The organism is Amycolatopsis albidoflavus, assembly GCF_039525725.1.
Lineage (GTDB): Bacteria > Actinomycetota > Actinomycetes > Mycobacteriales > Pseudonocardiaceae > Amycolatopsis > Amycolatopsis albidoflava.
In genome coordinates, this window is sequence record NZ_BAAAHV010000025.1 from 1 (window position 1) to 57,403 (window position 57,403).

Genomic DNA, 57,403 nt, shown 5'->3' on the forward strand with positions numbered 1-57,403 from the left:
CCGAAGAAATCATCGACTCGCTTGCACGATATTGCCGACGAATTTCAGGCGCAGGACACTAGGCGTACATCGCCAACCGGATCGCGACGACGTGGCTTTGCATTGCTCGATCAGCTTGGCACGGAAGTCAGCGGTGGACCGTCGGCACCGGTGGACTCGCCAGGACCTCGCGACGTTAATCGCAGTGCTTGCCTCTCTCGTCAGAGAGCGACAGCGTGGAACGCGATGCGTTCGATCATCGCGTCCAGCCCGGCTTCCAGCGCCGCAGTGCTGCGCTGCGCCTGCGCGAGGAGCAAGCCGCCCTGCAGTGCGGCCATCGTCGCCAACGACAGGCGGTGCGGGTCGGCGTCGTCGCGCAGCACACCCCGGTCGAGCATGTCCTGCAGGCCGTCGCGGATCGCATCGGTCCACAGCGTGAAGCCCTCCGCCAATGCGGTGCGCGCGGCAGGGTCGTGTTCAGCGAGTTCGCTGGTCAAGCTCCCGAGCGGGCAGCCGCCGCGGCAGTCGAGGTCGTGTTCGATCTGCACGATCGCGTCTCGCCAGTCGCGCAGCGCCGCGAAGCTGTCCAGGCGGGAGAGGAGCACTCGCTGTCCGGTCAGGATGCGGGCCGTCTGGAACTCGATCACCGCGCGGGTGAGAGCGCTCTTGTCCGCGAAGTAGTGGTAGATCTGCGACGAGCTGACCCCAGCCGCGTCCCGGACGTCGGGAGTGCTGGTGCCGGCGACGCCGCGTTCGAACATCAGCTGTGCGGCGGCGGCGACGATCCGCTCACGCGTAACGAGCCCGCGGGTCGTCCGTTTCGTCGCGCCGGCGCCCTCGGCAGCCGGGGTCACGGTCTCGCTCACCCCTGCAGGATACGGAAGTGAGCCAAAACTGGATTTGACTATCCAGTTTACCGTCGGTACTACTGGATAGAGTAATCCAGTTTGAGGTTTGGCCCCTGCCCGTGAAGCACCTCCCGTGTCCGAAAGGCTTGACGTGACCACCACCAACAGCACCATTGCCGAGCAGGTATCCGCCATGCAGCAGGGTATGGCGGGTCAACTGCCGGCCGAGGCCCTGGCGGCTTTTGGCGGCGAGCAGGCGGAACTGGACGCCGCCGGCTTGCCCGAGGGCGTGCTCGCCGCAGGTGCGGCGATGCCCGACGGAGAGCTGCTCGACGCTCACGGCAACCAGGCGACGCTCGAATCCGCCCGGCACGGCAGGCCCGCTGTGGTCGTGACCTACCGAGGCGCGTGGTGCCCGTACTGCAACGTGGCGCTGCGCTCCTACCAGGAGCAGCTCGTGCCCGTGCTCGCCGAACGGGGCGTCGAACTGATCGCGATCAGCCCGCAGAAGCCAGACGGTTCGCTGTCCATGGCGGAGAAGAATGAGCTGACCTTCACCGTGCTCTCCGATCCCGGCAACCAGATCGCCGCCGCGCTCGGCGTGCTCACCGCCCCCACCGAAAGCGCCCGCGCCGCGCAGGCAGCTCTCGGCCTCGACCTCACCGCGGCCAATGCCGACGGCAGCCATGGCGTACCGATGCCGACGGTCGTCCTGGTCGACGCCGAGGGCACGATCCGGTGGATCGATGTGCACCCCAACTACGCCACTCGCACTGAGGTCCAGGAGATCGTGACAGCGCTCGATCTGCTCTGAGCGCCACGACCTCTTTCCGGGGAAGCGGGCCCCGTCGCCGCTTCGGAAACGACTCAGGCCGCCTCCGCGAAGCGTGACGGCTCGGAGGCGGCCTGAGAGGTCAGATTCAGCTAGGAGTACATCGCCAACCAGATCGCGATGTAATGCGACACCGCCGCCAACACCGTGCAAGCGTGGAAAAACTCGTGGTACCCAAACGTCTCCGGCCAGTGATTAGGCCACTTCACCGCGTAAAAAACCGCCCCCACGGTATAAAACAGGCCGCCCACGCAAAGCAGCACCAAAGCCGCGACCCCGGCATGGCTCAGCAGTTCCGGCAGGACGAACACCGCGACCCACCCGAGGGCGATGTAGATCGGCACCCCGAGCCAGCGCGGCGCGTGCGGCCACAGCATCTTCATCGCCACGCCGAGGACCGCGCCGCCCCAGACGATGGCCAGGACGATGTATCCGGTCGGCTTCGACATGGCCAGCAGGGTGAACGGGGTGTACGTGCCGGCGATGAAGAGGAAGATCATCGAATGGTCGGCGCGCTTCATCCACTTGTACGCGCGCGGGCTCCACAGCCTGCGGTGATACAGCGCGCTCACGCCGAAAACGCCCAGCACGGTGAGGCCGTACACGGACGTCGCCAGCGCGGCCACCCCGGAAACCGTCGAGGCGGCGAGGCTGATCAGCGTGGCGGCGCCGGCGACCGCGCCGAAGAACGACCAGAAATGGATATGGCCGCGCAGCCGGGGGCGAGTGTCCTCGGGGACGGGTGGGGGCTCGATCGTCACGCTCACCGAGCCAAGGCTACGGGACCGTAGGTTTTTCGCCAGCCCCCGTGGCGCGTCACACCCTTACTCCAAGGGTGCGTACGCTCGGGCGACGTGAGCCTCCGGTCCTTCATGTCCGACGTCGTATACAGCGTCTACAGCCGCCGACTGATCCAGCAGTCGGCAGGCCGTCATCCTCGGCATATCGCGATCATGCTCGACGGCAATCGCCGCTGGGCCCGCGAGGCCGGGTTCGCCGATGTGGCCGACGGGCATCGCGCCGGGGCAAAGAAGATCGCCGACTTCCTCAGCTGGTGCCAAGAGGCCGAGGTCGAGGTCGTGACGATGTGGCTGCTGTCCACCGACAACCTCAACCGCGATCCGGACGAGCTCACGCCGCTGCTGAAAATCATCACCGACGTCACCGACGAACTCGCCGGGGCCGAGGCGCCGTGGCGGCTGCGCATCGTCGGCGCACTCGACCTGCTGCCGCTCGAGGTGGCGCAGAAGCTCACCGCCGCCGCGGCGCGGACCGAGAACCACTCGGGCATGGAGGTGAACATCGCGGTCGGCTACGGCGGACGGCAGGAGATCGCCGACGCCGTCCGAAAACTTCTCCTGCAGCACGCCGACGAGGGCACTTCGATTCGAGAACTCGCGAAAATCCTCGACGTCGACCACATCTCGGAACATCTGTACACCTCCGGCCAGCCGGATCCGGAGCTGATTATCCGAACGTCCGGTGAACAGCGGCTTTCCGGATTTCTGCTCTGGCAGTCCGCGCATTCGGAATTCTGGTTCACCGAGGCTTACTGGCCGGCATTCCGGCGCGTCGATTTTCTCCGCGCGATGCGCGACTACGCCTGGCGGCATCGCCGGTTCGGAGTCTGAGCGGCGAACCGGCCCGGCGGACCCACCCAGCCGGGCCGGTCAACCCGGGCCGCGAACGCCGCGAAGGCCCCGGAGCCGGGCTCCGGGGCCTTCGCGTCAAGACGGCTCAGCCGTGGTGGTGCTCCATCGAGTGGGCCACCAGCGCCGGGGTCAGCGCGACGCCGGTGTAGGCGCCGGCGACCAGCGAAGCGGCACCGTAGCCGAGCGCGCCGCCGCCCTCGATGAAGGTGGCGTAGGCGTCGCCGAACGTCGGGTCCGGAGCGCCCTGGGTCGCGGCCGGGGAGGCGAACGCCGTCCCGCCGATCATCATCAGACCCGCGGCGGCACCGGCGACAATTCCAGCCTTCTTCAGCACTTCGCACACTCCTAGGTAGAGATACTGGGATTCGGGGCACCGGAGTGTTCCGGTGGTGTGTCCCGCAGTAAGGAAATTACCCCCGAATGGCCTCTAGCGAATGGTGCGTACGCCCATTGTGTGAGCGCTTGAAGGCCCAGTTCACTCGGACCGGTTCAGTGTCCAGGACGCGAAATGCATTCCGGTCTTGCGCGTGGTACAAGGCCCTTTACCTGGGAATTGCCTGCACTCGGTGATTAATTTTCCATGATCATCCATTTGCGCGACCCCCCGATCGCTGGACCCAGTGACGCTGAGTGAGCACTGTGGACACTCTGTTGCGGGCGACCGACGGTGGGATGACGAATCGGCGAATCACCTGTGTGGCTGCCTGCACGACGGGGCGGACGTAGGTACCTTCCGGGATAGAGGGCTCGCGTTCCGTGCGGGTTCTCGCGGGAGGCCCTGGTCGTGGCGTTGATCGAGGGGGCGGCTCAGCCGCCCACGAGATGCACGAGGGGGCCGGCACCCGGCCCTCGTGGCCGTGCCGCCTGACGCAGCCAGCGTCAGGGAGTGCGGACCCAGCCAGGGAGGTGCCCGGCCCAGCGAGTGCGGGCGTGGGGTGCACACGCCCTCGAGGGAGATGCCGTCGTGACTGCGCAGCGTTCACCCCGCAAGGCCTCAGGCCGTTCTTCGACCGGTGCCCCGGCGCCGGAGAAAGCCTCGATCTCGCCCGAATCCCCACGCATCACTTATGTGCTCGACACGTCGGTGCTGCTCTCTGACCCGTGGGCGGTCACCCGGTTCGCCGAACACGCGGTGGTGCTCCCGCTGGTCGTCATCAGCGAACTGGAGGCCAAGCGCCACCACTCCGAACTGGGCTGGTTCGCCAGGGAATCCCTCCGGCTGCTGGACGATCTCCGGCTCAAGCACGGCAGGCTCGACGCCCCGATCCCGATCGGCGACCAGGGCGGCACCCTGCAGGTGGAGCTGAACCACACCGATCCGTCCGTCCTCCCGGTGGGCTTCCGCACCGACTCGAACGACCACCGCATCCTCGCGTGCGCGCTCAACCTCGCGACGGAGCAACCGCAGGTCGTCCTGGTGACGAAGGACATCCCGCTGCGGGTCAAGGCGGGCGCCGTCGGGCTCACCGCGGACGAGTACCGGGCGCAGGAGGTCACGCCGTCGGGCTGGACGGGTATGGCGGACGTGGACGCTCCCCAGGAGCTGATCGACGCGCTCTTCTCGGGCGGTTCGGCGGATCCGGCGGAGTTCGGGCTCGGCGAGGTGGGCGAACTGCCCTGTCACACCGGGCTGCGGCTGCTCGCGGGCAGCTCCAGCGCGCTCGGCCGGGTCACGGCGGACAAGCGGGTGCGGCTGGTGCGCGGCGATCGCGAGGCGTTCGGCCTGCACGGCCGCTCGGCCGAGCAGCGCGTGGCGCTCGACCTGCTGCTGGACTCCGACGTCGGCATCGTCTCGCTCGGCGGGCGCGCGGGCACCGGCAAATCGGCGCTGGCGCTGTGCGCGGGCCTGGAGGCGGTGATGGAACGCCAGCAGCACCGCAAGGTCGTGGTGTTCCGTCCGGTCTACGCGGTCGGCGGCCAGGATCTCGGCTACCTGCCCGGGTCCGAGAGCGAGAAGATGCAGCCCTGGGCGCAGGCGGTGTTCGACACGCTCGGCGCGTTGGTCAGCCAGGACGTGCTGGACGAGGTATTCGACCGCGGCATGCTCGAAGTGCTGCCGCTGACGCACATCCGGGGCCGCTCGCTGCACGACACCTTCGTGATCGTGGACGAGGCGCAATCGCTGGAACGCAACGTGCTGCTGACCGTGCTTTCCCGGCTCGGCTCGGCCTCGCGGGTGGTGCTCACGCACGACGTGGCCCAGCGCGACAACCTGCGGGTCGGACGGCACGACGGCGTCTCGGCGGTGATCGAGAAGCTGAAGGGGCACCCGCTGTTCGCGCACGTGACCCTGACCCGGTCGGAGCGCTCGCCGATCGCGGCGCTGGTGACCGAGATGCTGGAGGACCACGGCTGATCTAGTTCCGTGAAGGACTCCTTGAGGGAATCTGATTCCCTCAAGGAGTCCTTCACGGACTTGCTGCGGGGTTACCAGCCGGAAGGCAGCGGGCGTCCCTCGGCGAAACCGGCCGCGGACTGCACGCCCAGCAGCGCACGCTCGTGGAACTCCTCAAGCGTGCGCGCGCCCGCGTAGGTGCAGGACGAGCGGACGCCGGAGCAGATCGAGTCGATCAGGTCCTCGACGCCGGGGCGGGTCGGGTCCAGCGCCATCCGCGACGTGGAGATGCCCTCCTCGAACAGCGCCTTGCGAGCGCGGTCGAAGACGTTGTCCGTGCGCGTGCGGGCCCCGACGGCGCGCTTCGACGCCATCCCGAACGACTCCTTGTACGGGCGGCCCTGCTCGTCGTACCGCAGGTCGCCGGGCGATTCGTGGGTGCCGGCGAACCAGGAGCCGACCATCGCCGCCGACGCGCCCGCGGCCAGTGCCAGCGCGACGTCGCGCGGGTGCCGCACGCCGCCGTCCGCCCAGACGTGTTTGCCCAGTTCACGGGCGGCGGCCGAGCATTCCGCGACGGCGGAGAACTGCGGGCGGCCGACGCCGGTCATCATTCGCGTGGTGCACATCGCGCCGGGGCCGACGCCGACCTTGATGACGTCCGCGCCCGCGTGGATGAGGTCGCGGGTGCCCTCGGCGGTCACGACGTTCCCCGCCACGATCGGCACCTTCGGCGACACCGAACGGACCGCCTTGAGCGCGGCGATCATCTTTTCCTGGTGTCCGTGCGCGGTGTCGACGACCAGCGTGTCGACGCCCGCGGCCAGCACCGCTTCGGCCTTGGCCGCGACGTCGCCGTTCACGCCGACCGCGGCGGCGACGCGCAGCTTGCCCTGAGCGTCGGCAGCCGGCGTGTAGATCTCCGAGCGCAGCGCGCCCACCGCGGTGAGGACGCCGGCGAGGCGACCGTCGGCGTCGAGGCCGAGGGCGAGCCGTCCGCCGTGGCTGTGCAGAAGCTCGAAAACCTCGCGCGGCGGCGTGTCCAGCGGCACCGAGACGACGGCGGGTTCGGCGACGTCGGCCAGCCGCGCGAAACGGTCGACACCGGCGCAGGCAGCCTCGTCGACGACGCCGACCGGCTTGCCGTCACCGTCGACAACGACGACCGCGCCGTGTGCTCGTTTGTGCACGAGGTTGAGGGCGTCGGCCACCGCGTCGCCGCCGGTGAGGACCAGCGGCGTGTCCCAGACGGCGTGGCGGGACTTCACCCAGGAGACGATTTCGGCCACTGCCTCGGTGTCGACGTCCTGCGGAAGCACGACGAGCCCGCCGCGGCGAGCGACCGTCTCGGCCATCCGCCGCCCGGCGACGGCCGTCATGTTGGCCACCACCAAGGGGATTGTCGCACCGGTGCCGTCCACAGTGGACAAATCGACGCCGAAGCGGGATTCCACGTCCGAACGGTTCGGCAGCAGGAACACGTCGTCGTAGGTCAGGTCGTGAGCGGGCACGTGCCCATCCAGAAAGCGCACGAGTCACCAGGCTACGTGGCTTGCGCGCGAGACGCTAACCCGGCGTGGCGCGTGGAACAATGGCCGGGTGGACAGCCGTGATCGCGACGACCAGGGACGGGCGCGCAACGCCCGCCCGCGTGATGGTCTAGGCCGCCCGCTGCCGTATGGATCCGACGGTGTGCCGCGCCAGCCCGAAGGCGTGCAGCGGACCCCGGCGGAGACCCTGGCGGAGGCCCAGCACCTGCTGGACGCCGGTCGCCCGTTCCACGCGCACGAGGTGTTCGAGGACGCCTGGAAGGCGACGGACGGGCCGGAGCGCGAGCTGTGGCGCGGCCTGGCGCAGCTGGCGGTGGGGCTGACGCACGCGTTGCGCGGGAATGGGAACGGCGCGGTGGCGCTGCTGGAGCGAGGTGCGGAGAACATCGCGCCGTTCCGGGAGGAGCCGCCGTACGGGGTGGATGTGGCCGGGTTGCAGCGGTGGGCGCAAGCGCTTGCGGGCGAGGCTCGGGAGCGGGTTCGCGTTGTTCCGGAGGTTCCTCGGCTGGCTCGGTAGGCGGCTTCGTCGCGTCGCTCGGGCGCGCGGCGGTTCGGGATGGCTGCAGAGAGGGTGGTTCGCTGGTCGGGCGAACTCTTGGCGGCGGGCGGTCGGCGTCGCGATCGAAGTAGCGGAAAGCGTGCTGTTGCTCGGCGGCGAGCCAGTCGCGACCCCCACGCGAAGCAGCCAGATCCGGCGGTGCGGCTTGGGGCGAGGCCTGGCGGGCCTCGGGTGCGGCTCGCGGGCGATCTGATGTTGCGGCTCAGGCTCCAGCCGCTCGTGAATCGCGGTCGATGTGTGGCGGCGCGGCCTGTCGTGATGATGCGAGCAGGTCTGGCGACGCGTGTCGATGCGGCAGGCGGGTGTCGAATTGGCTGGTCTAACTGGCCGCAAGCGTTTGCGGACCGGCGGCCGATTCAGAACTCGCCGGGCGGCTCGGCAACGCGTGCTGACCCGCCCGGCGAGACTCGGAGCGGATCAGGCGGCGGGCCAGTCGGCCGACGCGGCCTTTTCCTTCCCGACGGTCGTCGCTTCGCCGTGGCCGGTGCGGACGATCGTCGCGTCGGGGAGAGGGAAGAGGCGGTCGCGGATGGATTTCACGATGGTCGGGTAGTCGGAGTACGACCGGCCGGTGGCGCCGGGGCCGCCGTGGAACAGGGTGTCTCCGGTGAAGAGGACTTCCAGGTCAGGGCTGTGCAGGCAGACCGCGCCGGGGGCGTGGCCGGGGGTGTGCAGCACGGTCAGGTCGGTGCCGGCGACGGTGATGACCTGTCCGTCGGCCAGGTCGCCGTCGGGGGCGCGGTCCGGGTGGGTCAGGTCCCACACGACGCGGTCGGCCGGGTGCAGCAGGATCGGCGCGCCGGTGCGCTCGGCCAGTGCGGGGGCGGCGTTGACGTGGTCGTTGTGTGCGTGGGTGCAGACGATCGCGCGGACCGTGCGGTCTCCGACGACGTCCGCGATGGCGTCCGCGTCGTGGGCGGCGTCGATCACGATCACCTCGGACCCGTCGCCGACGATCCAGACATTGTTGTCCACGTTCCAGCTGCCGCCGTCGAGCTCGAACACGCCCGACGTGACCAGGTTCTGCACTATGGCCGTCATGCCGCAGACCCTAGTGGCCCGCGAGGCATACCGCCGGTACCTACTTTCGAGTATTCTTACTCGCGGTAAGTTATCCGCGACGACGGGACTGCTCATGACCGACCCCCGGGCTCTGCTCGCCGAACCGCTCAAACTCGCCTGCGGGGCCGTGCTGCCGCATCGGATCGCGAAGTCGGCGCTGAGCGAGCAGCTCGGCGACCGCCGCAACGCACCGTCCGGCGAACTCGCGAGGCTGTACCGGACCTGGGCGCACGGGGGCGCTGGCCTGCTGGTGACCGGCAACGTGATGGTCGATCCCACCGCGCTCGGCGAACCGCGCAACGTCGCGGTGCCGGCCGTGCCGGATCCGGCGGCGTATCGGTCGTGGGCGCAGTCCGTGGACGGCACCGACGCGCAGTTGTGGGTGCAGCTCAACCATCCCGGTCGGCAGAGTCCTCGGTACCTGTCCCGGCAGCCGGTCGCTCCGTCGGCGGTGCCGTTTGGCGACCGAGGGGTGCGGACTGCGTTCGCCGCGCCGCGGGCGTTGACTGGCGACGAGATCGAAGCGGTGGTGGAGAGGTTCGCGTTGTCGGCGCGGGCGTTTGTCGAGGGCGGGTTCGCCGGGATCCAGATTCATGGCGCGCACGGCTACCTGATTTCGCAGTTCCTGTCGCCGCTGGTGAATCGTCGCGACGACGAGTGGGGGCGCGACCGCAGCCGGTTCCTGCTTGAGGTGGTGCGCGCGGTGCGGGGCGCGGTGGGCGACCGCGTGCCGGTTTCGGTGAAGCTCAACAGCGCTGACTTCCAGCGCGGCGGCTTCGACGAGGACGAGTCGCTGCAGGTGGTCCGCGCGCTGGGCGAGGCCGGGATCGACCTGCTGGAGATTTCCGGCGGCACGTACGAGCGGGCCGTGATGATGGGGGCCGGCCGGGCGAGCACGCAGCGGCGGGAAGCGTATTTCCTGGACTACGCGGCGAAAGCCCGGCAGATCAGCGACGTCGCGCTGATGGTCACCGGCGGGTTCGCCACGGCGGCCGGGATGGCGGAGGCGCTGGAATCCGGTGCGCTGGACATGATCGGGATCGGCCGTCCGTTCATTGTCGACCCCGGCCTGCCGGGACGGCTGCTCGCGGGCGAGGACGTGCGAGCCGAACGACGGTGCCCGCGCACGGGAATCCGCCTCGCGGACAGCCTGGTCGAAATTCAGTGGCACACCCAGCAGATGCACCGCGTCGCCGCGGGCAAACCGGTGGACCTCAAGCGCGGTGCCTGGCGGGCGTTGGCCCAGGCCGGGCTCAGCGATCCGCTGAACGCGTTTCGGCGGGTACGCGCGTGAGCCGCCGGTCGACGAGCCTGGCTCCGCTGGCGAGCACGATGAAGAAGACGCCGATGAGCACGCAGTTCAGCGCGACCTGCCCGTAGCCGAGGTCGTCGGCGTTGACGAACGGGTACGGGTAGTAGCCGTCGATCGCCCCGCGGACGAGGGTGAAAACCAGCCACGCCAGGGGATAGACGAGCGACCACCAGACGGTGCGCCATTCGAGCACGCGCGGGGCGAAGATCAGCCAGCCAAGCACGCACAGCACCGGCGTGACGCGGTGCAGCAGGATGTCCGCGGCGAGGCTGAGCCCGTGCAGTTCGTACAGTCCGGCGAGCGCGACCTGGTAGACCACGCCGGTGACCACGATCCCGACCAGCGCGTCGAGCCAGAGCACGCGCATCAGCGGCGAGGTGCCGCGTCCGCGAGCGAAAGCCGAGCTGGTCACGAGGACGAGAAGGTTCGAGATGATCGTGAAGTAGGTGAACAGGTTCGCCACCCGCCCGCCGAAGCTGGCGTACCGCCCTTGCGCCGGCACCAGCGCGACGATCTGGATCACGAGCGCGGCCAGCACGACGACCGCGGTCACCCCGAACCACAGCCGGGCCAACGCTTTCGAGGACATGCCGCTGACACTACGGTCCCGGCCTGCTCCGCCCGGCCCGACACGACCAGGGTCGGTCGCGTCGGGCCGGGTGAACTTGCCCCGGACGCCCGCTTGCGGCGGAGGCTGGGGACTACCGCATCACCGCACCGCCTTCACCAGGGCAGGCACGAAGACCGACGCGTCGATCGTGCCCCAGCCGCTCGCGATGTCGTAGCCCGGACCGGCCTTGAAGCCTTCGACGTCCCACTGGCTGTTGTCGCCCTTGGTGACGTCGACGATCCCGGCCGCGGTGCCCTTCGGACCCAGCTTCGAGTACAGGGCCGGGTTGATCTGGCCCAGCCGCCCGTGGTTGGCCTGCACCGCCAACGCCAGCACGCCCGCGAACAGCGGCGCCGACTGCGACGTGCCCTGGACGCCTTCCATGCTGATGTCCGGGTACGACCGCATCGTGCTGCCGGTGATCTGCTTGACGTGGTTCTGCCAGGACGGCCGCGCGTACGCCTTCGACAGGCCCGCCCCCTCGCTGAACCCGTTGTCCGCCGCGTTGACCAGGTCGTCGGGCTGGGTGCGGACGCCGTTCGCGTCCAGGTGCAGCTGGGTGCCGCCGAGCGTGGTGACGTTCGGGTCGCTGGCGGGCCAGCTCGCCACGCGGTACGGGTACCGGCCGGGGCCTTGCAGGTACGCCCCGGTCGGGCCGTCGTCGCCGGACGACGCCACCAGCGTGACGCCGGCCTTGCTCGCCCGCTCCAGCGCCGGGTCGAGGGTCTTGATCGACTCGAACGACGGGAAGTTCTCCTCGGTGGTGCCGAAGCTCATCGAGACCACGTCGGCGATGCGGTGCTCGGTCATGTAGTCGACCGCGTGCATCATTTCCGGCAGCCCGGCGAAGCCCTGCGTCTCGGCGACCGGAGTGGCCGCGACGACGATCTTCGCGGCCGGGGCCATCGCGTGCATCATCGTGACGTCGAGGTCGGTTTCCCCGCCCCACGACTGGCAGGCGGCGGTGTCCACCCCGGGATCGGTGCACGCGGGCACCGCGCCGGACGGCTGCAGCACCTCGACGTTCGCCGGCGGCAGACCGTGCTGCCGCGAATACTCGTCCAGGACTTGCTTGACCTTGTCGTCGCCGAACGACACCAGCGTGGCCACGGTGGACCCGGCGCCGGTGATGCCCTGGTTCCACAGCTTCGTGGCGTTGTACGCGCCGCTTTCCTTCGGCAGCTTGGCCATCGCCGCGTTGAGCCGCGCGACTCGCTCGGACACGGTCGTCGCGCCGACGAACGACTGCGCGGCGGCCGAGAAGTGATGCCGGGACGGCTGCGGCGGCACCGGCGCGGCACTGGCCGGTGCCGCCACCACGGCGGCGGCGAGCGCCACGCCCGCCAGCAGGGTCATCGGCCGCCCGAATCCCCGGACGGCTGATTTCACCCGGAACGTCATGCTTTTCTCCCATCGACACAGGCCAGTGCTCCCACTCTCGGGCACGCGGCCACGGGTGCGACATCAACTTTCGTCGGGCGTTTTCCCGAGTACGGCGGGGAAAACTGCCCGATGTCCGTAATGTGCCCGCTCATCCGGAGGGCGTGCGGGGCGATCATCCGGAGGACTCCTCGGAACCGGGCCGATCTTCCCGGCCGGGTTGCTCGGCGGAATCAGGTTGCGTCTGGGAGCCGGGTTGCCCGCCGGAGCCGGGTTGTTTCTGGGAGCCGGGGCGCTCGTCGGAGCCGGGGTGCCCTGAGGAACCGGGTCGCTCCTCGGAACTGGGTTGCCCGCCGGAATCCGGCTGCTCCTCCGAACCGGGCTGCCCCGAGGATCCAGTCCCTCCCGCAACCCCGGCTCGCTCGGCCTGTCCGGATTCCTCCGCCGGACGGCTGCCGCGCAGCAACCCCCGGACGGTGTCTATGGTGTCCGCCTCGCCGGGTTCCTTGTCCGGCCGATACCGCACCACCCGCGCGAACCGGAGCGCCAGCCCGCCCGGATACCGGGTGCTGACCTGCGCCCCGTCCAGTTCGATCTCGACCACCGTCTCCGGTCGCACGTGGACGGTCCACTGGTCGCGGTGCGTCTCGATCTCCTGGAACCGCTCGGTCTGCCAGGCCAGCAGCTCGTCGGTGAGGCCCTTGAACGTCTTGCCCACCATGATCGGCGGCCCGCCGTCCGGATCGCGCGCGCCGAGGTGCAGGTTCGACAGTTTCCCGGTGCGCCGCCCGTGTCCCCATTCCACCGCCAGCACCACCAGATCGATGGTGTGCACTGGTTTCACCTTCAGCCACGCACGCCCGCGCCGCCCGGCGGCGTAGAGCGAATCGAGGTCCTTCACCATCACGCCCTCGTGCCCGGCGTCCATCGCCGCCTCGAGCACCGCGGCCGGTGCTTCCGGCCGGACCGAGCCGGGGATCACGTGCTCGCCCGCCACCCGGCGCAGCGCCTCGTTGCGTTCGGACAGCGGCGCGTCGAGCAGATCGACCCCGTCCAGGTGCAGGCAGTCGAAGAAGTACGGCCGCAGCAGCAACGCCCGCACCTGTTCGTCCCGCGTGCTGCCGAACCGGCTCATCGTTTCCTGGAACGGCCGCGGCCGCCCGTCGTCGGTGAGCGCGAGGGTTTCGCCGTCCAGCACCACCGATTCGCACGGCAGCGCCCGCACCAGCTCGACCAATTCGCCTACGCTGCCGGTGATTTCCCGCAGCGTGCGCGTGTACACGTGCACTTCCGCACCCTGGCGGTGCACCTGGATCCGCGCACCGTCCATTTTGTACTCGACGATCGCGTTCCCGTGCTCCGCCACGGCTTCTTCCAGCGATTCCGCCGGCGACGCGAGCATCGGCCGGACTGGCCGGCCCAGCTCCAGCCCGAATTCCGCGAGCGCCGCCGCGCCCCCGGTCAGTGCCGCCTGCCCGGTGACCGGCAGCCGTCCGGACAACATGAACGCGCGCCGCACCTGGTCGACTCCCACCTCGGCCGCCGCCGCGACCGCGTCGACCATCACGCCTTCCAGCGCGCCCTGCCGCAGCTCCCCGGTGACGAGCCGGAACACGAACTCCTGCTCGGCCCGCGTCAGCCGGGAGAACAACGCGGTGAGCACCTCCGCCCGTCGCTTCACCGAACCCGCGCCCGCCGCGGCCGCGACCTCGGTGAGCGCGACGTCGACCTCCGCCACGGAGACGGCGGGCGCGGCCGCCGGTTCGACGGCGAGTTCGGCGAGCGTGCGCCAGCCGGCTCCGAGCCGGTCCTGCGCCGTCTGCCCGGTGAGATACGCGATCACCGCGGGCAGTTCGCCGGGTTCGGCCGTGCGCAGCACACTGGCCAGCACGGCGATCTTCGTTTTCCGTGACCGCGTGGCCGCCAGTTCGGCGGAGGCGGTGACGAGGTCGGTGAACAACACCCGGCCATCATCGCCCCCGCCACCGACAAAAACTCCCGCCCCGGCCTCGACCGGGTGAAAAAGAGCTGGTCAGGCATCCGGTCGAGTGCAGTACTGGTCCAGCAGCCCCTGTTTTGTCACGCACGGCGTGTACCCTGCGTCCTGCAGTTCCGCCCGCGCCGTGCTGCTGCGCAGATAGTCGATGAACTGCTTCAGCAGCGAATCGTTCTCCGGCACGCCTTTGGTGTAGAGGTACTCCACCGTCCAGAAGCGATAACCGGCGTCGATGCTGGTCACGTCGGGGTAGCGGTCGTCGAGTTTCGCCATGGCGACCCGCCCTCCGGCCGCGGCGATCTTGGCCGCCGGGACGTCCGCGTAACCGATCGCGCCGGGAGTGTCGCCGACGGCGCGCAGCAGGTCGTCGGTCGTGCCGCGTTCGCAGCGCACCACCGCGGCGTGCGGGTCGCGGGTCGGCGTCCGGCAGTCGTCCGACGACAGTCCCGGCTCGGCCGTGCCCAGCACTTTCTCCTCGAAAGTCTTGCGCGTGCCCGATTCCTGCCCGCGGCCGACGACCCGGATCGGAATCGACGGGCCCTCGCGCAGTTGCGACCAGTTGGTGTACTTCCCGCTTAAGACGCCGCGGACCTGCTCGCCGCTCAGGTGGTCAAGGCCGACGGATTTGTTCAGTACCAAGCTGTACACGAGCACCGCGACCGGCTGCGTGACCAGATCCGGTCCGGCATCGGCGGCCTTGCCGTCGGACAGCACGGCCAAGCTGTCCTTTTGTTCCGCGGGCAATGGTCCCAGCTCGCGCATTGCGGACACGCTCCCGACCGCCTGGGTCGCGATCGTCGAGCCGGGACACTGTCCCTGGTACTCCGTCGCGATGCCCTTCATGATCGGTGCGAACGCACTGGATCCGTGCACCGCAAGGGATCCGCTGCCGCAGCCCGCCGCGGGCCCGCGCGACGCGGCGACGAGGAGCATGCTCAGCAACGCGCCCGTCAGCAGCACTCCGATCGCCACGGTCACCACCGGCCACGACAGCCAGCGCTGTTTGCGTTCGTCCTTGATCCGGCCGCCGCTGAGCCGTCCGGTGACGGTCAGGTCTTTGGTCAGCGGCCCGCCCAGCCAGTCGTCCGGCTCGCGCAACACCACGACGAGCTTGAACTTTTCCCGTCGCTTCAACGAAAGACGTGCGAGCCGGACGCCGTGCCATTGCGTTGTCTGCGCGGCCGGGGCAGGGGACTCGGGCACCCGGAAGAAGCCGGACAGCCGCTGCGACAGCAATGCCCGCACACCGGACAGCGGCACGGTTTCGGGTCCGGGCGCGGGCCGGTCGTGGGTAAAGAACTCAAGCCCGTCTCGGACCACATCGCGCAGGCCGTCCTTGGCGCCGGACACGCGCGCGTCCCAGACCACCCGCCTGCCGAAGGTGAACTGCAGCGGGTGTTCCCAGTCGTCCCGGCCGATGTCGAAGCTGCCGGTGTTGCGGATGCGGATCACGACCACGCTGAGCGGTTTCAGCAGTTGCACCGTGCGCTCGAGTTCCGGATCCGCTTGCACCGCACCGTTGTCGTGGTCGCTGAGCGGGACCGGGTCGAGGCCGATCTTGGAGTTGTACAGTTCCCGGTAGATGACGCGCCTGCGGCGGATCACGTAGCGGTCGACGATCGGGGCGAGGATCGTCGCACCGGCGACGACCGCGATCGGCACGATGCCGCGATCGGACGTGAGCACTTCGGCGAGCGCTCGCAGGACATCTCCGAAGCTCACGGTCACCCCCCTTGCCCGCTCCCGAGACTGTCCACACTAAGCGTCGGCCGCGGGACCCCTCCCCGGTGCACCAGGTGTTCACCGGCGGTTCAACCGGCCGACGCGATCCGCTCCACGGCGGCGCGCAGCCGGTCCGGCGGGAGCGCGGCGTACCCGAGCACGAGACCCGGATATCCCGCCGCGGTATGGGAATAAGTCGACAAGGCGGGGGCGTGCACGCCTGCCGCGGCGAGGTTTTCCTGAAGCTGTACGTCATCGGTGCCGTCCGGGAGCCGGACGACCAGGTGCAGTCCGGCGGCGATCCCGACCGGCTGCCACTGCGGAAGGCGCTGCGTTATGGCTTCGATAAGCGCGTCACGACGAGCGCGGTACAGGCGTCGGGTACGGCGCAGATGCCGGTCGTAACCGCCGGTGGCGATCAGATGCGCGAGCGCGGCTTGCGGGAGCGGCGGGCAGCCGAGGTCGTGCATTTCCTTGACCCTGGCCACGGCGTCGCGCAGGCGTCGCGGCGGGATGAGCCAGCCGATCCGCAACGCCGGCGCGAGAACTTTGCTGACGCTGCCGATGTAGGCGACATGATCCGGAGCGAGCGCGTGCATCGCGCCCAGTGCGGGGCGGTCGTAGCGGTGCTCGGCGTCGTAGTCGTCTTCCAGGATGAGCCCGCCGGTTTCCGCCGCCCAGGACAGCAGTTGCCGACGGCGTTCCGGATGCAGCGCGACGCCGAGCGGGAACTGGTGCGCGGCGGTCACGAGCACGACTGAACAGTCTGAAGTGGACAGTGCCTCGACGTCGATGCCCTTGTCGTCGACTGGAATCCCGACGGGCCGAAGTCCATGGTCGCGCAGCAGGATCGCTTGGCCGTGGTGGCTCGGGTCTTCGACGGCGATGCGCTGGTCCGGCAACGCGTCGGCCAGCAGCGACAACGCTTCCGCGGCTCCGCTGGTGATCACGATGTCGTCCGGGTTCGTCGGTAACGCCCGGACTCGCCCGAGGTAGGCGGCCAGTTCCGCGCGCAACGCCGGATGCCCGGTCGGATCGGGGTAGCCGAGTCCGAGATCGGGCGTCGCGTTCAGGGCTTCTCGTTCGGCGGCAAGCCATTCGGCCCGCGGGAAGGCCGACAGCGCGGGCAGTCCGGGACGCAGGTCGAACTCCCAGGTCGGCGATTTCGTAGTACTCACACGAGGTGTTGGCGCGGGATCGTCGATCGGCGCGACCCGAGTGCCCGAGCCGTGTTTGCTCAGCAGATAGCCCTCGGCGGTGAGTTGCTCGTACAACGCGGTCACCGTGCCGCGCGCGACCCCGAGTTGGCGCGCGAGATCGCGGCTCGACGGCAGCCGGGTGCCGGCAGCCAGCCGTCCAGTGCGGATCGCGTCGCGCAACGCGGCCTCGACGGCGCGACCCCGGCGTCCTCCGGTGGCGGCGGGCAGCAGCAACTCGCGGATGGTTTCCACAGCCCGACAGTACGGCCAAGTGGTCCAGTTAGTCGAGCATCGAATGGTCCTTCTGAATAGACCACTCGCGGCTGAAGACTGAGCTGCGTGAAACGGTCGATGGTGCTTTCAGGGGTGGCCGGCGCGGTGCTGGTCGGCGGATCCGTGCCGGTCACCGGCATGCTGGACGGATATCCGGTGATCACCGGGCAGGCGTTGCGGTACGCGCTCGGCGGCCTTCTGCTGCTCGGCTGGGCGAAGGTCACGCGCAGCCCGTTGCCGCGGCCGAAACTCGGCGATCTGCCGACCCTGCTCGGCCTCGCCGCGACCGGGATGATCGGCTTCCAGGCCTGTCTGCTGCTGGCCCAGCGCTACGCGGAACCCAGTGCGGTAGCGGCGTTTCTCGGAGCCAGCCCGCTCGTGCTCGCGTTGCTCGCGCCGATGCTCGACGGTCGCCGTCCGTCCGCCGCTCCGGTCGTCGGGTCGGTACTGGCCGGGCTCGGCATCGTGGTGCTGTCCGGTGGCGGATCCGCTTCCGCGCCAGGGTTGTTGCTGGCCGCGCTGGCGATGCTGTGCGAAGCGTCGTTCACCCTGCTCGCGGTGGGATTGCTGCGCCGGCTCGGGCCGTTGGCCACCTCGACGTGGGGTTGTTTCACTGCTGCGGCAAGCGGTTCCGTGGTCGGGACGGTGGTCGATCCGGCGGGAGCCTGGCAGTGGCCGAACGCGCGTGAGCTGGTCGCGTTGCTGTTGCTGGCCGTCGTGGTGACCGCGGTGGCTTTCGTGCTCTGGTACAGCTGCGTCGTAGAGCTGGGCGCGGACCGGGCGGGCGTGCTGATCGGGCTGATGCCGGTGTCCGGGTTGACTGTCGCGGTGTTGATCGGCGCGCAGCAGTTCGAGCTGAAAGACTTGGCCGGCGTCACTCTGGTTGCTGCTGGAGTCGCATGTGGACTGTGGAAACGCGAAGCGGCTCGCCCGGAATTGTCCGAACGAGCCGCTACAGTCGGCTGAGCGCTACTTGCCGCCGCGCGCCATCCGCAGCACGTCGAGCGCCTCGTCGAGCTGCGCTTCGGTGAGCTTGCCGTCGCGGACGTACCCGCGCTCCAGCACGACCTCGCGGATCGTCTTGAGCTCCTTGAGCGCCTGTTTCGCGACCGCGGCCGCCTCCTCGTAGCCGATGTACTTGTTGAGCGGCGTGACGATCGACGGCGATCCCTCGGCGTACTGCCGCGCGCGCTCGGTGTTCGCGGTGACCCCGGCGAACACCTTGTCCGCCAGCAGCCGCGAGACGGCCGCGAGCAGCCGCGCCGATTCGAGCACGTTGCGCGCGATGACCGGCAGGTTCACGTTGAGCTGGAAGTTGCCCGCCGCACCGGCGAACGCGACCGCCGCGTCGTTGCCGACGACCTGCGCGACGACCTGCAGCGTCGCCTCCGGGATGACCGGGTTGACCTTGCCCGGCATGATCGACGAACCCGGCTGGAGATCCGGCAGCGCCAGCTCGGCCAGCCCGGTGCGCGGGCCGGAACCCAGCCAACGCAGGTCGTTCGCGATCTTGTTCAGCGACACCGCGACCGTGCGCAGGTGCCCGGAGGTCTCGACCACGCTGTCCTGCGTCGCCTGTGCCTCGAAGTGGTTGCGTGCCTCGGTGAGCGGCAACCCGGTGATCTGCGCCAGTTCGGCCGACACTGCCGCGCCGAAGCCGTCCGGCGCGTTCAGGCCGGAGCCGACCGCGGTGCCGCCGATCGGCAGTTCGCCCAGCCGCGGCAGACTGGACTGCAGCCGCTCGATGCCGAAGCGGACCTGCGCGGCCCACGCGCCCGCTTCCTGGCCGAGCGTGATCGGCACGGCGTCCATCAGGTGCGTGCGGCCGGACTTGACGACGTCGTTCCACTCCTCGGCGCGCGCCTCGATCGCGCCGGCGAGGTGCTCCAGCGCCGGGACGACGTCGGTGAGGACGGCCTCGGTGGCGGCGACGTGGATCGTCGTCGGGAACGTGTCGTTTGAGGACTGCGACGCGTTGACGTGGTCGTTCGGGTGCACGTCGCGGCCGAGCGCGCGGGTGGCCAGCGTCGCGATGACCTCGTTCGCGTTCATGTTGGACGACGTGCCCGAACCGGTCTGGAAGACGTCGATCGGGAAATGCTCGTCGTGGCGGCCCTCGGCGACCTCGTCGGCGGCCTTGGCGATCGCGTCGGCGACGTCGGCGTCCAGGACGCCAAGACGCGCGTTCACGCGGGCGGCGGCGGCCTTCAACAGGCCCAGCGCGCGGATCTGGGCGCGCTCGAGACCGCGGCCGGAGATGGGGAAGTTCTCGACGGCACGCTGCGTCTGCGCGCGGTAGAGCGCGTCGACCGGGACGCGGACCTCACCCATCGTGTCGTGTTCGATCCGGTATTCCTGTTCAGCCATACCTTCGATTCTGGCCCCGATTCCGGTTTACGGCCGGGTGTTGTCGCCCACCCCGGTAGGCTCGGTTGTGTTCTCGATCACCGCCACCCACCACTGGCATGGAGCGAGCCTCATGGATTACGACCTCGTCGTCATCGGAGCCGGTCCCACCGGCCTCTTCGCCGCCTACTACGCGGGATTCCGCGGCCTCTCGATGGCCGTCGTCGATTCGCTGCCCGAACCGGGCGGCCAGGTCACCGCGATGTATCCGGAGAAGATGATCTACGACGTCGGCGGGTTCGCCGCGGTCCGCGGCCGGGATCTCGTGCAGGGCCTGGTGGACCAGGTCGCGCCGTGGAAGCCGGACTACCTGCTCGGGCGCAAGGCGGAGAAGCTGGAGAGCGTCGAAGGCGGCCTGGAACTGACCCTCGACGGCGGCGACGTGCTGCGCGCGGGAGCGGTCCTGATCACCGCGGGCATCGGCGAGTTCACGCCGCGTCCGCTACCCGCCGGAGACGGCTGGCTGGGCCGCGGGATGGTCCATTTCGTCCCGTCGCTCGCGGCCCACGAGGGCCAGCACGTGGTCGTGGTCGGCGGCGGGGATTCGGCGTTCGACTGGTGCCTGGCCCTGCATCCGGTCGCGGCGAGCGTGACGCTCGTGCACCGCCGCGCGAAGTTCCGGGCCGCGGAGTCGATCGTGCGGCAGGTGCGAGAGTTGGGCGTGCGGTTGGTGACCGACGCGGAGGTGTCCCGGTTCGTCGAAGCCCCGGACGGGTCTCTGACGGCGGTTGACGTGACAGTGAAGGGCGAGGCGGACGAGCAACTGCGCGCGGACGCTGTGGTCGCGGCATTGGGATTCACCGCGGATTTGGGGCCGATTGAGAGCTGGGGGCTGGAAATCGACCACCGGGCGATTTCAGTGGACTCGACTATGGCGACGGCGCGGCCACGCGTTTACGCGGCGGGAGACGTGGCGGCGTATCCGGGGAAGGTGAAGCTGATCGCGACCGGGTTCGGGGAGGCGGCTACGGCGGTGAACAACATCGCGGTGGCGTTGAATCCGGAGGCGCATTTGTTCCCGGGGCATTCGAGCAACGTCGAGTGACGCCGTAGCCGGAAGCGGAGCCGCGCGGCCGGCAAGGTCGAATGGAGACATTTGGCCGACCTGGCGGTGGATTTCCGTTGGGACGTAAGGCGGACTGCGAGCTGCGACGTCGGGTGAATCAGCCGGTTTTCTCCGCGATCCAAGGCTGATACGCCACCGCCGACGTAGCGATCGACGGAGCCGATCCGCACGTCGACGAGCGGTTCCCCGGGCGGCTGACCATCCCGGCCAGCACCCACCGGTCGCCGTCGCGGGTCAGTTCCGGTCCGCCGGAATCGCCGTAGCACGAGCCGGATCCGCCCGGGCTTTCCGTGCACAGTTCGGAGGTTCCGTCGAACGTCGCTGTGCATTTCGCGCCCGGCACCAATTGCGTGTCGAGCTGGCGCAGCGACTTCGAGACCGGCCCGCAATTCGGCGTCGCGCAGGTCTGGCCCCAGCCGATTACCCGGACCGCCGTGCCCGGTGCGGCCGAACCGCCGATCGCGATCGGGGCGGCCTGCACCGGGGCGGTCAGCCGGATCAGGCCGACGTCGCCGGTTTGCGTTTCGGCGTTGAAATGCGGGTGCAGTACGAATTCCGCCGCTTTCGGCGTTTCCCCGCCCGCGTCCGCGTCGTTGCTGCCGACGCGCAAGCCGATCGTCGCCGGGTCCTTCGCGGACAGGCAGTGCGCCGCGGTAACCACCCAGGTCGGCGTGATCAGGGAACCGCCGCAGAACAGCGCGCCGCCCGAGGTGTGCAGGGACACCGCGAACGGGTACGGCTGGTCCGCGTCGGTTCCGCCGACGATCGACGGCACAGCAGGCCCGGCCGAAGCGCCGCCCGCGCTGAGCACGACTCCGGCGAGGACGGTCAGCGCCAGCGCGAACAGCCGTTTCGACACCGGGAACTCCTTGGCAGATCAGGGAAGCGGAGGCACCGCGCGCTCGTCCTCGTCGAGGTCGAGGTTGCCGTCGAAGTTGACGGACGAGTACGCCCGCAGCTTCTCGAGCCGGTGGTAGCCGTCGATCATTCTGACCGTCCCGGACTTGGAGCGCATGACGATCGACTGCGTCGTCGCGCCGCCCGCCCGATAGTGGACGCCGCGCAGCAGGTCGCCGTCGGTGACGCCGGTCGCGCAGAAGAACACGTTGTCGCCGGTGACCAGATCGTCGTTGAGCAGGATCCGGTCAAGGTCGTGGCCCGCGGCGAGCGCCTTCTCGCGCTCGGCGTCGTCCTTCGGCCACAGCCTGCCCTGCAGCTCGCCGCCGAGACACTTCATCGCGCACGCGGCGATGATGCCCTCGGGCGTGCCGCCGATGCCGAGCAGCATGTCGACGCCGGTGGTCGGCCGGGCCGCGGCGATCGCGCCCGCGACGTCGCCGTCGGAGATGAACCGGATCCGGGCTCCCGCCTCGCGGACCTCCTTGACCAGCTGTTCGTGCCGCGGCCGGTCGAGGATGCAGACCGTCACGTCGCTGACGCTGGAGTTCTTCGCCTTCGCCACGCGCCGGATGTTCTCCGCGACCGGGGCGGAGATGTCCACCTTGCCCGCCGCGTCCGGGCCGACGGCCAGCTTCTCCATGTAGAACACCGCGGACGGGTCGAACATCGCCCCGCGCTCGGCGACCGCGAGCACGGCCAGCGCGTTCGGCATGCCCTTCGCCATGAGCGTGGTGCCGTCGACCGGGTCGACCGCGACGTCGCAGTCCGGGCCGTCGCCGTTGCCGACTTCTTCGCCGTTGAACAGCATCGGCGCTTCGTCCTTCTCGCCCTCGCCGATGACGACGACGCCGCGCATCGAGACGGTGGAGACGAGCTGGCGCATCGCGTCGACGGCGGCGCCGTCGCCGCCGATCTTGTCGCCTCGGCCGACCCAGCGGCCGGCGGCCATCGCGGCTGCCTCGGTCACCCGCACCAGTTCCATGGCGAGGTTGCGATCAGGCGCTTCGCGTCGGCTGCGGTCACTGGCGGTGGTCATGGTGGCCTCCCGGAACACGGTTCGTCAGCGGGTGCCCAGTCTGTCAGATCCCTAGACCACCTGACCGATTCAGCAACGCATGGTGCACGTCACTCTGTGTCGTCGTCGGTCTCCACCGAGGCCAGTGCGGCCTCGATCCGCTCGCGGGCGCCTTCCAGATGCCGCTCGCACACCTTGGCGAGCTGCTCGCCCTTCTCCCAGAGCTCAAGCGATTGCTCCAGGGAAAGCCCGCCGGCTTCCAGTTCCTTCACGACCTCGACGAGCTGATCGCGGGCCTGCTCGTAACCGAGTCCGGCGGTGTCTGCTTCGCTCACGTTCTCCGACCTTGTGGTGCACGGGGCTGTTCGCGCAGACTACCGTGTCCGGCAGACATTCCAGGGGAACCAGGCCTGCCCCGCCGCGGGCAAGCGACCACCGCACTGGCCATCGCGTGGTCGTAACCGACGAACGCCAGCGCGAACTCCTGCCCGTCACCGTCCGCGATGGCGTCCTCGAGATTCTCCTGCGCGCTCGCCACCCGGCGCCGGTGGCCGGTTCCCTCGGCGAACCACCACCGCACGCCGACGTGCTCGGACGTCGCCTCGGACAGTCGCCTGAGCTGCGGAGCCAGCCCGCGCCGGGCCGCGGTGCCGCAGCCGGCGAGCAGGGCGGTCCAGCATTCGTCGGCGGCTCGGTCGGTGACCAGGGCCTGCCTCAGCAGGAGACCGGCGTTGAGCCGGGCGGCGGCGTCCACCGTGAGCGGGAGGAACGCCGGGGCCCGGTGCATCACGGCCGGTCTCCTTCCGGTACGGGTGTCGTCGGCTCGACGGATTCGGCCACCGCCTGGACCGCCCCGTCGGCGACCCGTACGCGCAGCTGCGCTCCGTCCTCGATCTGGGAGACGGAGCGGAGCACGTGGAGGTTGCCTGCGGAATCCGTGAACTGGACGACGGCGTAGCCGCGCGCCATCGTGGCCGCCGGGCCGAGCGCGGCCAGCTTGCCCCGCGCGTTCGCGACCTCGGCCTGGTCCTTGGCGAGCAGGCCGAGCATCGCGCGACGGCCGCGTTCGCGGTGCATCTCGACGTCGCTGAGGCGGCGCTCGATCGGACCCAGCGGATCCGCCAGCGACGGACGGCTGCGCAGCTGGGTCAGCAGCCGCGTCTCCCGGTCGACCCAGCCGTGCAGCGCGCGACGGCCGCGGTCGCGCATCTGCCGCACCCGTGCGGTCTCCTCGCGGACGTCCGGCACGATGCGCTTGCTCGCGTCAGTCGGGGTGGAACAGCGCAGGTCGGCGACGTGGTCGAGCAGGGGAGTGTCCGGCTCGTGGCCGATGGCGCTGACGATCGGCGTGCCCGCGGCCGCGACCGCCCGGCACAGCGCTTCGTCGGAGAACGGCAGCAGATCCTCGACGCTGCCGCCGCCGCGGGCGATGACGATCACGTCGACGTCCGGGTCTTTGTCCAAAATGGACAGTGCACGGAGGATTTGCGGAACCGCTTGCGTACCCTGCACAGCGGTGTTCAGCACCTTGAACAACACGTGCGGCCAGCGCGCCTGCGCGTTCGCCAGCACGTCCCGCTCGGCCGCCGACGCGCGTCCGGTGATCAGCCCGATTCCCTTGGGCAGAAAGGGAATCGGCCGTTTCCGTTCGCGGGCGAACATGCCTTCGGCGGCCAGCAGCTTGCGCAGCCGTTCGATCCGCGCGAGCAGTTCGCCGATGCCGACTGCGCGGATCTGGTCCGCGCGCAGGCTCAGCGTGCCCCGGCCGAAGAAGAACGACGGCTTCGCGTGGATGACCACTCGGTCGCCTTCGCGCAGCGGCGTCGGCAGTTCGCGCACCAGCCACATCGGACAGGTGACGGACATCGAGACGTCCGCGGACGGGTCGCGCAGGGTCAGGAACGCGGTCTGCGTGCCGGGCCGCGCGTTCATCTGCGTGACCTGGCCTTCGACCCAGACGTCGCCGAGCCGGTGGACCCAGTCGCCGATCTTGCGCGCGACGGTGCGGACCGGCCAGGGGTTCTCCGCGCTGGTCGCGGGGTCGTTGCTCACTGGCCTTCCGCGGGGTCGCCCGGCTGTTCCTCGGCCTTGCGGGCGTTGCCGATCCGCCGTGCGAGCATGCCGACGAACGACGCGCGGTCGGCGTTGGCCTTCTCGTACTCCAGCAGTTCTTCCAGCTGGGGCACGGTCAGCCGGCGCAGCCGAGCGCGCAGCTGCGGCAGCGTCAGCTCGTCGTAATTGCCCAGGCCGGCCGGGCCGGAGCTGTCGTTCTCGCCGTCGGAATGCTCCTCGGCGAGCGCGCGGGTCTCCTCGACCCACGGGTCGTCGATGTTTTCCGCGGCGAGGTCCGGCGGCGGCGTGCGGTGGCCGTTGGTGCGCGGCTCGGGCAGGTCGTCGACCGGCACGAGCGTGGGCCGGGACGGGGCGAATTCGGGCTCGGCGTCCTCGTCGAACGTGGCCCAGCTGGGCGTGTCCTCGACGGGACGCAGCATCGACAGCGCGTCGTCGCCTTTGATGGCCAGCTCGGTGACCTGCTGCTGGACGCGCATGGACAGCTGCAACACCTGGCTCACGACGGTGACCGGCAGGCCGGTGAGCTGCTTCGGGAGCTCACGAACCCGCTCGGCGGTGGTGACGGCGAGGCCCGCGGCGACCCGGAGGGGGAGCGGGAGTGGCTTCATGGGTCCAGCGTGCCGTATCAGGGCCGTCCTGCCCAACCGAACGGGTGGCCAGGGGCGCCGGACGTGACGCCCGGCACAGCCTGAATGGCCGCCGCCATCATCCGAACGAGGACTTCAACCCCGGATCGGCACTGCCCGTACCCTGGAGGCATGACTTCAGCGAGTCCCGGAACCGAACCCGCCGGTACCCCGACGATCTCCCGGTCCGGCGCCGCCAAACGCGTGCTGCTCGCGAAGCCGCGCGGGTACTGCGCCGGCGTTGACCGCGCGGTCGTCGCCGTCGAGAAGGCGCTCGAGCTGTACGGGCCGCCGGTGTACGTGCGCAAGGAAATCGTGCACAACCGGCACGTCGTCGAGACGCTGCGCGAACGCGGCGTGATTTTCGTCGAGGAGACGTCCGAGGTGCCCGAGGGCGCGCTCGTGGTGTTCTCCGCGCACGGCGTCTCGCCCGCGGTGCACGCCGAGGCCGAGGAACGGAACCTGCGCACCATCGACGCGACCTGCCCGCTGGTCACCAAGGTGCACAAAGAGGTCAACCGGTTCGCCAAGGACGACTACGACATCCTGCTGATCGGCCACGAGGGCCACGAGGAGGTCGAGGGCACGGCAGGCGAGGCGCCGGACAAGGTGCAGCTGGTCGACAAGCCCGAGGACGTCGACAAGGTGGACGTGCGCGACCCGTCGAAGGTGATCTGGCTGTCCCAGACCACGCTGTCGGTGGACGAGACGATGGAACGCGTCGACCAGTTGCGCGGCCGCTTCCCGACCTTGGCCGACCCGCCCAGCGACGACATCTGTTACGCCACCACCAACCGCCAGGTCGCGGTCAAGGCGATGGCCCCGGAGTGCGATCTGGTGCTGGTCGTCGGCTCGAAGAACTCGTCGAACTCGAAGCGGCTGGTGGAAGTCGCGCTGAAGGCTGGCGCGTCGGCTTCGCACCTGATCGACTTCGCGTCGGAGGTCGACGAATCGTGGCTGGAGGGCGTGTCGACGGTCGGCGTCACGTCGGGGGCCTCGGTGCCGGACGTGCTGGTGATGGACCTGCTGAAGTGGCTGGCCGAGCGCGGGTACGGGCAGGTGGACGAGGTGACCACGGCCAACGAGAAGATCGCGTTCGCGTTGCCCAAGGAGCTTCGGAAGGCTGTTAAGTCGGAGTCCTGACGGGCTTTGGGTCTGGCTGCTTGCCTTTTGTCGGGGTCTGCTGCGACTGAGGGTTTGGTGCGGTGCCGGGAATCTGGCTGCTGTGGCCGAGAAACCGTCAGGACCCGTGCAGCTACCGACCTGAGGCCAGAGATTTCTTTGCACCACAACGAAAAGGCCGCCGATCCCGGTTAAGGGATCGGCGGCCTTTGTCGTTTGCCTGTGCTGTCTGACCGCGGCTGTGCCTGACGCGAGTAATCCGCGCTGGGTCAGCCCTCGTCGTCCCAAGGACGCTGGCGGCGCGGCGGTTCCCGGCGAGGCGGACGCGGACGCCCGGGCGGCGGTTCGTCCCCGCGTGGCCGACGACGCGGCGGCGGTGCGTCACCCCGCGGATCACGACGGCGCGGATCCCCTTCCGGCGGCCGGGGACGACGGCCCTCTGGCGGCGGCTTGCGGCCACCGCGCGGAGCGTTCGGGTCCATCGGCTCGCGCCGAGGGCGGGCACCCGGGTCGCCCGGCGGACGGGGGCGTCGCGGCGGCGGAGCGTCGAGATCGCGCGGCGGCCGGCGACGGTTGCCCGGAGGCGGCGTCTGCCCGGTGCGCCCGGCAGGCGGCCGCGAGCGAGGACGGTTCGCGGCTTTGTCGTCGTCCTCGTCCCGGGTGCGCGGCAGCTTGCCGTCTTTGATCTTGACGGGCGCGTCCGGGTCGCGTTCGCGATAGATCCGGAAGAAGCCGAAGAGCAACGTGACGCCGGTGGTGACCGCCATCGTCGGGAAGCCCTTGATCAGCGGCGTGCCGATGTTGAGCAGCTTCGACAGAGTGTCGCTGGCCTCCGGGCCCCCGCCGGTCAGCAGCACCACGCCCGGCACGGTGACGGCGAGCACCAGCGGCGGCTGCACCATCGGACCGAACAGCCCACGTTTTTGCACCGCGCCGACCGCGATCACGGCCCCGAGGAAGTAGGCCGCCTTGAAAACAAAACCGAGGCTGCCGGTGGACTTCTCGTCGATGATGGCGCCGAGCACTGCCAAGCCGAAGCCCACGAGCACAGCCGCCCACCAGGGCAGGCCGCGCCTCGTGCCGACGACGAGACGCTCGTCCCACGGCACGGGGGCGTCATCGGCATCGGGATCGCTCTGGCGATCGCGTATCGCGGTCACGAGGCACACCGTAGCCCGTACTTGTCACGATCTTGTTGGCACTGCCGAGGACAGCACGAAGCAGCCACTCGACCGCATGACATTTCGTACGGTCGAGCGGTACTCGCGGTACGGCCTGCCCGCCCCGCTCCGCCGGACGGGGAACCAGTGGACCAGACCTCTGACCAGCGGTGATACCGACGGTATGGTCTGACTGCCCGTTCCCGGCCCTGCGCTGGCCCCAGGCTATGCCACCGCCCGACGGCCGCGACGGCGGCGTCGCCGGTTCCGTTCCGGAACATTCGCCGTTCTGGAACTTGACCGGGAATTGACGTTCCCGCGAACCGCCTGAGCATCCGGATCCTGCCCGCGCGACGTCGGAACCCTGCCCTTTCGCTCGCCGCGACGGCAGTGTCCAACCTGGACTTCGCCGTTCGTTCTGGGCAATCCGGACTCCGTCGCACGCCCGGTCGACGCGCGTCGCAGCGCCTGGCCGGGAGCCGCGGGAAGCCGCTTGACCGTGGCGGGCCATGACCACGCGGACCAAGCCCATCGCCTCAACTGGAGACGCGTGTTCGCGGATCACGGATCACCGGTCATCGGGATGGCGACCCGGCTGACTGCGGACGCCTCCCGCGCCACCGCGATGGCTACCGCGCTCACGGCAACGCCCGAGCGGGGCGTGCCTCGTGACGCTCGGCGGGCCTCGCACGCAGGCTCATTCCGCCGGATCGCGCCGTCGAACCCGCGCGGCCGAGGGGTACCGCACCCGAGCGCGGCCGAGAGGCACCCCGCCGGAGCGCTGCCGAAGGCCGCCCGACCGGAGCGCGGCCAAGGCTCGTTCCGCCGGACCGCTCGCCTGAGGCTGTTCCGCCAGACCGCCCGCTTACAGCCGAGCCGCCAGACCGCCTGCCTAAAGCCGTTCCGCCGGACTGCCGGACCGCTCGCCTGAGGCCGAGCCGCCGGGCCGCTAGCCAAGATGCCGCCAGACCGCTAGCCAAAACCTCGTCTCGTCCAACAGCACCACGAGCCTTCAAACCCCAGCCCGTGTTCCGCGCGTCTCAGCCAGCCTCCCTGGCGTCATCAACCAACGCTGCCGGACCCAGTCCCGCGAGAGCATGCCGACGACCGTCCGATCGCGACTGTCGAGCCCGCGGCCATCGCGCCGCGACCTCAACCAGCTGCCACCTCGTCTCCCTTCCGAAGCTGCGGCACCGGTGCCGGACTGCCCGACGCGTCGGTGAGCGGCGCGACCGTCGCGCGGAACGACTCCAGCGCCTCGAGTTCCCGGCGGCGGGCCGAGACAAAGCGCTGAAGGTGCGTGGTGGACAGATTCAGCGCTTCGACCGCATTGCCCGCGGCCCGATGTGCGGCGGCGGCGCCCGCGCGCACTTGCTCGACGTCCTCGACGAGCGCCCGGTCGCTCGCGGCGAACAGCGCCGCCGACGCGAGCACCCCGAATCCCGTGGGGCCGCACAGGAATACGCGGCGGTCGATCAGCCAGCGCAGCAGTTCGGGATCGGTGTCGAGAGCGGCGACCACGGCCGCGTCGGACGGGACGAACATGACGGTGCCGTAGATCGCGTCCGCCCAGCGCTGGTAGCCCTTGCCCGCCAGCTCCGCCGCGCGGGAGCGCAACTGCCGGACGTGGACGCGCAGCGCGTCGAGCCGTTCTTCCGGATCGTCGGTCTCGACCGCCTCCGCCCAGATTGCCATGCTCGCCTTCGCGTCGACCGGCACCGCCCGGCCGCCGCCGACATTCAGCACCAGGTCAGGCTTCGCGCTCCCGCCGCCGCCCAGATCGGTCTGCAGGGTGAAGTGCAGTCCCTCCCGCAGTCCGAGTGCGCGCGCGGTCTCCACGAGCACCTGTTCGCCGAGTTCGCCGCGGCCGTGGATCGACGCGAACGCCACCTCGTACCGGCGCAGCGCGAGTTGCTGCTGGTCGCCTTTCGCGCGCTCCGCCGCCACGAGCCGAGCGGCCGCGTCGGCCCGGCGCATTCCGTCGTTGTACAGCCGCCAAAGCACGACGACCGCGACGCACAGGAGCAGCGCGAGCACGATGGCCGCAGTGGTGATCACCGTCTCCACCCGGTCCTCCTTTCCGTCGGGTCCGTCGGGTGTCCGGACGCGAGACATCATGGCGGACCCCACCGACAAAAACCGGCACGCACGGTCGCGCTGTGTAGCTGACCTGCGACTTTGCAGATTCGGTGCTGGGCGTGTCCCCACGGACCTGATCGGCTTCGTACACACGTTCGAGTGGGGCATCGGCGTGCCTGCGGGATTTCGTCGGGGTCTGCTCCTAACGTGGTCGCCGTGAGAGTCCTCCATACCTCTGATTGGCACATCGGCCGCACGTTCCACGGCGCCGATCTGCTTACCGAACAGGAGGCCGCCCTCACGCACATCGCCGAACTCGTCGACCGCGAGTCGGTCGACGTCGTGGTGGTGGCCGGTGACATCTACGACCGAGCGGTGCCGTCCGCCGAAGCTGTCCGCGTCGCCACGGCCGCGATGACCCGCATCCGCCGGGCCGGCGCGGAACTCGTGATCACGCCGGGCAACCACGATTCGGCCGCGCGGCTCGGCGCGTTCGCCGAATTCGCGGCGGCGGGCGGGCTGCACGTCCGCGCGACGGTCGAAGGCATCGCGGAACCCGTTGTGCTGCACGACGAACACGGCGCGGTCGCGTTCTACGGCATCCCGTATCTCGAACCCGAGCCGTCGCGGCACGCCTTGGGCGTGCCGGAGGCGCGCGGCCACACCGGCGTGCTCGGCGAGGCGATGCGGCGGGTGCGCGACGATTTGGCCGGTCGTCCGGGGACGCGATCCCTGGTGCTGGCACACGCTTTCGTCATCGGCGGCGAGGCCAGCGAATCGGAACGCACCATCGCGGTCGGCGGCGTCGAGCAGGTTCCCGGCTCGGTGTTCGACGGCGTGGACTATGTCGCGCTCGGCCACTTGCACGGTCCGCAGACGCTCGCGGAACACCTCCGGTACTCCGGAAGTCCGCTGGCGTACTCGTTTTCCGAAGCGCGGCAACGGAAATCGGTGTGGTTCGTGGATCTCGACGCCAACGGCCTGGCCGAGGTCCGCCGACACGAGCTGCCCGTGCCGCGTCCGCTCGCGACCCTCTCCGGCGAACTCGCCGCTTTGCTCGAGGACCCGGAGCACGAGCAATGGCGAGAGCATTTCCTCTCGGTCACCGTCACTGATCGAGTCCGTCCGATCGATGCGATGCGGTTGCTGCAGGACCGCTTTCCCTATGCGGTGCACATGGATTGGCGGCCAGACGGCGGGGCCGCCGGCACCGAACTGAAGTACGCCGAGGCGGTACGCGGGCGCAGCGACATCGAGATCGCGCGCAGTTTCCTCGACGACTGCCGCGGCGCTCCGCCGACCGAACGCGAGGAGCGGCTGGTGCACCTGGCGCTCGAAGCGGCGAACCGGACGGCGGTGGCGAAGCTGTGAGACTGCATCTGCTGGAGGTGGAAGCCTTCGGCCCCTACGCGGGTCGAGAGGTGGTGGACTTCGACGCCCTCGGCGCCGACGGTCTGTTCCTTCTCCACGGCGACACCGGCGCGGGCAAAACCACGCTGCTCGACGCGATCGCGTTCGCGTTGTTCGGCGTAGTTCCTGGCGCGCGCGGCGACGTCAAGCGATTGCGGTGCGATCTCGCCGAACCCGATCGGCAGACCGAGGTCGTGCTGGAGCTGACCGTGCAGGGTCAGCGGCTGCGGATCGTGCGCGGTCCGGAGTACCAGCGACCGAAGAAACGCGGCGACGGGTTCACCACGCAGCAGGCCCGGGTCTCGCTGACCTGGGTCGGCGAACCGCCTGCCGGGCTGCCGCCGGACGGAAGCATCCGCATCGACGAGGTGGCGCGCACTGTCGAGCGGCTGCTGGGAATGACGGCGGCGCAGTTCTTCCAGGTGGTGCTGCTGCCACAAGGAGAATTCGCGAAGTTCCTCCGCAGCGACACCACGGAACGCGAGAAGCTGCTGGAACGGCTTTTCGGCACCGAGCGGTTCTCCGACGTCGAACGCTGGTTCGCGGACCTTCGCACGGAACGCGGCCGTGCGCTGGAAAAGCGGCAGCAGGAGGTCCGCGAACTGCTCGCTCGCTACGCGCAGGAAGCGCAGCAGGAACCGCCGGAGGAAGGACAGCCCGAGTGGGTCGAGGCTGTCCTGACCGAGATCGCTGCCCGGGCCGAGGCAGCGGAAACCGAAGCAGCGCAAGCACGTTCGGCGGCGAAGTCCGCTGACGTCGCGCTGCGCGAGGCGGAAGAGGACGCGGACAAGATCCGCCGCGTCCGCATCGCGCACACCCGGCTGACGCAGATCGCTGAGCAGGCGACTGAACGTGCCGAGTGGACGGAAGAGATCGCGGCGGCTCGGCGCGCTGCCGCGGTGGTGCCTGAAGCCGAGTTGATGGAGCGGCGCACGTCCGAACTCGGCGACGCGCAAGTGCTGGTGGCAGACCGGATCCGAGACCTCGCCGAGCTCGGTTTCGACGCGGTCGGGCTTGCCGTCGCCGACCTTCGCGAGCGCGCTGGCTCCGTTCGCGAGGAGGCGGGTGCTCTCGCCGAGTTGGCCGCGGAAGCGACCCAGCAGAAGCGCGACGAACAACGCCGTGCGGAGCGGCAGAAAGTCGCGAAGAAAGCTGCCGAGCAGGTTGCTGGTCTTGCGGAGCGGCTGGACAAGCTGCCCGGTCTCCTCGCCGCTGCGCGGACCGAAGCGACGGCGGCCGCAGAAGCGGCGGCGAAACTGGACGGCGCCAAGTCCCGCGTCGACGAGCTGACGGCGCTCACTCGTGCGGCCGAGGAGTTGCCGCCAGCGGAAGCCAAGGTCGCGCGTGGCGAAGCGAAACTGCGCGAAGTGGTCGACGAACATCAGGCGGCTCGGCAACGTCGGCTCGATCTCCGCGAACGGCGTCTCGACGGCATGGCAGCCGAGTTGGCTGCTGGCTTGGCCGATGGAACGGCGTGTCCGGTGTGCGGGTCGGCCGAGCATCCGGCACCGGCGAACCACGACGCGCCGCTGGTTGACGCGGCCGAAGAACGCGCAGCCGAAGACGCCGAACAGAAAGCGTCGGCATTGCGACAGCGAGTGGTGTCCGCGTTGGAGGAAGCCAAGGCGCGGGTCGTCTCCTTGCGGGAACGATTGGACGGACGCGCCGCGGAGGAGATCGCGACCGCGCTGACCGAAGCCCGGGCGGTCGTCGCGGAACTCGCTGGAAAGGCGCAGCGCAAAGACCAGCTGACCAGGAAGGTAGCCGAGCTGGAACGCGGTGCCGAGCAACTGACGGAACAGCGTCGTCTCGCCGAGCAGACGGTCACCGAGGCGAACGGCGAGATCCGGGCCTTGGCCGAGCGGATCGCCGAACGCGAACAGCGGCTGATCGCGGGCAGGGGAGACTTCCCGGACGTCCCCGCGCGACGGCAGCACCTGCTCACGTTTGCCGGAGCGCTCGACTTGGCAGCTGAGGCGCACACCGCGGTGTCCGGAGCGGAGTCACGGCTCGCGGAACAGCGGGATCTGGTGGAGATCTCGTTGCACGCCAAGGGGTTCTCCACCCTTGAGGAAATGCGCGCGGCCGTCCGCAGCGATGAGCAGGTCACCAAACTCGAACAGGGCCTCGCTGAGGCGGAAGCGATGGCCGCCGGTGCGCGGGAGATGCTCGCGCAACCGGAACTGTTCGGGATCTCGCCGGACGATGCGGTCGAGGTCGCGCCGTTGACTGAGCGGGCAAAGGAGACGCGTGCGCGCGCAGACACCGCTTTCGCCGCGCGGCAAGCGGTTTCGGCGCAACACCGCGAACTGGTGAAGCTGGCCGGGCGGCTTGGCACTGCGCTGTCGGAGCTGCGGCCGTTGGAGGAGGAACAGGCCGAACTTCGGGCGCTGTCCGAAGTGGTCAATGGGCGAGGGCAGAACGCGCGGAAGATGTCGTTGCGCTCGTACGTTCTGGCTGCCCGGCTGGAAGAGGTCGCGCTCGCGGCGACCGCGCGATTGCGGACGATGAGCCAGGGCCGCTACTCCTTCGTGCACTCGGACGCGGCCGGCGCACGCGGCACGAGGGGCGGCCTGGGTCTCGACGTGCTGGACGACTACTCCGGCACGGTGCGCCCAGCGAAGACGCTGTCGGGCGGCGAATCGTTCCTCGCGTCGCTCTCGCTGGCGTTGGGCCTTGCCGACGTGGTGGCAGGCGAAACCGGTGGTGCGCTGCTCGACACCCTCTTCGTGGACGAGGGTTTCGGCACCCTGGACGCCGAAACGCTGGACGTGGTGATGAACATCCTCGACGAACTCCGCGCCGGCGGCCGCGTGGTGGGCCTGGTGTCGCACGTCGAGGAACTCCGCCAGCGCATCCCCACGCGGTTGCGGGTGCGGAAGTCCCGCACCGGGTCGAGAGTGGAGTTGCAGATGGCTTGATGAAGCCCAGAGCGACGGCCGAGTCGCTGCCGGACGCCTTGACCCGATGTGGGCGAGGCGGCGGGCTGGCGGGGCGCGTTGGCCTGATGTGGGCGAGGCGGCGGGCTGGCGGGGCGCGTTGGCCTGATGTGGGCGAGACGGTGAGCTGGCGGGGCGCGAAAGACCGACGTGGACCCGTGGGGTGGCGCGCTGGCAGCGGTGGACGCGGCGGGATGGTTGCGAGGCGGCATGCCGACCCGTGGCGAGCTGCGGCTAGCCGGTGCGGGTGAGTGCGCCGCTGGGCTGGCTGCCGCGGTGGCGGGCCGACCATTGTTGGAGGAGCTGGAGCAGCCCTCATTCGGCGACCCCGGCCCGGCCTGTCCCGGCCTGGCTTCGTTCGACTCAGCCCGGCCCCGTCTGGCCTGGCTCGGCTCGGCTTGGCCCCGCCTGGCCTGGCCTGGCTTGGCCCGGCCCGGCCCGGCCTGTCCCGGCCTGGCTTCGTTCGACTCAGCCCGGCCCCGTCTGGCCTGGCTCGGCTCGGCTTGGCCCCGCCTGGCCTGGCCCGGCCCGGCCCGGCCTTGCCCAGCCCGGCTCAGCCCGGCCCGGCCTTGCCCAGCCCGGCCCGGCCCGGCCCGGTTTGGCCGACCCGGCCGTGTCCGGCGAAGTCCGCGCAGCCTGGCCAACCCGGTCGCGTCCGGCCAACCCCGCGCAGTCCCACCACCTCAGCCGAGCCGTCAGGCGGACTCCTCGTGGTGCAGAAGCCACCGCTTGGCGTTCACTCCCCAGCGGAAGTTGCCGATCGCACCGCCGGTCCGCACCACCCGGTGGCAGGGCACGAACAGCGCCGCCGCGTTGCGGGCGCAGGCGGTTGCTGCCGCGCGGACTGCGGAGGGGTTTCCCGAGAGGGTGGCGTACTCCGCGTAGCTCACCGGGCTGCCTGCCGGGACTTTGCGCAGCATCTCCCACGCGTGCTCCCGGAACGGGCCTGAGCGCTGCCGCACCTCGATGTCGGCGACGGCGTCCAGGTCGCCGCCGTGGTAGCGGCGGATCGCGGTCGTCACGGGGCCCAGGTCGCGGCGTTCGGTCAGGGTCGCCGGGGCCAGGGACGGCGAGATGAGCGGCGTCAGTTCGGCGATGTCACCCGTCCAGCCGGAGGCCAGTACGGCTCCGTCGCCTGCCACCACGGCGGTGAACGGGCCGATCTTGGTGTCCAAAGTGGACCAGAAGGCGGTGTGCACGGGAAAAGTCTCCATCAAACGGTTCGGGAGCTGAGATAGCGGCTGGCGTACGAACTCCACGGCTGCCAGCCGCGCGCGGACGTCGCCAGGTCGATGCCCAGTTCGGCCGCGTTGCGGCGGACGGCTGGGTCTGCGGCCAGCAGGATGTCGGGGGCGCCGAGGAGGCGCATCACGACGTAGTCGGCGGTGGCCGGATCGACGCCGAGCGCGAGCATCTCCGCGCGCAGTTCGTCGGCGTCCCGGCCCACGTGGAGGTCCAGCTCACCGGCGACGATCGCGGCGGCGACCTTCTTGACCAGCGGCTTCACGTCGGCCGAAGCGATGGCGGCCGGGGTCGGGAAGAGGGTCGTCAGGGTGTCCATGGGCGGGTCGGCGGGCGGGACTGGCTCGCCGAGCCGGACAACGTCGGCCACGTCCTCGCCCAGCAGGGCGCGGAGCAAGACCTCCGGACCGTCGACGGCGCCTGGCACGCGGATGCCGGGGGTGGCGGCGACCAGCGGGGCCAGGGCGTCGTCGGCGGACAACACGCGGGTGACGGCTTCCGGGTCCGCGTCCAGGTCCAGTAGCCGCCGTACTCGGCTGACGGCGCTGCTTAGGTCGCGCAGGTCGGAGAGCGCCAGGTCGCACTGCACGTAGCCAGCCCGCGGGCTGACCCACACCGACGCCGGGCCGTGCGGCAAACGCAGGGTGCGGCCGTAGCCGTCCTCGGAGACGGCTTCGATGCCCGGTAACGCGCGGGAGGCGTGATAGTTCAGCACACCCGCGGCGTCGAACGGAGCGCGGAACGGCAGGCGAAGGCTGAGCCGCGTCGCGCCGCTGGGTTCGTTGCGGTTTCCGCGGCGGAGCGAAGCTGCTCGGAGCTGCGACGGAGTCGTCGCGAACACCTCGCGGATCGTCTCGTTGAACTGCCGGATGCTGGAGAACCCGGCGGCGAACGCGACGTCGGTCAGCGGCAGTTGCGACATCTCGATCAGCAACCGCGCCGAGTGGGCGCGGTGTGCTCGGGCGAGGCGGATCGGGCCCGCGCCAAGCTCCGCCGTCAACACGCGGCCGAGCTGGCGCTCCGAGTAGCCGAGCTGACGGGCCAAGCCGGGCACGCCCTCGCGCTCGACCAGGCCGTCCGAGATCAGCCGCATCGCGCGGGCGGCCAGGTCGGCGCGCACGTTCCAGTCCGGCGAACCCGGGACGGCATCCGGCAGACAGCGGCGGCACGCGCGGAAACCACCGGCCTGCGCGGCCGCCGACGTGGGGTAGAAGCGGACGTTCTGCGCCTTCGGCGTGAGCGCCGGGCAGGACGGGCGGCAGTAGATGCCCGTCGTGCGCACAGCCATGATGAACTGGCCATCGAACCGCTGGTCGCGGGCGGTCACCGCGCGGTAGCAGCGCTCGGTGTCGCGCCAGATCGGGATGGTCGAGGTAGCCATGCCGTCGATGATGCCAGCAGGTGAGAGCCCTGACTGGCGGAAAACCGACACGACGTTGCGGCCGCGCTCACCGGGTCGGCGGGGGTCTTCGCCCAGCACGTAGACTTACCGGCCGTGAGTCTCACCCTCGGTATCGTCGGCCTGCCCAACGTCGGCAAGTCCACCCTGTTCAACGCGCTGACGCGCAACGACGTGCTCGCCGCGAACTACCCGTTCGCCACGATCGAGCCCAACGTCGGCGTCGTGCCGCTGCCGGACCCGCGGCTGGACCAGCTGGCCGAGATCTTCTCGTCGGAGAAGACCGTGCCCGCCGTGGTGTCCTTTGTGGACATCGCGGGCATCGTGAAGGGCGCGTCCGAGGGGGCGGGGCTCGGCAACAAGTTCCTCGCGAACATCCGCGAGGCCAACGCGATCTGCCAGGTCATCCGCGTGTTCGACGACCCGGACGTGGTGCACGTCGACGGCCGGATCGACCCGATGTCCGACATCGAGACGATCAACACCGAGCTGATCCTCGCCGACCTGCAGACGCTCGAGAAGGCGCTGCCCCGGCTGGAGAAAGAGGCGCGCACCAAGAAGGAAGCGCGTCCGGCGCTCGAAAACGCCCAGAAGGCCAAGGAAATCCTCGACGCCGGACGCACGCTGTTCCAGGCGCAGAAGGACATCGACAGCGAGGCGCTGCGCGAGCTGAGCCTGCTCACCACGAAGCCGTTCCTGTACGTCTTCAACGCTGACGAGGCCGTGCTCACCGACGACGCGCGCCGCGAGGAGCTGGCGAAGCTCGTCGCCCCGGCGGACGCGGTGTTCCTCGACGCGAAGGTCGAGGCCGAACTGCTGGAGTTGGACGACGAGGAGTCCGTGCGCGAACTGCTGGAGTCCGTCGGCCAGCTGGAGCCGGGCCTGAACGCGCTCGCCCGCGCGGGCTTCCACACGCTCGGCCTGCAGACCTACCTCACGGCCGGCCCGAAGGAATCCCGCGCCTGGACGATCCCGCAAGGCGCGACCGCCCCGCAGGCCGCCGGCGTCATCCACACGGACTTCGAGCGCGGCTTCATCAAGGCGGAGATCGTGTCGTTCGCGGACCTCGTCGAGGCGGGCTCGATGGCCGCCGCGCGCTCGGCGGGCAAGGTCCGCATGGAGGGCAAGGACTACGTGATGGCGGACGGCGACGTCGTGGAGTTCCGCTTCAACGTCTGACCGGCTTCGCGCGCGGTACTGCTTCCCCGGCCGGTCTTTGCCGGGGAGGCTGGAGCATGGCGAAGATCCGTCGCGGGAAACCGATCCGGTTGGCGCATCCCGATTTCATGACCGGGGTCGCGGCCAAGGAGCGCTGCTCCAGGCCGTTTTGTCGGACCGAGTTCGTATGATCCAGCTATGCCCGTGCTCTTCACCCCGTCCTTGCCGGATCGCGAGGACGGGGGACGCCTCGGCGGTGCGCCGCCGGTTGTGATCGAGGCGCATCCGCTTCTCGAGACGCATCGCTATCTGCTGACTGTCCCCGCGGCTCCGTGGGCGCCCGACAGCGAGGTTTCGGTGCTGCTGCGCAACGGATTCGACATCGGCGACAGCGACCTCGAATACCCGGACCTGGCGATGCGTGCGCTGGTGCACGCGCCCTCGCCCCGCGGAGAACAAGCCGAGTTGGGGTGGCCGGGGCTGCGCTCGGCAGCGCTCGTCGAGATGCCTGATACGGAGGACTCGATCGCGCTGATCCGGATCGCGGACGAACCGGTGCTGATCCAAAACGAACCCGGCTACGCCGACGCCGTGCGCGCCGACGGGCATCAGTTTCTCTTTCAGGTCAACGAAGAGGGCTGGCCAGTAGAGGGCGAACTCGAGGACGTCATCGACGAATATCTCTGGGGATACGGGTCGGTCTACTTCTACGGCACGCCGGGCGCCGACGGAATCGTGCGCGAGGTCGTCGCGGGGTTCATCGACTTCTGAGCCTCGGCAGGATGGCGGTCCTGCCGAGGCCGAGGTCGAAAGTCAGTTCAGCTCGGCGACGCTAGCCACCACCACACCGTAAAGATCCCCGATCGTCGCCAGAGCGCCGTTATGCAGCTGCTCAGCACTAACCTCCCCAGCCGGAGCCAGCAACGGCCGAGTAGCGCAGGCGTCGGCGACGACGGTCGGATGGTTGCCGCGCAGGAAGGCGCCCTCGGTGGTGAACGTGACGCACATGTTGGTCATGAACCCGGTGATCACCACGTTCTTGTGCCCGGCTTCGTCGACCCGCGAGCCCAGGTCGGTGTTGACGAATGAATTCGGCGCGCCCTTGACGACGACCGTCTCGCCGTCGATCGGCGCGACGTCCGGATGAATGCTGCCGATCTCGGCGCGGATGTCGTAAGGCGTGCCCTCGCCGCCGTCGTTGATTACGTGGATCACGGTCGTTCCGGCGGCGCGCGCCTTGGCGAGCAAGTCTTGAGCCGCGGTCAGCGCCGGACGCCAGCCGTCCAGTTCCATCACGCCGCGGGTGTAGGTGTTCTGGTAGTCGACCAGGATCAGCGTCGCGTCGGCCAGCGTCGCCGGGGTCTGGTCGAGACCGTTCAGCTCCCGCAGCGTTTTCCTTGCCATGGTGGGGGTTTCCTCTCGTATCTGGTTCGCACGATCGACGCTAGACTCGGCAGCGGATGTCGGCAATGACATGCAAGACGCAGAAACCGACATGAGGGGATGCGATGAAGAGACTGCTGGTCGTCGTCCTGTTCGATCGGATCGACCTGCTCGACGTGACCGGGCCCGCTGAGGTGTTTTCCTTGCTGCAGCGGGAAATGGACCAGCCGACGGGCTACCGGGTGGTGCTCGCGGCCGGAACGACGGACCCGGTGACCACCTCGGCCGGGGTGCGTGTCTTGCCCGACGTGACGTTCGCGGAGTTGTCCGGGAAGGCGATCGACACCCTGATCGTGCCGGGGGCGGTGACGGCCGGGGAGAACGGGGAGATCGTCGCGCGCTGCGACCCGGCAGTGGTCGAGGAGGTGCGCCGGCTCGCGGGGCAGACGCGCCGGGTGGCGTCCGTCTGCGTCGGTGCGCACATCCTCGCGGCGGCGGGGCTGCTCGACGGCAAACGTGCCACCACGCACTGGTCGACCGCTCGGCAGCTGGCCGCGGAGCATCCGGAAGTGACCGTCGACGCGGATCCGATCTTCATTCGCGACGGCAGCGTGTGGACCGGGGCGGGGTTGAGTGCTTGCCTCGATCTCGCACTCGCGCTGGTGGCCGATGATTTCGGTCCGGAGCTGGCGTCGCGGGTAGCTCGCCAGCTGGTGATGTTCTTGCGGCGGCCGGGTGGGCAGAGCCAGTTCAGCGTGTCCTTGGAACCCGCGTCCGCGACTCGGCGCGTGGATGAGTTGCGGCAGCACATCGCCGCGCATCTGGCGGATCCGTTGACGGTCGCTGACCTCGCCGCGCATGCCCACGTGACGGATCGGCAGATCACGCGAGTGTTCAAAGCGGAACTGGGGATGACGCCCGCCGCGTACGTCGAGCACGCGCGGGTCGAGGCGGCGCGGCATCGGCTGGAGACGACTGATGAAACGCTGTCACGGATCGCCGGGGCTTGCGGATTCGGTACGGTTTCTACGCTGAACCGGTCTTTTCGGCGGACCTTGAATACGACGCCCAACGAGTACCGGGAGCGGTTCCGGATCAGTTAGCGGCAGAACATTTCCCCGCCGGAACACGCCCCGAAGGGCCGACCGGGACGCGGGTGCTCAGCCGAGCAGGCCGAGCACCACCATCGACAACAGGACGACAGCGGTCGAAAACACCGCGACCCACGTGCGCTGTGCGGCGGTGAGCTGGACGGAGGTGCTGTTCATGGCGGGTCCTAGCGGGGCGAGTGCCGATGATTACCGCTGGGATAGCGCCTTGATCTAGCTCACTGTTACCGCTTGTGATCAAGGTCACGGCGATTGCGCGCGGTGTGCCACAGCACCCCGCCCGCGGCGGCCACCATCAGGCCGAACGAACCCATCCCTACCACGAGTGCCTGGACCATCCCGGCTCCTTCCGTCGCGTCTGTCCGGGAGACGCGCGAGGGGGCCGGTCGTTATGCCAGGGTTGCGGACGTCACACCTGGTCAGCGGGCCGCCAGCACCTCGTCGATCTGCTTGGCCAGTGCGAAGTCGCGATCGGTCAGCCCGCCGAGGAAGTGGGTGCTGAGGCGGAAGGTCAGCGTGCGCCAGCGGATGTCGATGTCGGGATGGTGGTCGGCCTCCTCGGCGAGCACGGCCACCCGGTCCACCACCTCGATCGCCGCCGGGAAGGACGGGAGTTCGGCGGTCCGCACGATGCTGTCGCCCTCGCGCTGCCACTTCGGGACGGTGCCGAGGGCCTGCTCCACTGCCGAGTCGTTCAATAGCTGAGTCATCACTCCATGGTGTCGGCTACGCTGCGGCATTGCCACGGGAGTCCGGTACGCCGGGCTGAGAGGCGGGCCTCGCACCCGCGACCGTTCGCACCTGGATCCGGATCATGCCGGCGCAGGGAGGCCGTATCGCTCTCCCTCATCCGGCGCAGTGCAGGAGGGGAAGAATGATGTCGCGGACCGTCCGCACGGTGGCCTGCCTCGCAGGAGTCTCGGTGCTCGCCAGCGCCTGCTCGCTCTCCAGCGGCGACTCCGGCGGGTCGTCCGCGAGCTCTGACCAGCAGACGCCGACCGTCACGCTGGTCACGCACGATTCGTTCGCCGCCCCGCAGGACGTGCTCGACGCCTTCCAGCGCCAGTCCGGGATCAAGCTCAAGATCCTCAAGTCCGGCGACGCCGGCGCGCTCACGAACAAGCTCGTGCTCACCAAGGGCAGCCCGATCGGCGACGTCGCGTACGGCGTCGACAACACCTTCGCCTCGCGCGCTCTCAGCGAGGGCGTCTTCCAGCCCTACACCAGCCCGGAGGCCGACCGCGGGCCGCAGCGTTACTCCGTCGACCCGCAGCACCGGCTGGCGGCGGTCGACCTCGGCGACGTCTGCGTGAACATCGACCCGGCCTACTTCGCGAGCAAGGGCCTCCCGGAGCCGAAGACGTACGACGACCTCGCCGACCCCAAGTACAAGGACCTCACCGTCGCGGAGAGCCCGGCCACCGCGTCGCCGGGGCTGGCCTTCCTGCTCGGCACGGTCGCGAAGTACGGCGAGGACGGCTGGAAGGGCTACTGGCAGAAGCTGAAAGACAACGGCCTCAAGACCGTCAGCGGCTGGGAGGAGGCCTACACCAAGGACTTCTCCGGCTCGTCGGGCAAGGGCCCGCGGCCGATCGTCGTGTCCTACGCCTCGTCGCCGGCCGCCGAGGTCGGCGAGGACGGCAAGCCGCGCACCAAGGCGCTGCTCGACACCTGCTTCCGCCAGGTCGAGTACGCGGGCGTGCTCACCAACGGCAAGCAGATCCCGCAGGCCCAGAAGGTCGTCGACTTCCTGCTGTCGCAGCAGTTCCAGACGACGGTCGCGGCCAACATGTACGTCTACCCCGCGCGCCAGGGCGTCGAACTGCCCGCGGGCTGGGCCACCGCGGCGCCGCAGCCGCAGACGCCGGCCACCATGCCCGCGGACAGGGTGCAGGCGGGCCGGGAGAAGTGGATCGGGGAATGGCGCTCGCTCATGGGCGCGTGATCCCCGCGCGCACCATCGGGCTCACGCTGCTCGGCTTGCTGCCGGCCGCGTTCCTGGTGGTGTTCTTCGCCTGGCCGGTCGTCGCGATCGTGGGCCGGGGGTTTTCCGCGGGCGGCGTCGACACTGTGCTCGGCGACCCGCAGACGTGGCGGCTCGCCGGGTTCACGCTGGCCAGCGCGGCCGCGTCGACAGTGGTCGCGGTGCTCGCCGGGCTGCCGGTGGCGTACCTGCTCGCGCGTGTCCGGCTGCCCGGCGTCGGATTGGCGCGGACGATCGTGCTGGTTCCGTTCGTGCTGCCGACGGTCGTCGTCGGGCTGGCTTTCCGGGCGATCTGGCCGGACGGCGGGGTGCTGCCGCTGGTGCTGGCCAACGCGTTCTTCAACGTCGCCGTCGTCGCGCGCACGGTCGCCGGGTTGTGGGCGCATCTCGATCCGCGAGCGACCGAGGCCGCGCGGGCGCTCGGTGCCTCGCCGTGGCGGGCGTTCCGGTCGGTGACGTTGCCTGCGCTCGGCCCGGCCATCGCGTCGGCTGCCGCAGTGGTGTTTCTGTTCTGCGCCACCAGCTTCGGTGTGGTGTTGATTCTCGGCGGCGGTAGCTACCGGACGCTCGAGACCGAGATTTACCTCCGCACGGTCGACCTGCTCGACCTTTCCGGGGCGGCTGCGTTGTCGCTGATCCAGTTCGCGGCCGTCGTCGCCGCGCTGGTGCTGGGGGCGGTGGCGCGCCGGAAGCGGGAGAACGCGGTGAAGCTGCGGTCCGCCCAGGTCACCGCGCGTCGGCCCCGAGGCGGGGAGTGGTGGACGGTCGGCGCCGCGGTGGTGGTGCTCGGCCTGTTGCTGACGCCGATCGTCTCGCTGCTCGTAGAGTCGGTGTCCACTTCGGACGGATGGAGCTTCGCCGGATACCGCGCGCTGAACACCTTGGGGCAGAACGGCGCGCTGCAGGTGTCTGGCTGGATCGCGGCGCAGAATTCGCTCGCCGCGGCTACTGATGCGACGCTGCTGGCGATGGCTGTCGGGCTGGTCGCGAGTGTGGTGCTGGTGGCGCTCCGCCGTTCGCCGGGAGGGCTCGCACGCGGGATGGGCGAGACCATGGACGTCGCGTTGATGCTGCCGTTGGGCGTGTCCGCGGTGACCGTCGGCTTCGGTTATCTCGTGACGCTCGACGCGTTGCCCGGCGACCTCCGCACGTCGCCGCTGCTCGTGCCGTTCGCTCAAGCGCTGGTGATCATGCCGCTGGTGGTGCGGATGATCCTGCCGGTGCTGCGCGCGGTGGACGTCCGGCTGCGCCAGGCCGCCGCGACGCTCGGCGCGAGCCCGGCGCGGGTGTGGCGGGAGATCGACTTTCCGCTGGTCGCGCGGTCGGTGGTGGCCGCGGCGGGCTTCGGGTACGTCGTCGCGCTCGGCGAGTTCGGCGCGACCAGCTTCCTCGCGCGGCCGGACGCGCCGACGCTCCCGGTGGCCGTCGCGACGCTGATCAGCAGGCCGGGGGAGTTGAACAACCAAATGGCGTACGCCGCGTGCGCCCTGCTCATGGTGGTGACTGTGGTGGCGGTGGCGCTGATCGACCGGTTCGGCTCGGTCCGTGGCCGCAGCACGGTCGGGGAGTTCTGATGGCGCTCACGGTACGGGATTTGACTGTCCACTATGGATCATTCGCCGCGGTCCGCGACGCGAAGCTGGACATCGCCGACGGCGAGGTGCTCGCGTTGCTGGGCCCGTCCGGTTCGGGCAAGTCGACGTTGCTGCGCGCGATCACCGGGCTGGAGCCGGTGTCGTCCGGTTCGGTTTCCTGGGACGGTACCGATCTCGCCGCGGTGCCGGTGCACAAGCGCGAATTCGGCCTGGTGTTCCAGGACGGACAGCTGTTTCCGCATCGCGACGTCGCCGCGAACATCGCGTTCGGCCTGCGGATGCACGGCGTGCCTCGCGAACGGCACGCGGCGCGCGTGGAGGAGCTGCTGAAGCTGGTCGGCCTGGAAGGCTACGAACGGCGACGGGTGACCGAGCTGTCCGGGGGACAGGCGCAGCGGGTCGCGTTGGCTCGTGCGCTGGCCCCGGAACCGCGTTTGCTGCTGCTGGACGAGCCACTGTCCGGATTGGACGCCGGACTCCGCGAGCAGCTGGCCATCGATCTGGCGGATCTGTTGCGGCGCAGCAAGATCACCGCGCTGCTCGTGACGCACGACCAGGAGGAAGCGTTCACGCTCGCCGATCGCGTGGCGGTGCTCGACGCCGGGGAAATCCGACAGGAGGGCGCGGTCCGGTCGGTGTGGAACAAGCCGGTGGACGAGAACGTGGCGCGATTCCTTGGCGTCACGATGTTCCTGGACGGCACCGCGGCCGATGGCGTGGTGCGGACCGAACTGGGCACCGTCGAGCTGGGCGTGGACGACGGTCCGGTGAGGCTCGGATTGCGGCCGCACGGCTTGAAAGTCGCTGCCGAGGGCGTGCCCGGCGAAGTAACCGCCGCGGTGCACCGGCGAGAGCATCTGCGGCTGGTCGTCCGCTGCGGAGAGTCCACTGTGGACGCGATCGCCCCGGCCGGGGCGGACTACCGGGCAGGCGACCCCGTCCGGCTCCAGCCGGATCCGGACGGGATCGCCGTAGTGGGCTGAACCCCCAGGTCAGCCGTCTCGGGTGACGAGGCGCCCGTAGGCGATCGACAGCCCCACGACGATGTAGCAGGCCGCGCGGACCGCGCCTTCGCCCATCATCGACAGCGTCATCGGATCCTGCAGGGCCGAGGCCGGGGCGAGGGTCCAGTTCTGCGTGAGCAGGAACGGGTGCACCGCCTTCAGCGAGCTGAGGAAGCCGAGAATCGTGAAGACGATGTTCATCGCCAGCACCGAGGCGACCACGAGCATCGGGTGCTCGGTAAAGCTCGACACCGCCAGCGCGATCGCGCCGACCGCCCACAGCTGCAGCACGATCCAGCCGCCGACGAGCAGGATCCGCAGCAGCGCCTCGCCGAGCGACAACGTGGTGCCCGACAGCGTGAACAGCGAATCCGTGCCGTTGATGATCAACCCGGTGGCCACGCCGGTCACGCACATCGCGAGCACCGCGACCACGGACACCGTCGCGACGCCGAACGCCTTGACCGTCAGCAGCCGCCCGCGACTCACCGGCGCGATGAGCCAGCCGCGCAGCGTGCCGTGCGCGGCCTCGCCGGCGATCGCGTCCGCGCCCGCCATCGCGGAGGCGAGCGGCAGCAGCAGCGTGAGCGTCATGACCATCGCGGCGATCGGCAGCACGAACGCGTTGTTCACCGCCGACACCAGCAGCGCGCCGCCGCTGTCGTCCGGTGCGTTGCCCCCGGTGTTCTGGCCGACGAACGTGAGGCCGATCCCGATCACGATCGGCACCAGCGCCAGCAAACCCAGCACGGCGAGCGTGCGCGGCCGGTGGAAAATCCAGCGCAGCTCCGCGGCGATCAGCCGGAGCAACGGCACCGTGTCGTGCCCGGTCCGGCTCACCGGCACGGCGACGGCAGCGGTAGTCATGATTCCCCCTCAGCTTCGTCGCCAGCCGCCGATTCCCCTTCGGTCAGCCGCGCGAACAGGTCCTCCAGCCCGGTCCGCGCCCGGGTCGCCTCGTGCACCTCGACCCCGGCTTGCACGAGCACCTGCAGCACCCTCGGCGAGGGCGTCGCGGTGAGGTCGACGCGGACGCCGTCCGGCGTCAGCCGAGCCCCGATCCGGTTCTCCCGCAAGGTTTCCACCGCCTGCTCGGCGTCCGGGGTGCGCACCAGCAGCGCGGCGTTCCCCGACTCCAGCAGATCCGACAGTTCGCCTTGCGCGACCACCGTGCCGGACTGCAGCACCGCCACGTGCGTACAGGTCGCTTCGACCTCGGCGAGCAGGTGCGAGGAAACCACCACGGTCACGCCGTCTGCGTGCAGATCGGCGATGATACGGCGGATCTCCCTGGTACCCGCCGGATCCAGACCGTTGGTGGGTTCGTCGAGCACGACCATCCGGCGCGGCACCAGCAGTGCGCTCGCCAAGCCGAGCCGTTGCTTCATGCCGAGCGAATAGCCCTTGTACCGGCGGCGCGCGGCGACCGACAGCCCGACCCGGTCCAGTGCGGAGTCGACCGCGCCGGGGATCGCGGACGACGCCAGCCGGGGTTCGGCGGCGGCGAACCGCAGCAGGTTGTCGCGGCCGGAGAGGAACGGGTGGAAGCCCGGCCCCTCGACCAGCGCGCCGACGTCCGGCAGCGCGTGCGCGGATTCCTCCGGCATCTTCCGGCCGAGCAGTTCGACCTCGCCCGCGGTCGGGCGGACGAGCCCGAGCAGCATCCGGATCGTGGTCGTCTTGCCCGAACCGTTGGGCCCGAGCATGCCGAGCACGGCGCCCTCGGGCACGTCCAGGTCCACGTGGTCCACCGCGACCGTGCTGCGGTAGACCTTGCGCACCCCTCGGGTGCGCGCGGCCAGCGGGACCGCCGGGGCGGGCACCTCGTCCGAGATGCCCGCCCCGGTTTCGACCGCGATGCTGGTCACTTGGCGCCCAGCGCTTCGTAGAGCACCTGCTCCGGGACCGCGCCGGCGGCGAACCGGCCGTCGTCGGTCAGGACCGCGCCGCCCACCTTCGTGGTGAAGAGGTAGCCGCTGCCCCACGGGCCGTTGACCCGCTTGGCGAACCGGCTCAGCATCTTCTGCACGTCCGCGCCGCCCTTTTCGTCGCCCTGGGCCTGCTTCGGCTTCATCAGGTCCGCGGGCACCTTGCCGGTGACGACGGTGTCCCACCCGTCGCCGACGAACTTGGTGGCCTGCTTGGCCTCGTTCGCGAGCGCCTTGTCGCGGTCGTCGATCTTGGCCTGCTTCTCGGTCACCTTCGCGCCCTTGGGCGGGGTGAAGGCGAACAGGTCCGCGGACTGGTCGGCGAACTCGATCTTGCTGAACGCCAGCTCCAGCGCCGGGGCGGTGGTTCCGTTGCTCAGCACCGAAAGCCGCAGCGGCATCCGGGTCTGCGAGTCGACCGCGACGCGGATCTCGCGCAGCAGCGTGCGCTCGGTCGGCTTCGGCGTGAGGACCAGCTCGTACGCCGGGCGGTCGGCGACCGTCGCCGTGCCGTCGACCGCGACGTTGCTGCTCTCGCGCACCTTGGCGAGCAGTTCCTTGGCCGCGGTGGACGGGTCGGCGGCCTTGCCCTCGACCGGTGCGTGCTGCTTGGTCGCGACCTCCGCCGGGATGGTGGTCTTGGTCGCGCTGTTGGTCTTGGAGTCGTAGTCCCACACGGTGTTGCCGTTGTGGATGATCGTCTCCTGCGCCTGCCCCTTGGTGAGCGACACCTTCGTCTTGCCGGCGCCGTCGCTGAACACCTGCGCCGAGTCGACGCCCAGCGCGCCCGCCCCCGGGATCGCGCCGGTCGCCATTTTCGGCAGGCCGAGGTCGTTGCTCACCGTCACGGTGCCGTCGAACGGCGCCGGCTTGGCGGTGACCACCGACTGGACCAAGTCCTCCGCGCTGACCTGTGGCAGCTTCGGCGCGTCCCCCGCCGAGGCAGGCATCGCCACGACAACCAGTCCCCCGACACCGAGCGCGGTGCCGACGACGGCCGCTGTGATGGCCTTCTTCTTCGGATCCATCTCGTCTCTCCCTGTGTTCCCGGGCTCTGGTGGGCCCGGCTCCCGGTGCAGACGTTCCCCCGCCGAGGCTGAGATACCCCTGAATGTTCGGCCCGGCTAGCTGAGATCGCACTGAGAGTACGCGCGTCAACTGCACAAACCGGCCATGATGAGGATCGTGAAACCTCGGGTGCTGGTGGTCGACGACGAACCTGGCGTGCGCAAGGCGCTGCAGCGCGGCCTGCGCGCGGAGGACATGGACGTGGTCACCGCCGCGGACGGGCCGACCGGGCTGCAGCTCGCGCGGACCGGTTCGTTCGACGTCGTGCTGCTGGACATCATGCTGCCCGGCTTGTCCGGCTATCGCGTGCTGGAACGGCTGCGCGCGGAAAACGTGACCACGCCGGTGCTGCTGGTGTCCGCGAAGGACGGCGAGATCGACCAGGCCGACGGCCTCGACCTCGGTGCCGACGGTTACCTCGTGAAGCCGTTCTCGTTCGTCGTGCTGGTCGCCCAGGTACGGGCGGTGCTGCGCCGCGCCGGGCCGGACGCGTCCCGCGGTGCGTTGAAACTCGGCGCGCTGGAAGTCGACCGAGCGTTGCGGCAGGTGCACTGGGACGGTCAGGAAGTGCCGTTGAGCCCGCGCGAGTTCGGGTTGCTGGAGGTGCTCGTCGGCCGCGCCGGGACGGTCGTGACGAAGGACGAGCTGCTGCGCGCGGTGTGGGGCGAGGAGCAGGCCGTCACGCGGAATCTCGTTGAGGTGTATGTGGGTTACGTGCGGCGCAAGCTCGACGCGGTCGGCGCGGGCTCGATCCTGCGGACGGTGCGCGGGCACGGCTATCTCGCCTCGGACGACCAGCTCGACGAGGTCATGTGACCGGCTCGCCGTCGTCGTGGTGGAGCGGTCGTTCGCTGCAGGTCCGGATCACCGTGCTGGCCGCGGCGATCACCCTCGGCTGCCTGCTCGGCCTCGCCGCGCTGGCGGCGAACAAGCTCGACCCGCTGCTCACGGACTCGGTCGACGAGGAGCTGACCGCCGCGCTCGTCCCGGCGGCTGGCGCGGTCTCCGCCGGGACGCCGCTGACCTCGGCGGACCCGGTTTCCGTGCGCGTGCTGGACATCTCCGGCGCACCGGCGGACGGCCAAGCTCGGCCGAAGCTGACCGAGGCGGAGGTTTCGCAGCTCAAGGCGGGTTTGCCAGTGCAGTCCGACGGTTCGCGCTGGCGCGGCCAGGTGGTCAGCACGCCGAACGGCAGCCAGCGGCTGGTCGTCGCCGGTGCCGGGCTGGTCGGGTTCGCCGCCGCGGTGCATTACGGCGGGCTGTGGCTGGTCGTGGTCGCGCTGGTCGGGGCGCTGGTGGCAGGTCTGGCGACCTGGCTGGTCGTCCGGCTCGCGCTGCGCCCGGTGGCTCGGATGCGCGGGCTGGTGCGAGCGCTGCCGCCGGGTTCCCGGCTGCCGTTGCCGACGTCGCACGACGAAATGCGCGCGCTGGCCGAGGAATTCAACGCGCTGCTCGAACGCCAGGAGGAGGTCAGCCAGCGGCTGCGCCGGTTCACCGGCGACGCGGCGCACGAGCTGCGTTCGCCGGTCGCGTCGATCCGGGTGCAGGCCGAGGTGGCCGTGACGAATCCCGATCCGGAGCTGTCGCAGGAGACGCTTTCGGACATCCTCGAGGAGTCCGAGCGACTGTCCGGCCTGCTCGACGGCCTGCTCACGCTGGCTCGCTCCGACGCGGGCGAGGTGCCGCCCGCGGAACCGGTCGAGGTGGTGTCCGAGGTCCGCGCGGCCGTGCGGCGGCTGCCGTCCGGGACGCCGAACACGCGGGTGAGCAGCGCGGTGGCGCAGGCCTGGGCGTCGGCGGCGCACCAGGAGGTCGAACTGGTGCTGGACAACCTGCTGCGCAACGCCTGCCGGTACGCGTCCGGCCAGATCGTGGTGTCCGTGCTGGCTTCGCGGTCGAAAGTGCGGGTCGTGGTGGACGACGACGGTCCCGGCATCGCGCCCGAGCACCGGAGCAAGGTGTTCGACCGGTTCTATCGGGTGTCCGACGACCGGGCTCGCTCGTCCGGCGGAACCGGGCTGGGCCTGGCGATGGTCGCCGAAACGGTGCGCCGCCGAGGCGGTCAGGTCCGGGTAGGAGAGTCGCCCGACGGCGGCGCGCGGTTCGAGGTCACCTGGCGGGCGGGAGCGGACCGGTGAATCCGGTGGGGGAGACTGGGCGCATGGACGCGGTCATCGTCGGGGCGGCACTGGTGCGCGACGGCAAGCTTCTTGCCCAGCAACGAGCTTGGCCGCCGCACCACGCGGGCCAGTGGGAACTGCCGGGCGGGCGCGTCGAAGAGGGCGAGACCGAAGCCTTCGCGCTGGCGCGGGAATGCCACGAGGAACTGGACGTGGTGGTCACCATCGGCGAGCGCGTCGGTCCGGAAATCCCGCTGCCAGGCGGAAAAGTGCTGCGCGTGTACTCCGCCGCGCTGCTGTCTCCCGGCGACGAACCGCGCGCGGTCGAACACACCGCGCTGCGCTGGGTCGGCCACGACGAACTGGACGATCTGGACTGGCTCCCCGCGGACCGGGACCTGCTGCCCGCGCTGCATGAGCTCGTGAGTGCCGGTTCCGAGTAGAACCGGCACTCACGAGGCCCTTCAAGCAGCCCCGACCATCCGCAACGCCGCGGACACCCGGTGCGAACTGCGGTCGATCGCCCGCTCCGCGCCGGCCTTGCGGACCCGCTCCAGCTCGGAGACGTCGTCGAGCAACGCGCGCGTGCCCTCCCGGACCGGCCGCAACTCCTCGATCACCGCGTCCGCGACGGTGTCTTTGAGCACGCCGTACGACGGATACTTATCGGCCAGCTCCGCGGGCTCACCGCCGACGCAAGCCGCCAGGATCTCCAGCAAATTCGAGATCCCCGGCCGATTCTCCGGGTCGTAGACCGGCGCCGAATCCCCGTCCGTCCGAGCCTTGCGAATCTTGCGCCGAATCTGGTCCGGCTCGTCCAGCACGAACACCACGCCCGCGGAATCCTGCGCGGACTTGGACATCTTCCGCGTCGGCTCGGCCAAGTCCTTCACCCGCGCCCCCGCCGGCGGCAACGTCGCCTCCGGCACGACGAACACCTCGCCGTACGTGGAGTTGAACCGCCGGGCAAGCGTGCGCGCCAATTCGACATGCTGCCGCTGATCCTCGCCGACCGGCACTTCGTCCGCGCCCTGCAACAAAATGTCGGCCGCCATCAACACCGGATAGGTCAGCAAACTGAGCCGGACTCCGGCCTGCCCCTTGGATTTCTCCTTGAACTGGATCATCCGCGCCGCCTCGCCGTAAGAGCAAGTGCACTCCAGCACCCAGGTCAACGCCCCCAATTCGCGAGCAAGATCAGACTGCACGAACACCCGCTCCGGCGCGATGCCCGCGGCCACCAGCACGGCAAGCTGCTCGGTCGCCAACGACCGCAACTTCGCCGGATTGTGCGCGGTAGTCATCGCATGCAGGTCGGACACGAAGTACAGATCGTCCGCCCCGCCCTCGGCGGCCCACCGCCGCAACGCGCCGAGGTGATTGCCGAGCTGAACGTGACCGGACGGCGTGATGCCGGACAGCTGGACCATTGGAGTTTCCCTCTCCCTAGGACATTCGGACCCCTGGAGCGGACACAAAAAAGGCCGCCCACCGGGGCGGCCTTCGCTGGTTTTTCAGCGCAGAGCTATAGGGCCGCCAACCGGCGGCCACCACTGAGTGCTCTGGAAACGCATGCGGCGAGCCTAGCACCGGACTACGGTTCGAACCATGTTCGTCGTCGTGCTCACGTACATCGTTCCGCTAGAGGAAATCGACCGCGCCCTCCCAGCCCACAACGAGTGGCTCACGAAGCAGTACGAAGACGGCCACTTCCTAGCGTCGGGAGGCCAAAAACCCCGAACCGGCGGCGTGGTGATCACCCGCCCCATGGAACGCGCGCGACTGGACGCGATCCTGGCCACCGACCCCTTCGCGATCGCCCAGCTGGCGACCTACGAAATCATCCACTTCCAGCCCACCCGCACGTCCCCGGAACTGAACCTGGTGAACGAACTGCTGGATAACAACTAGCACCGTCCGTGAGGGCCACCTTCACGGACTCTGAGTCCCTCAGGGTTCCCCTCACAACCCACACACCTGCCCACATGCGCCCGCTCGCTGGGATGTGCGCCCCAATGCGGCATTGGGTGCGTCGCACGCACCCAATGCGGCGTTCGGTGCGTCAGACGCACCCAATGCCACATTGGGGCGCTAGCCCCGCCACCCGCGAAACCGCAGCCGGTGCACCCAACCGGCGTTGCACCCACACCACCCCCGCACCCCGATACGAAGCCAAAATGCGGTCTGAGGGTGCTTGTCAAGGCATCTTTCCAGCCTTGACAAGCACCCTCAGACCGTCATCACAATCAAGCTTCGGGGTGCCCCACGCAACCAACGGGCGCAATGTCGCCGCCAGGCGACGAGCCGCAACAGAGGTCAAGCAGCCTCAGTCACCCGCTTCTTAGCCTTCTTCAACGCCAAAACCGGACACTTCTTGCACCGATCCTTAGACCGGCAGCACTTCTTCTTGACCTTCCCGGCCTTCATCAGCTTCCGCACCACAGCCCGAGGATCATCCGCGTGCTTCTTCCCCACCGCGACTCCTCAACCCGACTGCGACAACACCACGAGAACACCAGCAAGATTAGGTGAGCCTAACCGATCATAGGGCGTGGCGCTCCTCACACCAACCCAACAGGTATCCTGGTTGAAGTCCGCGTGTGGCCAAAGCCGGTCAGCGAGAGCCGGTCGCAGTGTCCGGTGCCCGTCATCCCGATCCGCCGCGCGGTGCCACCCGCCTTTTTTCTTCGAAGTTCAGGAGTCTTCGCGTGCCCGCAGCCAGCGCCACCGCGGTCGAAACCGGCCGCGCGTCCGGCAAGACCCGGCCCGACCTGCGCAACGTCGCGATCGTCGCCCACGTCGACCACGGCAAGACCACCCTGGTCGACGCCATGCTCCGCCAGTCCGGCGCCTTCGCCGAACGCGCCGAGCTGGTCGACCGCGTGATGGACTCCGGTGAGCTCGAGCGGGAAAAGGGCATCACCATTCTCGCGAAGAACACCTCCATCCACCGCCAGACCGCCGACGGCACGGTCACCATCAACGTGATCGACACCCCGGGCCACGCCGACTTCGGCGGCGAGGTCGAGCGCGGCCTGTCCATGGTCGACGGCGTCGTGCTGCTGGTCGACGCGAGCGAGGGCCCGCTCCCGCAGACCCGCTTCGTGCTGCGCAAGACGCTCGAGGCGAAGCTGCCGGTGATCCTGCTGGTCAACAAGGTCGACCGGCCGGACGCGCGGATCTCCGAGGTCGTCGAGGAGACCCACGACCTGCTGCTCGACCTGGCGGGCGACATCGAGGACGCCGACCTCGACGCGATCCTCGACCTGCCCGTCGTCTACGCCTCCGCGCGCGCCGGCAAGGCGTCGCTGGAGCAGCCCGAGGACGGCGGCCTTCCCGACAGCGAGAACCTCGACCCGCTGTTCGAGACCCTGCTCCAGCACGTCCCGGCCCCGGCCGCGGACCTGGACGCCCCGCTGCAGGCGCTCGTCACCAACCTCGACGCGTCGAACTTCCTCGGCCGCATCGCGCTGATCCGCATCCACGCCGGCAAGCTGCGCAAGGGCCAGACCGTGGCCTGGATGCGCGAGGACGGCACCGTCCAGAACGTCCGGATCTCGGAGCTGCTCGTCACCGAGGCGCTCACCCGCGTCCCGGCGTCCGAGGCCAGCGCGGGCGAACTGGTCGCGATCGCGGGCATCCCGGACATCACCATCGGCGACACCCTCGCCGACGCGGAGAACCCGGTCGCGCTGCCCCGGATCACCGTGGACGAGCCGGCCATCTCGATGACCATCGGCGTCAACACCTCGCCGCTGGCCGGGCGCAACGGCGGCGACAAGGTCACCGCGCGGCTGGTCAAGGCCCGCCTCGACCAGGAACTGATCGGCAACGTCTCGATCCGCGTCCTGCCGACCGAGCGCCCGGACACCTGGGAGGTGCAGGGCCGAGGCGAGCTGGCGCTGGCCATCTTGGTCGAGCAGATGCGCCGCGAGGGCTTCGAGCTGACCGTCGGCAAGCCGCAGGTGGTGCTGCGCACGATCGACGGCAAGCTGCACGAGCCGTTCGAGCGCCTCTACATCGACTCGCCCGAGGAGCACCTCGGCGCGATCACGCAGCTGCTCGCGTCCCGCAAGGGCCGCATGGAGGACATGAGCGGCAACGGCACCGGCCGGATCAAGCTGGTCTACGTGCTGCCCTCGCGCGGCCTCATCGGCTTCCGCACCGACTTCCTCACCGAAACCCGCGGCACCGGCATCGCGAACCACGTGTTCGAGGGCTACTTCCCGTGGGCGGGGGAGATCCGCACCCGGCACAGCGGCTCCTTGGTCGCCGACCGCTCGGGCCCGATCACCGCGTACGCGATGATCCAGCTCGCCGACCGCGGCACGTTCTTCGTCGAGCCCGGCGCGGAGGTGTACGAGGGCATGGTCGTGGGCGAGAACCCGCGGTTCGAGGACCTCGACATCAACATCACCAAGGAAAAGAAGCTCACCAACATGCGGCAGTCCTCGGCCGACGTGATGGAGACGCTGGCCCGCCCGCGCAAGCTCAGCCTCGAAGAGGCGCTGGAGTTCTGCGCGAGCGACGAATGCGTCGAGGTCGCGCCGGAGGTCGTGCGGGTCCGCAAGGTCACGCTCGACATCAACACCCGCGCCAAGGAGCGCTCGCGGGCCAAGAGCCGCGACAACAACAGCTGAACCTCGCGAAGGTGAAAAAGGGCGCCTCCCGTTCCGGGAGGCGCCCTTTCGCGTGAACCCCGGCAGCGGTTCGTGCGTCCACTCTTATGGCGGTATCCACTCCGATGTCACGGAGCGGCGGCCGATGTGGGAATCTCGATGCCGGCCCCCGCCCTGGCATGGCAGCATGACCGCTTCGACCACGGAGCGCGGCGGGAACTTTCAGGAGGACGAGCGTGCGATTCGGACGCCGGCTGGGGCCGGTGCTCGCGCTGGCGGGAGTACTGCTCGCCGCGTGTTCGAACACTCCGCCGCCCCCGGTGGTCACGTCGGCTCCGCCGTCGAGCACGACCAGCGCGGCGGCGCTGTCGCAGATCGTGGTCGGCGTGGACGACGTCGTCGGCGGCTACAACCCGCACAGCATCGCGGACGCGTCCACGATCACCACGGCGCTGTCGCAACTGCTGCTGCCCTCGGTGTTCCGGCAGTCCGACGACGGCGCGCGCACGCTCGACAAGACGCTGATGGTCTCGGCCGAGGTCGTCTCGCAGGTGCCGTTCACGGTGAAGTACGTGATCCGCCCGGACGCCTCGTGGTCCGACGGGGCCCCGATCGCCACCGAGGACTTCATCTACCTCGCCAACGCGATGAAGACGAACCCCGGCGTGATCGACCCCGCGGGCTACCGGCTGATCTCGGACATCGAATCCCGCGACGGCGGCAAGGGCGTCGAGGTCACCTTCAGCAAGCCGTACCCGGCCTGGCAGACGCTGTTCGACAATCTGCTGCCGCAGCACCTGCTCAAGGACTCGCCCGGCGGCTGGACGAACGCGCTCGCCACGAGCTTCCCCGCGGTAGCCGGGCCGTTCGCGATCAAAACGATCGACACCGCCCGCGGCGAAGCGACCCTCCAGCGCAACGACCGGTACTGGGAGAAGCCGGCCGCGGTCGACACGCTGATCCTGCGCCGCTCCGACGCGTCCGGCATCGCGACCGCACTGCGCAGCGGCAACGACCAATTCTCCTTGACCCACACCGATTCCACCGGCCTGCAGCTCCTGAACGACCTGGGCTCGGCCGTCCAGTTGCACACTGTGCCCCGGCCGCTGACCGCGTCGGTGCTGCTGCGCCCGGTCAGCGCGACGCTGGCTGACTCGCGCGTCCGCGCGGGCATCGCCTCGCTGCTGGACCGCGGGAAACTGATCTCCGCCGGGGCGAAGGGCGGCCCGGCCGCGACCCTGAAGGCGGACGCACAGGTCCTGCCGCCCTCGGCGAAGGACTACGCGGCGACCATTCCGGCCGGCCCGCCGTCGGCTCCGGACGCGACCAAGGCCGAGCAGAATTTCACCGCCGCCGGGTACAAGAAGGAAGCCGGCGTGTGGCGCAAGGGAAACAAGACGCTGTCGATCGTGCTCGCGTCGCCGGGGGAACAGGAACCGTACGCGTCGATCGCGAAGGAACTGGCCTCGGAGCTGGTCGCCGGCGGCATCGAGGTCAACCAGATCAAACCGCAGCCGCGCGACCTGTATTCGTCGCTGCTGGCCATGCCGGTCGTGAATGGAAAACAACAGGCGAGCCCGGATTCGAACAGCACCGTGGGCGTCGACATCGCGGTCGTGGGCCAGCCGGTGGGCGGCGATCCGGCGACCGTGCTGGCGTCCAACTACGGCTGCGCGCCCGAACCGGCCCAGGCGGACAAGGCCAAACCTGTGGTGCCTGCCAACTCCGCGGGCCTGTGCGACCAGGGCCTCCAGGCGACGATCGACTCGGCTATCACCGGTTCGGCGACTGTCACCGATTCGCTCAAGACCCTGGAACCGCAACTGTGGTCCCAGAACGTCGCGATCCCGCTGTTCCAGGAAGCCGAAACTTTGGCGGTGGGCAAGGGAATCTCCGGCCTGACGCCCGGCCCGCCGATGCAGGGCCCGTTCGGCTCCGCGGTGAACTGGACCCGCGGCGCCACCTGATCCGGCACGCCTCCGTTCCGCAAAAGTCCGTGAGGGGAACCCTAGGGGAATCAGAGTCCCTCAGGGTTCCCCTCACGGACCTCCGCGCCGCAGGCCAGGTCCACCGGCCAGCGTCCACCCGCCGCCGAGAAAACCCCAATGCCACATTGGGTGCGTCTGACGCACCCAACGCCACATTGGAGCGCAAGCAGCGCTGGGTCCATCGGCACGCGAAAAGGGCCTCGCACGAGTAAGTGCGAGGCCCTTTTCGCGTGCGTCAGATCAGCTGCAGGCTTTCCGCGAAGTGGCAGGCGACCGGGTGCGCGTGGCCGCGGTCCACCAAGGCGGGTTCCTCCGTCTTGCACTTCTCGCGACCGGCGTCGTCCAGCTGGTTCGCGAACTTCGGGCACCGGGTGCGGAACCGGCAGCCCGACGGCGGGTTGGCCGGGCTGGGCACGTCGCCGGTGATGACGATCCGCTGCCGCGTCCGCTCCTTGCGCGGGTCCGGCACCGGAATCGCCGAGATCAACGCCTGCGTGTACGGATGCGCCGGAGTCTCGAACAGCTCCTCCGACGGCGCGGTCTCCACGATCTTGCCGAGGTACATCACCGCGATCCGGTCCGCCACGTGCCGCACCACCGAAAGGTCGTGCGAGACGAACAGGTACGACAGCCCGAGCTCCGCCTGCAGGTCCTTCAGCAGGTTGAGCACGCCGGCCTGGATCGACACGTCCAGCGCGGAC

The 57,403-nt window shown here is 69.8% G+C and carries 50 protein-coding genes, 1 pseudogene and 1 riboswitch (1 of these 52 cut by a window edge); of the genes and pseudogenes, 22 read left to right on the plus strand and 29 right to left on the minus strand.

From position 1 onward, the window contains the following. Positions 1-200 precede the first annotated feature (200 nt). Positions 201-845, minus strand: a complete 645-nt coding sequence (locus tag ABD156_RS39695) for a TetR/AcrR family transcriptional regulator (RefSeq protein WP_344286191.1) — start codon at positions 843-845, stop codon at positions 201-203. Between the two features lie 115 nt (positions 846-960). On the opposite strand from ABD156_RS39695, the gene ABD156_RS39700 reads away from it, so the two are divergent. Then, positions 961-1,641, plus strand: coding sequence for a peroxiredoxin-like family protein (locus ABD156_RS39700; RefSeq protein WP_344286192.1), 681 nt, complete (start codon positions 961-963; stop codon positions 1,639-1,641). A 110-nt stretch (positions 1,642-1,751) separates the two neighbouring features. On the opposite strand, the gene trhA is transcribed toward ABD156_RS39700, so the two are convergent. Then, positions 1,752-2,426 carry a PAQR family membrane homeostasis protein TrhA gene (gene trhA / locus ABD156_RS39705; RefSeq protein ID WP_344286193.1) on the minus strand — a complete coding sequence of 225 codons (675 nt, stop codon included), beginning with the start codon at positions 2,424-2,426 and terminating at the stop codon, positions 1,752-1,754. A 105-nt stretch (positions 2,427-2,531) separates the two neighbouring features. Between trhA and ABD156_RS39710 the strand changes: the two genes are divergently transcribed. After that, entirely contained in the window at positions 2,532-3,290 is a 759-nt protein-coding gene (locus ABD156_RS39710; protein WP_344286267.1) for an isoprenyl transferase, read from the plus strand. A 106-nt stretch (positions 3,291-3,396) separates the two neighbouring features. On the opposite strand, the gene ABD156_RS39715 is transcribed toward ABD156_RS39710, so the two are convergent. Continuing rightward, positions 3,397-3,645, minus strand: a complete 249-nt coding sequence (locus ABD156_RS39715; protein WP_067576545.1) for a hypothetical protein — start codon at positions 3,643-3,645, stop codon at positions 3,397-3,399. A gap of 735 nt (positions 3,646-4,380) precedes the next feature. Between ABD156_RS39715 and phoH2 the strand changes: the two genes are divergently transcribed. Then, on the plus strand, positions 4,381-5,667 hold the full coding sequence (phoH2, locus tag ABD156_RS39720; RefSeq protein WP_344286268.1) for an RNA 5'-3' helicase PhoH2: 1,287 nt from the start codon (positions 4,381-4,383) through the stop codon (positions 5,665-5,667). A gap of 71 nt (positions 5,668-5,738) precedes the next feature. On the opposite strand, the gene guaB1 is transcribed toward phoH2, so the two are convergent. Beyond that, entirely contained in the window at positions 5,739-7,178 is a 1,440-nt protein-coding gene (guaB1, locus tag ABD156_RS39725) for a GMP reductase (RefSeq protein WP_344286194.1), read from the minus strand. Positions 7,179-7,245: 67 nt separating this feature from the next. Between guaB1 and ABD156_RS39730 the strand changes: the two genes are divergently transcribed. Continuing rightward, positions 7,246-7,713 (plus strand): DUF309 domain-containing protein, encoded by a 468-nt coding sequence (locus ABD156_RS39730; RefSeq protein WP_344286195.1) that lies wholly within the window; start codon positions 7,246-7,248, stop codon positions 7,711-7,713. A gap of 459 nt (positions 7,714-8,172) precedes the next feature. On the opposite strand, the gene ABD156_RS39735 is transcribed toward ABD156_RS39730, so the two are convergent. After that, entirely contained in the window at positions 8,173-8,796 is a 624-nt protein-coding gene (locus ABD156_RS39735) for an MBL fold metallo-hydrolase (RefSeq protein ID WP_344286196.1), read from the minus strand. A gap of 94 nt (positions 8,797-8,890) precedes the next feature. On the opposite strand from ABD156_RS39735, the gene ABD156_RS39740 reads away from it, so the two are divergent. Next, on the plus strand, positions 8,891-10,111 hold the full coding sequence (locus tag ABD156_RS39740; protein WP_344286197.1) for an NADH:flavin oxidoreductase/NADH oxidase family protein: 1,221 nt from the start codon (positions 8,891-8,893) through the stop codon (positions 10,109-10,111). On the opposite strand, the gene ABD156_RS39745 is transcribed toward ABD156_RS39740, so the two are convergent. From ABD156_RS39745 to pdxR, 5 genes and pseudogenes are all read right to left on the minus strand, one after another. Further along, a complete protein-coding gene (locus ABD156_RS39745) occupies positions 10,071-10,718 on the minus strand; it encodes a Pr6Pr family membrane protein (protein WP_344286198.1) in 648 nt (215 codons plus the stop codon). The genes ABD156_RS39740 and ABD156_RS39745 overlap by 41 nt on opposite strands. 120 nt (positions 10,719-10,838) lie before the next feature. Further along, entirely contained in the window at positions 10,839-12,140 is a 1,302-nt protein-coding gene (locus ABD156_RS39750; protein ID WP_344286199.1) for a S53 family peptidase, read from the minus strand. Positions 12,141-12,567: 427 nt separating this feature from the next. Further along, positions 12,568-14,082 (minus strand): annotated as a pseudogene (locus ABD156_RS39755) (ATP-dependent DNA ligase); the annotation flags it as partial. Between the two features lie 69 nt (positions 14,083-14,151). Continuing rightward, positions 14,152-15,837 (minus strand): PstS family phosphate ABC transporter substrate-binding protein, encoded by a 1,686-nt coding sequence (locus ABD156_RS39760; RefSeq protein WP_344286201.1) that lies wholly within the window; start codon positions 15,835-15,837, stop codon positions 14,152-14,154. A gap of 89 nt (positions 15,838-15,926) precedes the next feature. Beyond that, the gene (gene pdxR, locus ABD156_RS39765) at positions 15,927-17,288 is read right to left on the minus strand and encodes a MocR-like pyridoxine biosynthesis transcription factor PdxR (protein ID WP_344286202.1); all 1,362 of its coding nucleotides are present in this window, start codon (positions 17,286-17,288) and stop codon (positions 15,927-15,929) included. A gap of 87 nt (positions 17,289-17,375) precedes the next feature. On the opposite strand from pdxR, the gene ABD156_RS39770 reads away from it, so the two are divergent. Next, a complete protein-coding gene (locus ABD156_RS39770) occupies positions 17,376-18,275 on the plus strand; it encodes a DMT family transporter (protein ID WP_344286203.1) in 900 nt (299 codons plus the stop codon). A gap of 3 nt (positions 18,276-18,278) precedes the next feature. Here ABD156_RS39770 and ABD156_RS39775 read toward each other — a convergent pair whose 3' ends face one another. Next, positions 18,279-19,676 carry a class II fumarate hydratase gene (locus tag ABD156_RS39775; RefSeq protein ID WP_344286204.1) on the minus strand — a complete coding sequence of 466 codons (1,398 nt, stop codon included), beginning with the start codon at positions 19,674-19,676 and terminating at the stop codon, positions 18,279-18,281. A 112-nt stretch (positions 19,677-19,788) separates the two neighbouring features. Here ABD156_RS39775 and ABD156_RS39780 point away from each other — a divergent pair, with 112 nt between their 5' ends. Then, positions 19,789-20,760 carry an NAD(P)/FAD-dependent oxidoreductase gene (locus ABD156_RS39780; RefSeq protein WP_344286205.1) on the plus strand — a complete coding sequence of 324 codons (972 nt, stop codon included), beginning with the start codon at positions 19,789-19,791 and terminating at the stop codon, positions 20,758-20,760. A gap of 118 nt (positions 20,761-20,878) precedes the next feature. Here the strand turns inward: ABD156_RS39780 and ABD156_RS39785 are convergent, their stop codons facing one another. From ABD156_RS39785 to ABD156_RS39810, 6 genes are all read right to left on the minus strand, one after another. Then, the gene (locus ABD156_RS39785) at positions 20,879-21,640 is read right to left on the minus strand and encodes a S1 family peptidase (RefSeq protein ID WP_344286206.1); all 762 of its coding nucleotides are present in this window, start codon (positions 21,638-21,640) and stop codon (positions 20,879-20,881) included. An 18-nt stretch (positions 21,641-21,658) separates the two neighbouring features. Further along, on the minus strand, positions 21,659-22,717 hold the full coding sequence (gene glpX / locus ABD156_RS39790; RefSeq protein WP_043828132.1) for a class II fructose-bisphosphatase: 1,059 nt from the start codon (positions 22,715-22,717) through the stop codon (positions 21,659-21,661). An 89-nt stretch (positions 22,718-22,806) separates the two neighbouring features. Further along, positions 22,807-23,031, minus strand: coding sequence for an exodeoxyribonuclease VII small subunit (locus ABD156_RS39795; protein WP_020664931.1), 225 nt, complete (start codon positions 23,029-23,031; stop codon positions 22,807-22,809). After that, positions 23,028-23,483, minus strand: a complete 456-nt coding sequence (locus tag ABD156_RS39800) for a hypothetical protein (protein WP_344286269.1) — start codon at positions 23,481-23,483, stop codon at positions 23,028-23,030. Before ABD156_RS39800 ends, ABD156_RS39795 begins: the two co-directional genes overlap by 4 nt. Further along, the gene (gene xseA / locus ABD156_RS39805) at positions 23,483-24,748 is read right to left on the minus strand and encodes an exodeoxyribonuclease VII large subunit (protein ID WP_116202707.1); all 1,266 of its coding nucleotides are present in this window, start codon (positions 24,746-24,748) and stop codon (positions 23,483-23,485) included. The genes ABD156_RS39800 and xseA overlap by 1 nt, the downstream gene beginning before the upstream one ends. After that, on the minus strand, positions 24,745-25,377 hold the full coding sequence (locus tag ABD156_RS39810; protein ID WP_344286207.1) for a lipid droplet-associated protein: 633 nt from the start codon (positions 25,375-25,377) through the stop codon (positions 24,745-24,747). Before ABD156_RS39810 ends, xseA begins: the two co-directional genes overlap by 4 nt. 150 nt (positions 25,378-25,527) lie before the next feature. Here ABD156_RS39810 and ABD156_RS39815 point away from each other — a divergent pair, with 150 nt between their 5' ends. Further along, on the plus strand, positions 25,528-26,538 hold the full coding sequence (locus ABD156_RS39815; protein WP_344286208.1) for a 4-hydroxy-3-methylbut-2-enyl diphosphate reductase: 1,011 nt from the start codon (positions 25,528-25,530) through the stop codon (positions 26,536-26,538). Positions 26,539-26,786: 248 nt separating this feature from the next. Here ABD156_RS39815 and ABD156_RS39820 read toward each other — a convergent pair whose 3' ends face one another. Together ABD156_RS39820 and rmuC are read right to left on the minus strand one after the other, a co-directional pair. Next, the gene (locus ABD156_RS39820; RefSeq protein WP_344286209.1) at positions 26,787-27,677 is read right to left on the minus strand and encodes a DUF6542 domain-containing protein; all 891 of its coding nucleotides are present in this window, start codon (positions 27,675-27,677) and stop codon (positions 26,787-26,789) included. 1,152 nt (positions 27,678-28,829) lie between these two features. Beyond that, positions 28,830-29,744, minus strand: coding sequence for a DNA recombination protein RmuC (gene rmuC / locus ABD156_RS39825; protein ID WP_344286210.1), 915 nt, complete (start codon positions 29,742-29,744; stop codon positions 28,830-28,832). Between the two features lie 228 nt (positions 29,745-29,972). On the opposite strand from rmuC, the gene ABD156_RS39830 reads away from it, so the two are divergent. Together ABD156_RS39830 and ABD156_RS39835 are read left to right on the plus strand one after the other, a co-directional pair. Further along, the gene (locus tag ABD156_RS39830; protein ID WP_344286211.1) at positions 29,973-31,127 is read left to right on the plus strand and encodes an exonuclease SbcCD subunit D; all 1,155 of its coding nucleotides are present in this window, start codon (positions 29,973-29,975) and stop codon (positions 31,125-31,127) included. Continuing rightward, complete coding sequence (locus ABD156_RS39835) at positions 31,124-34,087, plus strand: AAA family ATPase (protein WP_344286212.1); 2,964 nt, start codon at positions 31,124-31,126, stop codon at positions 34,085-34,087. Before ABD156_RS39830 ends, ABD156_RS39835 begins: the two co-directional genes overlap by 4 nt. A gap of 713 nt (positions 34,088-34,800) precedes the next feature. On the opposite strand, the gene ABD156_RS39840 is transcribed toward ABD156_RS39835, so the two are convergent. Both ABD156_RS39840 and ABD156_RS39845 read right to left on the minus strand, forming a co-directional pair. Beyond that, positions 34,801-35,304, minus strand: a complete 504-nt coding sequence (locus tag ABD156_RS39840; RefSeq protein ID WP_344286213.1) for a methylated-DNA--[protein]-cysteine S-methyltransferase — start codon at positions 35,302-35,304, stop codon at positions 34,801-34,803. Positions 35,305-35,318: 14 nt separating this feature from the next. Next, the gene (locus ABD156_RS39845) at positions 35,319-36,728 is read right to left on the minus strand and encodes a DNA-3-methyladenine glycosylase 2 family protein (protein ID WP_344286214.1); all 1,410 of its coding nucleotides are present in this window, start codon (positions 36,726-36,728) and stop codon (positions 35,319-35,321) included. Between the two features lie 114 nt (positions 36,729-36,842). On the opposite strand from ABD156_RS39845, the gene ychF reads away from it, so the two are divergent. After that, the gene (gene ychF, locus ABD156_RS39850) at positions 36,843-37,925 is read left to right on the plus strand and encodes a redox-regulated ATPase YchF (RefSeq protein ID WP_344286215.1); all 1,083 of its coding nucleotides are present in this window, start codon (positions 36,843-36,845) and stop codon (positions 37,923-37,925) included. A 177-nt stretch (positions 37,926-38,102) separates the two neighbouring features. Next, positions 38,103-38,675: a hypothetical protein gene (locus ABD156_RS39855; RefSeq protein WP_344286216.1), complete on the plus strand. Its 573-nt coding sequence runs from the start codon at positions 38,103-38,105 to the stop codon at positions 38,673-38,675. Between the two features lie 42 nt (positions 38,676-38,717). On the opposite strand, the gene ABD156_RS39860 is transcribed toward ABD156_RS39855, so the two are convergent. Next, positions 38,718-39,308 carry a cysteine hydrolase family protein gene (locus ABD156_RS39860; RefSeq protein ID WP_344286217.1) on the minus strand — a complete coding sequence of 197 codons (591 nt, stop codon included), beginning with the start codon at positions 39,306-39,308 and terminating at the stop codon, positions 38,718-38,720. A 104-nt stretch (positions 39,309-39,412) separates the two neighbouring features. On the opposite strand from ABD156_RS39860, the gene ABD156_RS39865 reads away from it, so the two are divergent. Continuing rightward, a complete protein-coding gene (locus ABD156_RS39865; RefSeq protein ID WP_344286218.1) occupies positions 39,413-40,390 on the plus strand; it encodes a GlxA family transcriptional regulator in 978 nt (325 codons plus the stop codon). Positions 40,391-40,815: 425 nt separating this feature from the next. Here the strand turns inward: ABD156_RS39865 and ABD156_RS39870 are convergent, their stop codons facing one another. Then, a complete protein-coding gene (locus ABD156_RS39870; protein ID WP_344286219.1) occupies positions 40,816-41,106 on the minus strand; it encodes a 4a-hydroxytetrahydrobiopterin dehydratase in 291 nt (96 codons plus the stop codon). 24 nt (positions 41,107-41,130) lie between these two features. Next, positions 41,131-41,242, plus strand: a riboswitch (TPP riboswitch). A gap of 31 nt (positions 41,243-41,273) precedes the next feature. Here ABD156_RS39870 and ABD156_RS39875 point away from each other — a divergent pair. Genes ABD156_RS39875 through ABD156_RS39885 form a run of 3 tightly spaced genes read left to right on the plus strand, consistent with a single transcriptional unit; the run spans position 41,274 to position 44,958 of the window. After that, a complete protein-coding gene (locus tag ABD156_RS39875; RefSeq protein ID WP_344286270.1) occupies positions 41,274-42,341 on the plus strand; it encodes a thiamine ABC transporter substrate-binding protein in 1,068 nt (355 codons plus the stop codon). Beyond that, entirely contained in the window at positions 42,317-43,954 is a 1,638-nt protein-coding gene (locus ABD156_RS39880) for an ABC transporter permease (RefSeq protein WP_344286220.1), read from the plus strand. Before ABD156_RS39875 ends, ABD156_RS39880 begins: the two co-directional genes overlap by 25 nt. Continuing rightward, complete coding sequence (locus ABD156_RS39885; RefSeq protein ID WP_344286221.1) at positions 43,954-44,958, plus strand: ABC transporter ATP-binding protein; 1,005 nt, start codon at positions 43,954-43,956, stop codon at positions 44,956-44,958. The genes ABD156_RS39880 and ABD156_RS39885 overlap by 1 nt, the downstream gene beginning before the upstream one ends. Before the next feature lie 9 nt (positions 44,959-44,967). Here ABD156_RS39885 and ABD156_RS39890 read toward each other — a convergent pair whose 3' ends face one another. Genes ABD156_RS39890 through ABD156_RS39900 form a run of 3 tightly spaced genes read right to left on the minus strand, consistent with a single transcriptional unit; the run spans position 44,968 to position 47,935 of the window. Continuing rightward, a complete protein-coding gene (locus ABD156_RS39890) occupies positions 44,968-45,846 on the minus strand; it encodes an ABC transporter permease (RefSeq protein ID WP_344286222.1) in 879 nt (292 codons plus the stop codon). Beyond that, complete coding sequence (locus ABD156_RS39895; protein ID WP_344286223.1) at positions 45,843-46,847, minus strand: ABC transporter ATP-binding protein; 1,005 nt, start codon at positions 46,845-46,847, stop codon at positions 45,843-45,845. The genes ABD156_RS39890 and ABD156_RS39895 overlap by 4 nt, the downstream gene beginning before the upstream one ends. Next, complete coding sequence (locus ABD156_RS39900) at positions 46,844-47,935, minus strand: LolA family protein (protein WP_344286224.1); 1,092 nt, start codon at positions 47,933-47,935, stop codon at positions 46,844-46,846. Before ABD156_RS39900 ends, ABD156_RS39895 begins: the two co-directional genes overlap by 4 nt. A 145-nt stretch (positions 47,936-48,080) precedes the next feature. Here ABD156_RS39900 and ABD156_RS39905 point away from each other — a divergent pair, with 145 nt between their 5' ends. The 3 genes from ABD156_RS39905 to ABD156_RS39915 are packed head-to-tail and all read left to right on the plus strand — an operon-like array spanning position 48,081 to position 50,538. Then, positions 48,081-48,791 carry a response regulator transcription factor gene (locus ABD156_RS39905; protein ID WP_344286225.1) on the plus strand — a complete coding sequence of 237 codons (711 nt, stop codon included), beginning with the start codon at positions 48,081-48,083 and terminating at the stop codon, positions 48,789-48,791. Next, entirely contained in the window at positions 48,788-50,113 is a 1,326-nt protein-coding gene (locus tag ABD156_RS39910; protein WP_344286226.1) for a sensor histidine kinase, read from the plus strand. The genes ABD156_RS39905 and ABD156_RS39910 overlap by 4 nt, the downstream gene beginning before the upstream one ends. 23 nt (positions 50,114-50,136) lie before the next feature. Next, positions 50,137-50,538 (plus strand): (deoxy)nucleoside triphosphate pyrophosphohydrolase, encoded by a 402-nt coding sequence (locus ABD156_RS39915; protein WP_344286227.1) that lies wholly within the window; start codon positions 50,137-50,139, stop codon positions 50,536-50,538. A gap of 21 nt (positions 50,539-50,559) precedes the next feature. Here the strand turns inward: ABD156_RS39915 and trpS are convergent, their stop codons facing one another. Then, entirely contained in the window at positions 50,560-51,525 is a 966-nt protein-coding gene (gene trpS, locus ABD156_RS39920) for a tryptophan--tRNA ligase (RefSeq protein WP_344286228.1), read from the minus strand. A 178-nt stretch (positions 51,526-51,703) separates the two neighbouring features. On the opposite strand from trpS, the gene ABD156_RS39925 reads away from it, so the two are divergent. After that, positions 51,704-52,006 carry a YciI family protein gene (locus ABD156_RS39925; RefSeq protein WP_344286229.1) on the plus strand — a complete coding sequence of 101 codons (303 nt, stop codon included), beginning with the start codon at positions 51,704-51,706 and terminating at the stop codon, positions 52,004-52,006. A gap of 405 nt (positions 52,007-52,411) precedes the next feature. Here ABD156_RS39925 and ABD156_RS39930 read toward each other — a convergent pair whose 3' ends face one another. Continuing rightward, a complete protein-coding gene (locus tag ABD156_RS39930; RefSeq protein ID WP_344286230.1) occupies positions 52,412-52,570 on the minus strand; it encodes a hypothetical protein in 159 nt (52 codons plus the stop codon). A 233-nt stretch (positions 52,571-52,803) separates the two neighbouring features. On the opposite strand from ABD156_RS39930, the gene typA reads away from it, so the two are divergent. Further along, the gene (gene typA / locus ABD156_RS39935; protein WP_344286231.1) at positions 52,804-54,735 is read left to right on the plus strand and encodes a translational GTPase TypA; all 1,932 of its coding nucleotides are present in this window, start codon (positions 52,804-52,806) and stop codon (positions 54,733-54,735) included. A gap of 215 nt (positions 54,736-54,950) precedes the next feature. Continuing rightward, positions 54,951-56,681 carry an ABC transporter family substrate-binding protein gene (locus ABD156_RS39940; protein ID WP_344286232.1) on the plus strand — a complete coding sequence of 577 codons (1,731 nt, stop codon included), beginning with the start codon at positions 54,951-54,953 and terminating at the stop codon, positions 56,679-56,681. A 256-nt stretch (positions 56,682-56,937) separates the two neighbouring features. Here ABD156_RS39940 and ABD156_RS39945 read toward each other — a convergent pair whose 3' ends face one another. After that, positions 56,938-57,403, minus strand: partial view of an ABC transporter ATP-binding protein gene (locus tag ABD156_RS39945; RefSeq protein ID WP_344286233.1) — the final stretch only. Its footprint extends 566 nt past the window's final position; the window shows 466 of its 1,032 coding nt (coding positions 567-1,032); its start codon lies beyond the right edge, outside the window; the stop codon is at positions 56,938-56,940.

Bases quoted from the DNA above. Each gene is read 5' to 3' on its own strand.
- ABD156_RS39925 (WP_344286229.1), top strand. From the start codon at position 51,704: ATGTTCGTCGTCGTGCTCACGTACATCGTTCCGCTAGAGGAAATCGAC.
- ABD156_RS39750 (WP_344286199.1), bottom strand. From the start codon at position 12,140: ATGACGTTCCGGGTGAAATCAGCCGTCCGGGGATTCGGGCGGCCGATG.
- ABD156_RS39885 (WP_344286221.1), top strand. From the start codon at position 43,954: ATGGCGCTCACGGTACGGGATTTGACTGTCCACTATGGATCATTCGCC.
- ABD156_RS39740 (WP_344286197.1), top strand. From the start codon at position 8,891: ATGACCGACCCCCGGGCTCTGCTCGCCGAACCGCTCAAACTCGCCTGC.
- ABD156_RS39890 (WP_344286222.1), bottom strand. From the start codon at position 45,846: ATGACTACCGCTGCCGTCGCCGTGCCGGTGAGCCGGACCGGGCACGAC.
- ABD156_RS39845 (WP_344286214.1), bottom strand. From the start codon at position 36,728: ATGGCTACCTCGACCATCCCGATCTGGCGCGACACCGAGCGCTGCTAC.
- ABD156_RS39775 (WP_344286204.1), bottom strand. From the start codon at position 19,676: ATGGCTGAACAGGAATACCGGATCGAACACGACACGATGGGTGAGGTC.
- ABD156_RS39875 (WP_344286270.1), top strand. From the start codon at position 41,274: ATGTCGCGGACCGTCCGCACGGTGGCCTGCCTCGCAGGAGTCTCGGTG.
- ABD156_RS39860 (WP_344286217.1), bottom strand. From the start codon at position 39,308: ATGGCAAGGAAAACGCTGCGGGAGCTGAACGGTCTCGACCAGACCCCG.
- ABD156_RS39735 (WP_344286196.1), bottom strand. From the start codon at position 8,796: ATGACGGCCATAGTGCAGAACCTGGTCACGTCGGGCGTGTTCGAGCTC.
- ABD156_RS39710 (WP_344286267.1), top strand. From the start codon at position 2,532: ATGTCCGACGTCGTATACAGCGTCTACAGCCGCCGACTGATCCAGCAG.
- ABD156_RS39915 (WP_344286227.1), top strand. From the start codon at position 50,137: ATGGACGCGGTCATCGTCGGGGCGGCACTGGTGCGCGACGGCAAGCTT.
- ABD156_RS39855 (WP_344286216.1), top strand. From the start codon at position 38,103: ATGCCCGTGCTCTTCACCCCGTCCTTGCCGGATCGCGAGGACGGGGGA.
- ABD156_RS39870 (WP_344286219.1), bottom strand. From the start codon at position 41,106: ATGACTCAGCTATTGAACGACTCGGCAGTGGAGCAGGCCCTCGGCACC.
- ABD156_RS39815 (WP_344286208.1), top strand. From the start codon at position 25,528: ATGACTTCAGCGAGTCCCGGAACCGAACCCGCCGGTACCCCGACGATC.
- ABD156_RS39780 (WP_344286205.1), top strand. From the start codon at position 19,789: ATGGATTACGACCTCGTCGTCATCGGAGCCGGTCCCACCGGCCTCTTC.
- ABD156_RS39800 (WP_344286269.1), bottom strand. From the start codon at position 23,483: ATGCACCGGGCCCCGGCGTTCCTCCCGCTCACGGTGGACGCCGCCGCC.
- ABD156_RS39865 (WP_344286218.1), top strand. From the start codon at position 39,413: ATGAAGAGACTGCTGGTCGTCGTCCTGTTCGATCGGATCGACCTGCTC.
- ABD156_RS39905 (WP_344286225.1), top strand. From the start codon at position 48,081: ATGATGAGGATCGTGAAACCTCGGGTGCTGGTGGTCGACGACGAACCT.
- glpX (WP_043828132.1), bottom strand. From the start codon at position 22,717: ATGACCACCGCCAGTGACCGCAGCCGACGCGAAGCGCCTGATCGCAAC.
- ABD156_RS39810 (WP_344286207.1), bottom strand. From the start codon at position 25,377: ATGAAGCCACTCCCGCTCCCCCTCCGGGTCGCCGCGGGCCTCGCCGTC.
- ABD156_RS39880 (WP_344286220.1), top strand. From the start codon at position 42,317: ATGGCGCTCGCTCATGGGCGCGTGATCCCCGCGCGCACCATCGGGCTC.
- trpS (WP_344286228.1), bottom strand. From the start codon at position 51,525: ATGGTCCAGCTGTCCGGCATCACGCCGTCCGGTCACGTTCAGCTCGGC.
- ABD156_RS39745 (WP_344286198.1), bottom strand. From the start codon at position 10,718: ATGTCCTCGAAAGCGTTGGCCCGGCTGTGGTTCGGGGTGACCGCGGTC.
- ABD156_RS39900 (WP_344286224.1), bottom strand. From the start codon at position 47,935: ATGGATCCGAAGAAGAAGGCCATCACAGCGGCCGTCGTCGGCACCGCG.